Consider the following 55,961-nt stretch of genomic DNA (forward strand, 5'->3'; position numbering starts at 1 on the left):
CTTGAAGCCCTGCGCCAATTGGCTACTCGAATCCATGGAGTTCGGGCTGATCATCGGTATTTTTATTCTCTGCTGATCGACATTTAAGCCATTGAACGGGCACACGATCGAGCACCATCGTTGCCTGCTGAACTCCCGAGAGAAGCCCGTCCAACCGCCGCAGTTCTTATCAATCCCATGATCTGACCGGGATTGTTTTGATAGGAAGACACGGCACCTTAGCCGGCCTTGCTGCCGATTCAATAGCCTGATTGCGTCGTGGTCGTGTCTGATATCGACATGTGAATACCATGCGGTCGTATTGGAGACCTGTCGGTCACGCAAGGCTCTGGCAATCAAAATCCGGATTGACCAAGTCATGTACGTTTTTTGAGATGGGTGCCTGAATTCGACGGTGAAGCCAAACTGGGCCCCACAAGTCAGGCTATCCAGTGGGCAAAACAGGATCAAACCAAAGTGGGCCGCAACTCCTGCGCCAGTTCAATCAATGCGCGCAACCGCGCGGGCACGAAGCGATGGCCCGAGTAATAGAGCCTCAGTCCGCCAAATGACGGGCACCACGGCATCAACACCGGCAGCAGGGCGCCGCTTGCCAGCTCTTGCTGGATGAACCACTCGGAAATGAAACCAATGCCAAGGCCCGACAACACCGCCTGTTTGATTGCCAGCATTTCGTTGGAGGCGAAGCTCACCGGCAGATCCATCTGCAACTTTTGGCCATCGCGCTCCAGTTCCCACTGGTAGAGGCCACCATGGGCCATGCGCATGCCGATGCTCCGGTGGGTGAGCAGATCTCGGGGATGTTCGGGCACGCCGTGGCGTTCGAGGTACTCGGGCGTTGCGACCACAAGCATCCGAATGTCACCTGACAGTGCCACGGCAATCATGTCTTGCGGCACGGACTCCGCGAGGCGAATCCCGGCGTCGAAGCCACCGGCGATGATGTCGACCATGCTTGATTCGCTGACGATGTCGATACGTACGTCGGGATAGCGCTGAGCGTACTGCTTCAATAGCGGATCCAGCAGCAGGTAGGCCGCGCCATGCGGTGCATTGATGCGCAATGTGCCGCTCGGCTCATCGGGGCCGACGCTGGCTTCTTCGCCGGCACTTTTGATCTGTGCCAACGCAGGTGCGATGCGTGCCACATAGCGTCGCCCAATGTCGGTGAGGGCAACGCTGCGTGTGGAGCGATTGAACAGCCGCACTTTCAGGCGTGCTTCCAGACCGGCCACCGCGCTGCTCACGGCAGTAGTGGACATGCCCAGCTCCTGTGCAGCGCCGCGAAAACTGCTGCGCCGCGCCACGGCCAACACCACTTCCAGCTCGGTCATTCCTGTTCTGTGCATGGATCGTCCTGAATATAAGGATGCTTCATCAGCCAAAGGATGGCTTATCGGAATAATGAACCCTTCTTAGACTTCATCACAGAGGCTCGATTCAGACGAGTCGTTTTGAGCGAGGAGTCGCCATGCAACGCATTGAACATATCTACATCAACGGCGAGTTCGTTCTTCCCAACGGTGAGGAATGGTTTGACCTTCATAACCCGAGCACCGAGGAAATCATCGCTCAGGTTCGGCTGGGCGATGCACTGGACGCACAGCGTGCGATCGCAGCCGCCAAGGCTGCATTCCCGGCGTGGGCCCGTACTAGCCGGGAGGAGCGCATTGCGGCACTGCACCGCATGCACCGGGCCGTGGCAGCAAAGGAGGAAGAACTGCTGGAAGCCATCGTCATGGAATACGGTGCACCTGTGGCTCGCGGGCGCTGGATGGCGACTTACCCGGCCGACGTGATTGCGCAGGCAATCGATGCTCTGGAGGCGTTCGATTTCGAGGAACAGGTCGGCACGGCCAGGGTCATTCTGACGCCCGTGGGTGTGACCGGTCTGATCACACCATGGAACAGCAATGCGGGCTTCATCTGCAACAAGCTGGCCACCGCGCTGGCGACCGGCTGCACCGCCGTCATCAAGCCTAGCGAGATGAGCGCGTTGCAGACGCAGGTCGTGGTCAGTGCGTTGCACGAAGCGGGGTTGCCACCGGGTGTATTCAATGTCGTCAACGGACGGGGTGATGTGGTTGGCGAGGCGATCGCCGGTCATCCCGACGTTGCCAAAATCTCGTTTACGGGATCGTCCGCTGTCGGTAAGCATCTGGTCAGAACCGGTGCCGACACCATGAAGCGTGTGACGCTGGAACTCGGCGGCAAGTCGCCCACCGTGGTGCTTGATGATGCTGATCTGCAGGCGGTCATGCCGATGGTGCTGCAAGCTGGATTTCTCAACAGCGGTCAGGCGTGCATCGCGGGCACTCGCATTCTCGTGCCGCGCGGCCGGCTGGCAGAGTTTGAGCGGATTGCGCAGGAGGGCGTCTCACAGATCCGATCGGGCGATCCGCGTAACACCGACACCGATATCGGTCCGATGGTGAGCCAGAAACAATGGGAACGGGTGCAGCGCTACATCCGTATCGGCCAGGAAGAAGGCGCAAGGTTGCTGGCGGGTGGCGAAGGTCGCCCGGAAGGCTTGCATGCCGGATGGTTTGTGAAGCCCACGATCTTCACTGATGCCAACAACCGGATGCGCATCGCACGTGAGGAAATCTTCGGGCCCGTATTGACGATCATCCCCTACGAGGAGGATGCCGATGCGATCAGCATTGCCAACGATACGGACTATGGGCTGAGCGCCCTGGTACTGGGAAAAAGCGCTGAACGTTGTATGAACGTAGCCCGTCAGATCGATGCGGGACGCGTGCTCATCAACACCCTGACCCACGAACCGCGCGCTCCCTTCGGTGGATTCAAGCATTCAGGCCTTGGGCGCGAAATGGGTAGGTGGGGGATGAGCGCGTATTTGGAGCCGAAGACGTTGATCAGCCATGACACGTTGAAATGACTGGGTCAGGTTCCTGTCGTCAACTGGGTCGAACAACTTGCCGCCTCATGGCGGCAAGCTGCATCAAGCCCTACAAGGTAAACGACAATGCCGAGAAAACCATCCCGCCACTGCCTGCCCAACCCATGCAAAACTGGCCTTTCTCGGCTTCGCCCCGACTCATCGCATCGAAGATGCCGAAGGGGATGGACGCGGTAATGATATTGCCGGTTTTATGTCCGACGTGGTGCAGCTTGTGATCGATACCGATCAGTTGGCCGATGTGCTCCCACATCTTTGGCGAACCGGTATGGATAAACACTTTATGAACATCTGCTGCAGAGATGTTTTGCAGATTAAAGACCTTTATCGCTTCATTGCGGCCATCTTCATGTAAGGCTGCCGCGTAGGAATTGAATTGATACTGCCCACCCGTTGGTGAAATACGAGGAATATCCTCCTCATTGCAGAACAGTTTCCAGTCCGGCAGGGAAATTGTCGACAAGTCACTCAAGTCCGGCCGGTTGATGTACGAGAACTTGAAGTTGCCCGGTGCCTCATGACTGAGGATGGTGACGGTCACAGCTTCGCCAATGGTAAAACTCGGGAACTTGTAAGCCAGTTCCGCCGGCGACTGCAAAGAGAAGTTCTTGGGCATGACCGGCCCGCCAGCAGACATGCCAAATTCCATATTGACGATCGCCGCGTAGCGAATCTCGCCGGCCTGCATTTTACTGTTGATGACATCCATGGCTGTCACCCAGCCGTTGCAGGCGTCGACCACATCGAAGTTTCTGCAGCTCAGGCCCAGCGCCTTGGCGAGGAACGTACTGTTGGCCGGCTCGATGAAGCCGCGGGTGACGTTCGGGTAGATCAACAGATCCAGATCGGCCTTGTCGATATTGGCTTGGGCGAGCGCCGAGTTGAATGCAGTCTCCATCAGCTCCATCGGCGTTTCGTTGGCACCCAGCCAGTGACGCGTGCCGCTGCCACTTTTTTCAAGCAACTTGCTGATGGTCTTCAATGTTTTAGGCAAGTCTTCCTGGAAGGTATCTTTAGAGTGTTCCTCGACCAGGTTTATAACGTCCTGATTGCTGACGATGCGTGACGGGAGAATCCCGGACAGCCCAACTATTTTCATATGACTTCCTTGTTGAAAGTATGCATCCGTGGGCAATGGCTGCGGATGAGCAAACCCTTACTCATCCCTGTAAGGAGCCATTGGCGGCAATACTTTTAGCACAAAGAAAATGCGGATCAAGGACGTTGCTCGTTATTTCCATCAATTGAATTGAATCATGATCTGGGTCAATTTTAGTGGGCGTTCAGGTTGATTGAAAAACAGTCGGAAGAACCCTCGCGACTCGGTTGACGGCGGTCCTGAATACCCGCACCAGTGTGCAGTTCACTCCGCAAGGGCTAAGCCCCCTCAACAACCAATTTTCGTCACGTGGTTGCGTAAAGGCCCCAAGCTGATCCTAAAATCCGCGAACAACGAGGGAACTATTAACGTCCACCAACAGACTGAGCTGCTGTTGCGACCCTCATGCAAACGTCGCACGAAACGATTTCTACAATAAATGGAGCGCACAATGGGCAGGGCAGGCGATGAATTTGATTTCTGGTGGAGTACGTCCGGGTCGTGGGTGGAACCGCCGAATGTGCGCCGCAGCGGTACCAGCGGTGTCCAGTTGATCGTTCAAGGTGACAAGACGTTTTTCGTAAAGCGCCAGACTGGCCATCTGTTCCGCAGCCTCCGTTACCCCACTGGCCGACCCACCGCATTGCGTGAAGGCATTGCCCTTTCAAGACTCCAGCAACTGGGTGTGAATGCGCCAAGACCGGTATTTTATGGCGCGAGAAAAGTCGATGGCGTATGGCAGGGTGTCTTGGTTACCAAAGACCTGGGCGGCTTCATTGATCTGGATACCTGGTATAGCCAGGGCGCCGCAAGCCTGTTGACCACCGCGCAGCATCTGCGACTTCTTGAACGTTTAGCGCAAATGCTGGCGCGGATGCACTCGGGCAAATGGCAGCACGGTTGCATGCGTTCCAAACACATCTTTATCAAGGCGTCGATTACCGACACAGACTTCGATTTCGAACTGGCGCTGCTTGACCTGGAGAAATCTCGCGGTCGTGTTACGGCAATGGGCGCGGCGCGTCACGACATTCCGCAACTCAGACGGCATTCTTTCTGGGATGAGTCGCAGTGGCGGCATTTCCTTTCGAGCTATGAGCAAGCCAGTGGTAGAACCCTGTAAGCAGGTGTGCCTGTGGCATTCGGCAGGCGGGCTGATTGTTATCTCTCCTTGGGGCTGCAACAACTTCAAGGAGAAGGTTCACTGGCAAAGGGTTGATGGTTTTTTATTGCAATCGTTGGGGGGTGTAACAAGCGGGGTCTGCGCAGTAAGTGAACAAAAAGCTTACTGCTTATGAATGATTGATTTTCGGCCAATCACGACCCTTCAAAGTCGTTCAAGAGCAGGCTTTCATAAATAGACCCCGGTGAGAAGCGGTTATCAGAAATGGAAATATAATCGTAAATTCTCATGCCTTTTTTTGGCTGATCGCTGTTCCTCTGCTAGGTTTTTCTAACGAACAATCTTCCACCAGAAGATTCGTTTGCCGAAAAACCGTCCCAAGCAAGGATGCCTTCCGTATGAACAAAACACCTTTATTCGCCAGCGGCCTGCTCGCTACCGCGGTATTGCTCGGCGCAGTTGCCGTGCAGGCACAGACCTCGCCAGTAGTGCAGGTATCCGGCCCCGAAGCCGATGTGAAGGTGACCGAAACCTACGTACGGATGATGGCGCGGGAGGCGTATTTCTGGGGTTGGCCGATGGCCAATATTTATAATCGCCGCCTGAAGTTCAAGGATCTGCCGCAGGCCGGGTTGATGGGGGGCATCGTGCCCGTGGCGCCGATCAACCATCTGTCGATGCTCACCGACTACATTTCACCGGGGGAACGCGTGGTGGCTTGTCCGAACCAGGATGTGGTCTACGGTGCGGGCAGCATTGCGCTGGATATCGAACCGGTGGTGATTCAGGTGCCGGACTTTGGCGACCGGTTTTGGGTTTATCAGGTGGTGGACCTGCGCTCCGACAGCTTCGCCGAGCTAGGAAAGATGTACGCCACCAAGCCGGGCTTCTATCTGTTGGTGGGGCCGGACTGGAACGGCAAGGTGCCTGAGGGCATCACTCAGGTTTTTCGTGCAAAGACCAACACCGGTTTCGTGATTCCGCGGGTCTTCCAAGACGATACGGCCGAAGATCGCAAGGCCATTCAACATTACCTGTCGGGCATCGACATGTACCCGCTGTCCAAATACGACGGAAAACTCAAGCAGCGTGACTGGAGCCAGTCGCCGAAATTCCCCGCCGAGGCCTCGGGTGACGAGGAAACGCGTTGGGTGCTCCCGGAAAAGTTCTTCGATGAGCTGCCGGCGATTCTCAAGGACGCCAAACCGCTGCCGGGAGAAGAGGCGCGCTATGCGCAATTGGCGGTGCTGGCACAAATTGCCCAACGTGATCCCGAGCTGAAAAAAGCCATGATCGACGAGGCGCAAAAGTCTGATGCAGACGTGGTCAAGCCGTTGTTGCAGTTCCGCAACTACGGGAAGCAATTGCCCAATCACTGGAGCACCATCGACAACGGCGCAGCGTTCGGCACTGACTACTTTCTGCGTACGGCAGTTGCCCGGTCGAACATCTTCGTCAACAAACAGATCGAGACCAAGTACTTCTATCAGGATCTCGACGAGTCCGGCGTCCGACTCAACGGCGCGCAGCGCTACAGCGTGACCTTCCCCAAAGGCGCGCTGCCGCCGGTCAAGGGTTTCTGGTCGCTGACGCTGTACAACCAGCAGCATTTCTTCGCCGAAAACCCGTTGGGCCGTTATTCCCTCGGTACCAAGAACAAGTCGCTCAAGACCAACGCCGATGGCTCGCTGACGCTCTATGTGCAGAGCGATTCGCCGGGCGCCGACAAGGAAAGCAACTGGCTTCCGGCGCCGAAGGGCGCGGACTTCTCGCTCTATGTTCGCGCCTACTGGCCGGAAGCGGCCGCGATGAATGGCCAGTGGACGCCACCGGCGGTGGTCAAGGTCAACTGAACCGATTTCCCAACTGCGTTCATAAGGACAGCCCATGAACCGTTTGCGCACCTCACTGACGGCCCTGGCCGTAAGCCTCTCCCTAAGCGGCCTCGCTGGTGCCGCGACGCGCTATGAAGAACTGGCCAATCAGCCTTTTGAAAAAGGCTTCCCGACCGAAGCGACCGCGCGCAGCCTGATCGATGAGCTGGTGTTCCAGCGCGCCGTGCAGTCGTATCTGTGGGCTCTGCCGGCGATCAATATCTGGTCGATGAAGGAAGCGTCGGAGAAGCAGTTCGGCGCGGGCTACAACATCCTGCCGACCTGGAAAAAACGCATCAACGCCAAGACTCTGGTGACCACACCAAATTCCGATCTGGTCTACGCCATGAGCTATCTGGATCTGGCAAAGTACGGCCCGTTGGTGGTCGAAGCACCGCCCGGCGTGCAGGGCATGTTCGATGATTTCTTCCAGCGGCCGATTGTCGGGCCGACCATCGACGGCAGAACCTGGCGCGGTGACGTTGGCCTGGCGGGTCCCGACAAGGGCAAGGGCGGCACCTATGTGCTGCTCCCGCCTGGTTACAAAGGGCCGGAGCCGACCGAGGGATTCGTCTATCGCTCGCGCACCAACAACGTCTTCCTGTTCTGGCGGACCTTTTTCAAGGATCCGAAAGACCTCAGCGTGCCGGTAGCCGAAGTCGAGCGTACGAAGATCTATCCGCTGGGCAAGAAGGACTCGGCGCTGCCGATGCAATTCCCCGACGCCACCGGCGCACCGATCAACATGCTGTTCCCCGAGGACGGTCGTTACTTCGACATGCTCTCGCGTTTCATCGACGCCGAAGCCGTCGATCCGGCGGACATGGATATGCGCGGCTTCCTGCACACCCTGGGCATCGAGAAGGGCAAGCCCTTCGCCCCGGATGCCGAACGACGCAAGCTGCTGGATGACGCCGCGCGTACCGCGTTCAAGATGAGCAAGGTGGTGACCAGTCACCTGCTGTACAAAGAGCCGGGCGGTCTGTACTACAAGGATCGCCAGTACGTGAACACCTTCGCCGGGGAGAACACCGAGTTTCAATCCAGCGGCAGTTTCACCAATCTTGAGCAGCGCGTGGCGTTCTTCACCTCGGCCTATTCCGACAGCCCGGGCATGGTCATGAACATGGTCGGCGCCGGCGCCAAGTATCCCGCGACTACCCGAGACGCCGAGGGCAAGTTCCTCGACGGCGCCCAGACCTACAAGCTCAACCTCCCGGCCAATGTCCCGGCGGCGTTGTTCTGGTCGGTCACCGCCTACGACAACCTCACGGCATCGGGCCTGGACAACGGCCAGCCGTTCCCGTCCCTCAATCAGATGGATAAACCGGCGCAGAACAGTGACGGCTCCACTGACATCTACTTCGGCCCGACATCGCCGGGCGAGGGCAAGAACTGGATCAAGACCGTACCGGAGAAAGGCTTCCTGGTGATCGTGCGGTTGTATGGGCCGAAGCAGGCGTTTTTTGACCAGAGCTGGAAGCCAAGTGATCTGATCAAACAATAGAAGCTCCCCGGACGTGAACACTTGGACCCTGCGCCTTCAGTACGCCTGGTGAAATGGAGGGCAAATCGATGCCATCGATAAGGATTCGATCAAGTCTGACACTCTGCGGGGCGGTGCTCAGTGGCTTGGCCTGTGCCGCCAGCCCTCTGCCGAAACTGGGCTCCCCGTCAGTTGCAGGGGCCAAGGTCGATCCGGAAAAATGCCACCAGCTCCAACAGGACTTCGACATTGACCTGAAAGAAGTGGTCAGGGCCGGCTGCGAACCGTCCACCGAACAGATATCCAGACTGATGGACAACCCGGTGGGCAACCTTGTTCTGCTGTTCAACCAGTACGATTACACCGCGCTCAAAGGTCCGCACAGCAACGGCACACGGATGCTCGGCAAATACAGTTTCATGCCGACCTTTCCGATCTCTCTTGGCGAAGACTGGAACCTGATCAACCGCCTGCCGATCAGCTACGTCAGCGCCCCGGTCAACCGCAAGGCCGGTAACCTGATTGGCATGGGCCCCAACGAGATTCTGCACGATCGCGGTGACTTCACCTCGGTCGTGCAGGACCCGTTCGACCGTACCAGCGGTTTCGGCGACCTGGCCTACGTCGGCGTGTTTTCGCCCAAGGAGCCGATCCGCTTTGCCGGGGGTGGCAAGATGGTCTGGGGCTTCGGCCCGACCGCGATGTTTCCGACTGCCGAAGAAGACGTGCTCGGTACGGGCAAATATTCGCTGGGCCCGGCGTTCGTCGCCGCGTACCTCGGCCCCGACTGGACCCTTGGCGTGTTCCCGCAGCACTGGTGGTCGGTTGGCGGTGATAGCAAGCGCAAGGACGTCAGCCTGACCAATGTGCAGTATTTCATTCAGCGGGCGATTCCCGGGCCGGAACAGTGGCGCATCGGCATGACCCCCAACGTCACGGTCAACTGGAAGGCCGAGGGCGGCAACAAAGTCACGTTTCCCATCGGGATCGGCGCTGGGCGAATTTTCAATTTCGGCAAGTTGCCGGTGAGGATCTCCGGGGAAATTCAGTACTCGGCGATTCATCCGGATGACCTGATCAGCAGCCGCTGGAATTTCCGGCTGTCGTTCATTCCGGTCATACCTACCTTTATGTTTTGAGGATTACCCCAAGCCGGGGCGTGCATGTGCGCGCATCAGAACGGAGGATTTGTGAGGCGGGGTAGAGACGCGGTTGTGGCAGTGGGTCAATCGGCGGCCGTAAGGTCTGTCGTGTTGGCTCCTACAGGTGCTGGTGCGCGCTCAGCACTCAAGTCACGCACCAGACTCGTTTGAATAATTACCACTGACCGCTTCCGACGCAGGCGATTATTTCCCAGCCACTGAATTCCCACCAGGAATAGCGCTCATCAGAGCAACTTCTGGCCAGACTGGCCGTCTGGATTTCTCCGGCTTTGCTATGCGTTGCGAAAGGCGTGTTGATCGAAGCGGTCACTTGCTTGACCGTCTGTGGAGCAGTGATGGTGGTTGGGTGCACGGCAGCGTTTGTGACCGTTGCGGCGAGAGCGAGTGTCGCGGCGATGGCCAGAGTATTCATGGACTTTTTCATGTTCGAATCCTTTCAGTTAGCTGACAGCGGGCTTAAACATTGGCCCCGACCTGCCTTCTGAACAGATCGGGCATTCGCGTATGTCACGCCAGAAAAGCCTATCACTGCGCAATCTCCAGAACAGTCGCACAACTGTGCTATTGACAATTTTGAACCGTTGGTACTTACAGCGCCGCAACTGATGCAGCGCTCCATTCCATGATGTTATTGCTGCAAATCATGCATTAATGTCGTGCAGTCAGCCCGTCTTGTTCGTCGGCAAGTCAGTTCTCACACTAGCGGCATCTGTTTGGAAGACTTCTGACCTTAGAGGAAACGACCATGGTATCCGCTATCCGCTTTAATCAGTTCGGCGCGCCTGATGTGTTGAGTCTGGAAACGTTGAGCGAACAACTGCCCGGGCCAGGTGAGGTCTGGATTGAACAGGACGCCATCGGGGTCAACTTCCTCGATGTGACTCAACGCAAGGGTGCGGTGCCTGTTGCGCTGCCATCCGGACTCGGATTGGAGGGGGCCGGGCGAGTCGTCATCGTGGGTGAGGGCGTCAGCAATGTGCGCGTTGGTGATAGGGTCGCTTATGCCACTGGGCCCATTGGTTCATATGCTTCGGCCCGACTTTATCCAGCCGAGCGACTGGTGAAGATACCCGACGCCTTGTCGTTCGATGATGCCGCAGCTGTCATGTTCAAAGGCATCACTGCGCAGTACCTGTTAAAAACCACCTATCCAGTGGCACAGGGCACCACAGTTCTCATCTATGGCGTGGCTGGAGGATTGGGGGAAATCATGGTGCCATGGGCCAAGCACTTGGGGGCGACAGTGATTGGTGTGGTTTCAAAACTGGCCAGCGTCGGAAAAGCGCTGAGATCCGGTTGTGATGAGGTGTTGGTATTCAATGCCGACAACCTGGCGTCTGAGGTCAGCCGTCTTACCCAGGGCAGAAAGGTTGACGTGGTCTACGACCCTATTGGCCGTGCGTCTTTCCAGGCGTCTTTGGATAGTCTCCGGCCACGCGGGCTGATGGTTTCGTTCGGGGCCTCGTCAGGTGCGCCCTCAGCTGTAGAACTGTCGACGCTCAATGCTAAAGGCTCGCTGTTCCTCACACGTCCTTCACTGGCAGCACACACCGCCAGTGCCTGTGAGTACCAGGAACGGGCGCAGGATGTGCTGGCCGCCATAGGCGCAGGTATTATCAAGCCCAGGATTTGGGCCAGCTACGCTCTGAAAGATGCATCGCAGGCACATACGGCATTGGAGTCGGGGCAGTCATCGGGGGCGATCATTCTAAAACCATGAATCTTGATGTTCTGAATAGTCAGCACAGTGACGAAATCGCTGCGTTTCTGGCCGTTGCCTCCCAAGGCTCGTTTGTCGCTGCAGGTCGGCTCCTGCAGCGACACCCAACCGTCGTATCGAAACGACTGGCCGCCATGGAAAAGCGCCTCGGTGTGCGTCTCGTCGAGCGTTCAACCCGTCAGGTTCGAATTACGCCAGTAGGTGCCAAGCTTGAGCAGCATCTGCGCTCGGCCATCAACCTGATGAATGAAGCGCAACAGCAGGCGACGCAAGGTGCCAGCGAAGTTCGAGGAACGTTGCGGCTTGCACTGCCGGCAGCCATGGGACGGCGCTGGCTTGGTCCGATGTTGCCGGAGTTTCTCAAGGAACATCCGCACGTTTCGATCCTCGCAGACTATAGCGAACGCCTGGTGGACATCATCGACGAAGGATTCGACGCTGCGATCCGAATCGGAGAACTGGAAGACAACCGACTGATCGCCAAACGGTTAAGTGACCACCGCCGGATCCTCGGCGCTTCGCCCGCTTACATAGAAAAGCATGGCATGCCCGACCATCCACACGACCTGATCAAGCACAATTGCCTTCGCTTTAGTGGCCTTGCGTCTTTTCCGCAATGGAGGCTTTTTCGCGGCAGCGAGTTGCAAACAGTCGCGCCAAAAGGAAACCTCACGGCCAACGACAGCGAATCGTTACTTGCCGCCGCTTGCGCTGATTCAGGGATACTCGGCGCAGGCGAATGGCTGATGCGCCATGACATTGCTGCAGGAAAATTGCTTCACGTTCTTCCGGACTGGCAACTCGACACCGCTGGTGGGGTTTACCTGGTCAGGCCGTCAGCCAAGTTTCCCAGCGCCGTGGTAATAGCTTTCAAACAGTGGATCGAGTCAAAGTTTACCCCTGCGCCTCCATGGGCTATTTGCCGGCCTGATTGAAATCCACTTCAAAAATTGCTGGCCTCTTGGTTAAACGCTCTCCAACTCTAAATAATCTGAACCCCGCCCGAACGCCCACGCCTAACGATCAGCTTGTGATCAATCGCACAGGCTCGGTGCCAATACCGGCACATTCCGAGAGGTGGTCAACGTGGCTAAAGACGAGAAGAAAAGCAAAAAAGACGATGCTTCGAAAGCCAGCAAGGACTTGAAAGACAAAAAGTCCTCGCCGGAAAAGAAATCAGCGGCAGCTTCGGCGCTTTCCAAGTCCTCCGACAAGAAAGACAAGAAGAAAGACGCCGAACCGAAAAAGTCTGCAAAAAAAGCCGATAGCAAGCCGGAAAAGGCCAAGGATGCAAAGAAGGCTGACAAGCCGGCGAAAAAGAAGAAGTAATACCTGCGACTCGCCAGGGCTTTACGCCCTGGCGTCCCTCAAATCGATCTTCAAGCCGTTTCTTCAACCCTGCGCGCATCCCCCAACGAATCACGCTGCATCGACTGCAGGTTTTTCTCGATGGTTTCGCACAGGGCTTCCATCTGGATCTGGTGTTCGCTATGACGAAACGGGCTTTGCAGGTCAGTGCCGATGCGCTCGATGGCCAGCAGCATGAAGCCCACCACCGTCGAGGCCAGCGGCGTGAACCAGCCCAGTGATTCGACCAGCCCCACTGGCACGATCAGGCAGAACAGCGAGATAAACAGGCGTGGGAAGTACACGTAAGGGTAGGGCAGCGGGGTATTGGCAATGCGTTCCATCCCACCCTGGCTGTTGGACAGCTCGACCATCGTCGATTCCAGCCGTGCCAGCCGAATGCTGTCCAGGCGCCCGGCCTTGTATTCCCGGGCCAGCAACGCCGCGGAACCGGTGAGGATGTCGTTGGCAAAGTTGTTGGTGGTGCCGCTGCGGGCGAACTCATCCGCCGGGATGAACGCGCGGACCCCCTCCGGGCAAGGCTGACCCTGCAGATGCGCGGCGAGGCAATTGACGTAGGCCACATGGCGGCGCAACAGCGTCGCTTTCACCGGGTTCACTTCGTTGTCAGGATCATCCAGCAGCGTCAGCACCTGCCGGGCGAAGCTGCGCGAGCTGTTGATCATCATGCCCCACAGGGTGCGCGCTTCCCACCAACGGTTGTAGGCGCTGCTGTTACGGAAACTGATCAACACCACCAGCGCTGAACCGAGCAGCGTCAGCGGCATCAGCGGCAGGTTGATCTTGGCGTTGAGGAACAACATGAAGTCGACGGTGACGGCGATGTCCCACAGCAACAGCCAGAACAGCGACCAGCCCACGTAGCCCATGGTCTTGATGATCAGACGGTATTTTTTGACGATGGCAGCTTTCAAACGGAAACCTCGTGGCGAGCGGTAAGCGTTAACGCCTTAGCTCGGACGCAGGTTTGGGGGTAAAGGTTCGGTGTCGACTGAGCTTCTTGGTTACGACAATTTTCAGGCAATAAAAAACCCGGTCATTACGCCGGGTTTTTTATTGCCTGCCGTTCTGCCAGAAGACTCAGAGTGAGGCTTTCACCTGCAAACCAAACACCAATGCATTGTCGATGTCCTGCCCGGAAAAGGCCCCCGGTTCGATGATGTATTGCAGGTTCGGGCGCAGTGTCAGCCACGGCGTGGCCTGGTAGCCGTAGCCGAGTTCGATCAACTGCTCGCCACTGTCCAGGTTCGGGAACTGCGCGCCGTTGGCCATGGCGGCGTCCTGTTGCACGTCGCGGCTGCGCGGGTTAGGCACGGCGCGGCCGTAGCCCAGGGCGACGGTGTCACGCGGGCGACCTTCGAACGGCTTGTATAGCACCAGACCGGTGCCGTACCACTTGCTGAATGGCGAAGCCGCTTCACTGGCCGCCGAGTATTGGCCGAACGCATGCAGGCTGCGGCCCTCGGGCGTTGGCGAACTCCATACGGCTTGATCGATCAGCAAGTAGTGACCGCCACGGCCGGAGACTTCTTTGTCGCTGCCGATGCGTTTCACGTCGGAGCTGTCGTAGTAGTAACCCAGCTTGTATTCGCCGGGCAATTGACCTGCGTGCTTGTACACCAGCTCGATCGGTACCACGGTGCCGGTGGTGTGTTTCGGGCCGAGATGCCAGGCGCGGCTGGAGTTGCCGTTGCTCTCCGGGTCGACATTGAACGCCGCCACGCGCAGTTGCCAGGACGGCGACAAGTCGTATTTCACCCGTACGCCCAGGTGCGCGTTCGGGTAGTTGGTCCAGCCGCTGCCGCCGGACATGTTCAGCGGATGGCCGCAGAAACCGGCGTTCATGAAGTTGCACAGAATGCCGCTGTCGAGGCCGCCGAGGTCGTTGCCCATGGCCATGTAGCCGAGTTTTACGTTGAGCGACGGGGTGAACAGGCTGCGCTCGTAGCTGAGTTCGGTCAGGCGGGTGTAGAGGCCGCCGTAGTTTTCCTGGATCGGCAGACGGTTGCCAACCAGGTCTTCCGAGGCGCTGTTGCCGCGACGGTCGTTGATGGTCAGCTGAACCTTGCCGGCGTTCTCTACGCCATACAACTTGCTCAGGTCGAACTGCGCGCCGAGCTTGATGTTCTGCGAGTAACGGCCGGAGCGGTGCAGACCGCCATCGGCGTTGTAAGCCATTTCGCCGGTGTAATCGCCGGTGAACTTGATCCCGTCTTGTTCCATCTGCTGGCGCAGACCGCCCCAGTCACCGGTCAGGGTGTTACGGGTCAACAGGTTCGAATCAGTATCGGCGAAGGCGGGCAGGGTGGTGCAGGTCAGGCCCAACAGCACGCCATTGACCCAGCCGTTACGAGTAAAACCAAACATGGAGATCTTCCTGCTCAAAGCGGTAGCGATATCGGAAAGCGGCGCGGCACCCTCAGGTGCCGCGCGCAAAAAAGAAAGCGCCCGTGTTCAGCACGGACGCTGCGATTTACGGCAAGGCGTAAGCCATCACGTAGTCGCCGCGATCGGTCGACTGACGTGCACCACCAGCGGTGATGACGATGTACTGCTTGCCGGTCTTCGGCGAAACGAAAGTCATCGGGCCGCCCTGACTGCCGACTGGCAGACGCGCTTTCCAGATTTCTTCGCCATTGGCGCTGTTGAAGGCGCGCAGGTAGAAGTCCTGGGTACCGGCGATGAAGATCAGGCCACCCTGGGTCGACAGGGTGCCGCCGAGGGTCGGCAGACCGATCTTGATCGGCAGGTGCATGCGGATGCCCAGTGGACCGGTGTCTTCAACGGTGCCGACCGGAACCTGCCACGCGACTTTCTGGGTCTTCATGTCGATCGCGGTCAGGGTGCCGAACGGCGGAGCCTGGCAAGGAATGCCGGCCACCGACAGGAAGCGGTTTTTGTTCACCGCATACGGCGTGCCTTTGAGCGGTACCGCGCCCATGCCGGTGTTCAACGCTTCGCCACCGGACGACGCTTGAGCCTTGTTCTGCGACGGGATCATCTGAATCCACAGACCCAGGCGCATGTCGTTGACGAAGATGAAACCGTGTACCGGGTCAGTGGAGATGCTGCCCCAGTTCATGCCGCCCAGCGAACCCGGGAAGCTCAGCGATTTGTCGGTACCCGGCGCGGTGTACAGGCCGTCGTAACGCATCGATTTGAAATCGATCCGGCACAGCAACTGATCGTACGGGGTGGCGCCCCACATGTCCGACTCAGTCAGGTGCTGAGCACCGATCTGCGGCATGCCCACGGATTTTGGCTGGGTTGGCGAGTACGGTTCGTTCGGGATGTTCGCGGCTTTGACCGGGACTTCTTTAACCTCGGTCAACGGTTTGCCGCTGGCGCGGTCGAGCACGTAGATCTGCCCGGCCTTGGTGCCGATGACCAGCGCCGGAACGGTTTTGCCGTCCTTGGTGAAGTCGATCAGGCTCGGCTGCATCGGCAGGTCGAAGTCCCACAGATCGTTGTGCACGGTCTGGAATACCCAGCGTTCATCACCGGTGGTGGCGTCCAGCGCGAGGATCGAGGCGCCGTAGGTGTGATCGAGTTTGCTGCGCTCGACACCATAGATGTCGGTGGACGAGCTGCCCATCGGCAGAAACACGGTGTTGGTGGCAGGATCGTAGGACATCGGCGCCCAGCTGTTCGGCGTGCTGCGCACGTACGTGCTGCCGTCGGCCGGTGCCTGTTTGTCCTGCGGATTGCCCGGGTCGAAGGCCCAGCGCATGGCGCCGGTGATCACGTCAAAACCACGGATCACGCCACCCGGCATGTCGGTCTGTACGTTATCGGCTACACGACCACCGACCACCACAGTGGTGCCGGCCATCAGCGGCGCGGAGGAGAGCTGGTAGTAGCTGTCCGGCACGTCACCGAGACCGGCCTTCAGATCAACCTGGCCGTTGTTGCCGAAACCCTGGCAGAACTCGCCGGTGTCGGCATCGACCGCGATCAGCCGGGCGTCGATGGTGTTGGTCAGCAGACGGCGCTGGCAATTGGCGGCTGTGGCCGGTTTGGCTTCGATGATGCTCGAATTGCTTGGCTGAGCGATGCTCTTGGTCGCATCGAAATAGGCCATGCCACGGCAACGCTGCCAGACTTTCGATTTGGCGTTGATCGCGTTCTTCCACAGCTCTTTGCCGGTGTCGGCATCCAGCGCGATCAGGTTGTTGTGCGGGGTGCAGATGAACACTTTGTTGCCGATCTGCAGCGGAGTGAGCTGGTCTTCGGCACCGTTGCCATCGCTCTCGGCAACGTCACCGGTGTGGTAGGTCCACGCCACTTTGAGCTTGTCGACGTTGCTGCGGTTGATCTGGTCCAGCGCAGCAAAGCGGCTGCCGCCCTCGGTATTACCGTAGTGCGCCCAGTCTTTTTGCGCTTTGTCCGGCTCAACCGGGGTCAGGCCTGGGCCAGTGCCGGTGGCAGCGACGGTCGGATGCGCAACAAACATGTTGCCGGCAGCCACCGCCAGTCCCACGGCCAGGACAGCGGCAACGGCGTAAGCGCCACGACCCGGAACATCACCGTTGGCACGCTTGAGCAGCGGATAGACCAGCGTCACCGCCAGACCCACGGCGCTGAACATGAACAGACGCGAGAACACCGGCCAGAACACCAGCCCGGCATCGCTCACCGCCCAGATCGCTGTCCCCACCAGAAACGCTGCAAACAGCCAGGCGCCTGCCGTCTTGAAGCGAGCGATCAGCAGGCCGGAAACGGCCATCACCAGACCGCCGACCAGGAAGTACCACGACCCTCCCAGGCTGACCAGCTTCACTCCGCCAGCCGCAAGTGCCAGGCCGAGCAGGGCGATGATCACCCCCAGCCCGACCAGAATGAATTTTGATATGCCCGAGAGGCGTTGACTCTGCTTCACGTTGAATGTCCCGTTGAAATGAGGCGTGCATTATATAGATAGGTAACTACCTAGTTAAATCACTAATTCAGTAATGAACTGTTGTTCATTGCGAAATCCCCGTCCTGAGCGGGGACCTGCGCTTTCAAGGGGCTGGAAGATATTTTGTATGCCTGTAAATAAGCCTTTCTGTCAGAAAAAATGCGAGTTATGACAGCTGTCGCCATCAGCCGCGGTTATTGCGCAGAATCGAGAAATTCAACGCTGCCGCCACACACAGCCAGGCCAGATACGGAAACAGGATCAACCCGGTGATCAAATCCAGACGCAACGCCAGGAACACCATCGCCGCGACCACCAGCCACAGCACCACAAGGATCACCATGGCAGCGGCGACCTGATGCGCGCCAAAGAACACCGGCGTCCACAACGTGTTCAAGGCAATTTGCGCGGCCCACAACGCCAGAACTGTCTGACTGCCAGGAGTCAGGCTCAAGCGATAACCGGCCCAGGCCAGCAACAGATAGATAATGGTCCAGGCCACCGGAAACGCCCAATTGGGTGGGGTAAAACCGGGTTTGTTCAGCGCTTCGTACCATGACCCGGGTTTGAAAATCACCCCGGTAGTCGCTGCAGCGCCGCACGCGATCAGAAAAATCAGAAACGTCACCATTTATCACTCCTTGGCCGCAGCCACTTTCTCTGGGATTACAGCGCCGCAACGGTCGCTCATTCGGATTTCATCGCCATCAGGTCGCTGACCCGCGCCACCAGCGTGTCGACGGCAAACGGCTTGGTCAGCACCTGCATGTCCGGGCCAAGCTGACCGGCGCCAATCACCGCGTTTTCCGCGTACCCGGTAATGAACAGGGTCTTCAGGTTCTGGCGGATTTCCCGGCCGGCATCGGCCAGTTGCCGACCGTTCATGCCACCCGGCAAGCCGACGTCGGTGATCAGCAAGTCGATGTGTATGTCCGAGCGCAACATCTTCAGCCCGACCACACTGTCGGCGGCCTCTATCAAGGTGTAGCCGAGATCGCCCAGCACGTCTGTCAGCAGCGCACGCACCGTAGGCTCGTCGTCCACCACCAGAATCGTCTCGCCAGCCTTGGGCAAGGCGGCCGGCGCGTTGTCCTTGTGATCCTGATTCGGCACGGGCTCGCCGTGGTAGCGAGGCAGGTAAATGCACATTTCCGTGCCTTGGCCGACTTGGGAATGCACGCGCACCTGGCCGCCGGACTGTTTGGCGAAACCATAGATCATCGACAACCCCAACCCGGTGCCCTGGCCCAGCGGTTTGGTGGTGAAGAACGGATCGAAGGCCTTGGCGATGACATCGGCGGTCATCCCGGTGCCGGTATCGGTCACGCACAGACACAGGTATTCGCCCTCGGGCATGTCCAGGGTGCGCGCCGTCTCGCAGTCCAGCGTGCGGTTGGCTGTCTCGATGGTGATGCGCCCGCCATCCGGCATCGCATCGCGCGCGTTGATGCACAGGTTGAGCAGGGCGTTCTCCAACTGGCTGGCATCCACCAGCGTTGGCCACAGCCCCGGCGCGGCGCGGGTTTCCAGAACGATGCTGGGGCCGACCGTACGCTGGATCAGTTCGGTCATGCCGATCATCAGCGTGTTGACATCGGTGGGGCGCGGATCGAGAGTCTGGCGTCTGGAAAACGCCAGCAGGCGGTGGGTCAGGGCGGCGGCGCGCTTGACCGCGCCCTGGGCGGTCACCATGTATTTGTCGACCTCATTCAGCCGGCCCTGGCTGATCCGCGCGCCCATCAACTCCAGCGCGCCGGAAATGCCGGCCAGCAAATTGTTGAAGTCATGCGCCAGGCCCCCGGTCAGTTGGCCGACGGCCTCCATTTTCTGCGACTGGCGCAGTTTCTCTTCGGCCTGCATCAACTCTGCGGTGCGCGATGTCACGCGCTGCTCCAGCGTATCGTTGAGCGCGCGCAACGCGGCGATGGCGCGGTCGCGCTCCGCTTCGACATTGCGCCGTTCCTCGACATCGATCAGCACGCCGGGAAAGCGCAGCGGCGTTCCATCATCGGCACACTCAACACGCCCGTTGGCTTCGATCCACTGGTATTTGCCATCAGCGCGGCGCACACGGTACTGGTGGGAGTAGGCACCACCACGGCCGAGGGCTTCGTTGATCGCGGTGGTCAGTCCATCCTGGTCTTCGGGATGCACGGTCACCATGACTTGTTCGAGGCTGAGCCCTTCGCGGCCCAGCGCCGGGTCGAGATCAAACACCCGGGCGAACGCTTCGTCCACGGCAAAACGGTCGGTGAGCAGGTCCCAGTGCCAGGTGCCGATAATGGCCCCGGCGGCGAGCGCCAGTTGCACACGCTCGACGTTCTCCCGCGCCAGCGCTTCACTGGCACGCAAACGCTCCTCGGCGTCGCGCCGCTGGGTGACGTCGTTGAACAGGATCGCAATCTGCCGGTCGGCCGGATCGCCGACCCGCACCGCGCGCACGTCGAACCAGCGTTCGAAGGTGTTGGCGTAGCTCTCGAAGTTCGCCGGTTCGCCGCTCTTGGCCACGTGGCCGTAGGTTTCAAACCAGAAGCTTTCCAGATTGGGCGCGAACTCGGTCACCCACTTGCCGCGCAGGTTGACCCCGCACTGGTGTTCGAACGCCGGGTTGGCTTCGACGAAGTAGTAATCGACGGGTTTATCCTCGGCGTCGAATTTGACCTTGACGATGGCGAACGCCGATTCGATGGTTTCCAGAATGGTGATGAAGCGTGCCTCGCTGCGGGCGAGCGCATCCCGACTGGCTTGCAGTTGCGCCGCCATGTCGCGATCAAGGTCAACGACCTGTGTGTCGACCTGAGGGCACTGAAGCGCCGCGCGCAATCGCCTTACCTCTGACTCAAGCGCTTCGCGACTAAGGTGTTCAAGGGTATCCATGTGACCTGCTTTATTGAATGTTCAGGGGCTGGCTTCATAGCGCGCGTAGGCACAACACGAGCAGTTGAACGTTGCACTCGCAGGGGACTCGAGCGCCGATCATCCGTTGACCGGGCACCCTGCGCTTAAGTTTCACCACCCGCGCAAGCGGGCGTTCATTTCAGATCGATTCGCCGTTATCCAGGCGCGCCAACAGGTTCTGCCCGCGTTGCCACAGCGCCTCCTGCTTGGCTGGCGGCATGCGGTCGAGGTTCTTGTACATCATCGCCATGCGCTGATTGCCGCGCAGGTGTTCGCCGTGGCGCATCAGAAAATGCCAGTACAACGCATTGAACGGGCAGGCATTGTCCGCGGTACTTTCGCTGACCTTGTAGGCGCAGCTTCGGCAGTAGTCGGACATGCGATTGATGTATTGGCCACTGGCGCAATAGGGTTTGGAACCGAGGTAACCGCCATCGGCATGCATGACCATGCCCAAGGTGTTGGGTAGCTCGACCCAGTCGAAAGCGTCCATATAGATCGCCAGATACCACTCACAGATCTGGCTCGGCGCGATGCCGGCGAGCAGGGCAAAATTACCGGTGACCATCAGCCGCTGGATGTGATGCGCGTAGGCGTGCTGCAGACTCTGGCCAATGGCGTGGCGCATGCAGTTCATCTGCGTAGCGCCGGTCCAGTAGAACTCGGGCAGTGGCCGGTCGTTGCCGAATGCGTTGCCCAGTGCGTAGTCCGGCATTTTCAGCCAGTACACGCCGCGCACATATTCCCGCCAGCCGATCAGTTGCCGAATGAAGCCTTCAGCGGCATTCAGGGCAATCCTGCCGGCCCAATAGGCGGACTCGACATCACTGCACAACTGCCGCAAATCCAGCAGGCCAATATTGAGCGCGGCACTGATGCGCGCATGAAACAGGAACGGTTCGTCACTGGCCATGGCGTCCTGATAGTCGCCGAAACCTGCCAGGCCATAGTCCAGAAAATACTCCCACAGCGCCTGCGCGTCGGCGTGGGTGACCGGGTAGTTGAAGTCGTCGAGTGCGCCATAGTGCTGACTGAAGCGTGCCCTCACCAGGGCGAGCACATCGCGGGTGATCGCGTCATTACCGAAACGGATCGGGTAGGGGGCTTTCACGCCTTTGGGCAGGGCCTTGCGGTTCTCTGCATCGAAATTCCACGCACCACCCACCGGCGTGCCGTCGCCATTGAGCAGCAAGCGACTCTTGCGGCGCATCTCGCGATAGAAGAATTCCATGCGCAACTGCTTTTTGCCGGCGGCCCAGGCGGCGAACTCATCGCGACTGCAAAGAAAACGCGTATCGGCGTGCCAATGAATGGGCAAGCCACAGTCCCTGATCGATTGCTCCAGACGCCAGTCGCCGCATTCGGTGACGTGCACTTCCTCGGCCTGCAACCGCTGTTGCCAGCGGCGTAATTCCCCCGGTACCGAGCCGCTGTTGTGCGGATCATCCAGGGTCACATATTCGACACGAACGCCCTGATCTCGCAGGGCCTGGGCGAAATGGCGCATGGCGCTGAAGATCAGGGCAATCTTCTGTGGATGGTGCGGCACATGGCTGGCTTCTTCCATGACCTCGACCAGCAGCACGCTGTCGCGCTCGCTATCGAGCGTCTGCAATGAAGCCAGATCGAAGGACAACTGATCGCCCAGCACCAGGCACAAACGGCGAGTAATGTTCATTCAGTGTGACCGGCGTCAACGCGACGGAAGAACAAGGTCACCTGTCCGACTTCAACACCGAGCTTGGTCATGCTGGTGCGGTTGATTAGCGTGTCCTCGTCCATCTGGTACATCCAGTCGTCCATGCTCATTTCATAGGTCGAGCCATCAACCGGCAGATTCAGGCGATAACGCCAGTGCAGCGCATTGCCGGCGACCTGACCTGTGGCGACCCCCACCACATCACCCGCACGCCCGCTCCAGCGCCCCTGGCCCTCGGGCGTCAGGGTCCAGACGCGGCGTTGGCGCGTGCCGTCGCTGTACAGGAAGCGCTCATCGAGAATCAGGTTGTCGCCTTCGCGGTGGCTGACGATGTTGACCTCGAAGCGCTTGACCACTTCCCCGGAGCGCTTTTGAAACATCCCCCAGGCTTTCACGGGTTTGCTGAAAAAGCGCTGCAGGTCCAGCGCCGGTTGCTGATCGGCATAGTGGCTGACATCCACGCTGCCACAGCTCGCAACGCCGAGTGTCAGCGCCAGTAACAGCAGAAATCGGGTCATGGCCTTACTTCCTGAATGCACGCGTGTTGAAGTGAATTAACTGCTTGTACGGCTTAAAGTGTCTGTACAGGTTTATGGCGCTTGTATGAGAGCAAAACCCTGAAGTCTGTGCAGCAAGTCATTGAGGCTGAATACAGCCTGAATGCTGCCGACAGCAAGCCATGCGGTTTTCGCCCCGACCTGAGCATTGTCAGTAAGTTGTACGCGTGATGATCCGTTGTATAGGTTTTACTCAAGATAGGCTGAAAAAATCCACCTGACAATGAGTCGGCAATCTTTTTCGTGCAGATGCGAAAAACTCGCAGCGCAGCGCGCGAGGTTGCGGGTGTAGCGGGGGAGAAGAGGAAGCGCTCCCGAGGGAGTGGGAGCGCGGTGCGAATTCGCGAAATTATTGCTCAGTTCTCACACTGCCTCGAACACTACGGTTACGGCGCCAGTCGTGCCCAAGCGCATCCAACCTCTGGAAGTGATCGGGAGACCCATCAATTTTGCGGGAGGATTCGGATGATCTCGCCCCTTGTACGAAGCGATCTATAAGTTTTTGATACGTATTGTTCTGAATATGGTTCGAAATAAAATCGTCTAAAAAACTAGTATTTCTAACAGGCTCTAAATGGCTGGATCGGTTCCAAAATGGATAAGCCATCCAACACACGGTTAACTCACGGAAGGAATCAAAGCCATGCATAATTCGGACATGCTGCCAGACCTGCTTTCTAAAATTTATAAAAATCAGTGCGCGCTAGAGGTTGCAGTCTCAGTACTCGCTGATTTTGCTGAAAAAACCGGCAATACAGATGTTGCTGACAACGTTCGTGGATCGCTATCCATCATTGACACAAATGAGGAGCTCATAAAAATGACTTTGGCGGTGCTGATGTCACCGGAGTGACATTACTCAGCAGACGTTGTCACTGCGCCCCGATGCCGTTCCGCGAGGCTTGGCAGTCGGGGCCTTTTTATCCGCCCCCCCAAATCTAAAGCATCCAGTTCTCCTGAAGAACGCCGAAACACAGGCATTGGCCGGGGCAGATGTTGCAGGTCTGCGCAGGTGAGCTGGCGGCGTCGATAACCAAAAAAACTCCCTTTATTCGCTGTAGGTCGGGTAATCCACATAGCCTTCGGCATTGCCGCCGTAGACCGTCGCAGGATTCAGTGGATTGAGCGGCCAGTCATTGGCGATGCGCGCCGGCAGGTCCGGGTTGGCCATGAACGGACGGCCGAAAGCCACCAGATCCGCCAGTCCCGATTCAAGCAATTGCGCGCCGGACTCAGGGTTGTAACGCCCGGCGTAGATGATCGCGCCACTGAAGGTATCGCGCACTGCACGGCGAAAGGTTTGCGGCATCGCGGGCGCGTCGTCCCAGTCAGCTTCGGCGATTGACAGGTAGGCGACGCCCACATCCTCAAGCACTTTGATCGCTTCGATGTAAGTGGTGTGCGGGTCCTCTTCGACCATGCCCAGATAGGTGCGCGCTTCATCGGTGGTGGTGAACAGCGGCGCGAAACGCACACCGACTTTCTCTTTGCCGATGCACTCGGCGACACCCGACACCACTTCGCGCAGAAAACGCAGGCGATTGTGCAGCGAGCCACCGTACTGATCGGTGCGCACATTGCTGTGGGCAGAAATGAACTGGTTTACCAGATAGCCGTTGGCGCAGTGCAGTTCGATCCCGTCGAAGCCGGCGTCCAGCGCATTGCGCGCCGCCTGTATATAGAGCTGAACCAGTTCCTGGACTTCATCGGTGCTCAGTGCTCGCGGCGCGGATGGCGTAACCAGCTCGCCGGCGCCCGGCGCAGTTTCGATGAACACGCTGACTCGCTCGGTGGCGATGGCGGACGCTGAAACCGGGGCCGCCCCATCGGGTTGCAGCGCGGTGTGGGACACACGGCCGACGTGCCAAAGCTGCGCGAAAATCACGCCGTCCTGTGCATGCACCGCTTCGGTGACTGTGCGCCATCCGGCAATTTGTTCAGGGGTGTGAATGCCGGGAGTCCAGGCGTAGCCCTGACCGCGAGGCTCGATCTGCGTGCCTTCGGTGACCAGCAGACCGGCGCCGGCGCGTTGCTGGTAATACTCGGCCATCAATGCGTTGGCGACATTGCCCGGTTGTGTGCTGCGCTGGCGGGTGAGGGGCGGCAGGACGATGCGGTTCTTCAGGGTGTGCAGGCCCAGTTTGACGGGGGTGAAGTAAGGGCTGTTTTTCATGTGATTCCTGTTTTGGTCTTATTAGACCAGTCGACTAGTGGAGCGGTAAAAAAAACACCGTGCGGGATGCGCACGGTGTCTGGACGCTGGAGGGCTCAGGCCAATAGCTTCAGCAGTTTTTCGGCGACGGCTGCCGAGCTGGCCGGGTTTTGACCCGTCACCAGTTGGCCATCGGTCACCACGTGAACCTGCCAGTCAGCGACCTTGGAGTAGCGGCCGCCGAGACGCTGGAATTCGTCTTCGATCAGGAACGGCACGACATCGGTCAGGCCTACAGCGGCTTCTTCAGCGTTGGTGAAACCGGTGACGTCCCGGCCTTGAATCAACGGTTTGCCATCGGCAGCCACCACGTGACGCAGAACGCCCGGCGCATGGCAGACGAAACCGTGAGGTTTGTGGCTGCGGTCGAAGGCTTCGATCAAGGCGATCGAGTGCTTGTCTTCGGCCAAATCCCACAGCGGGCCGTGGCCACCCGGGTAGAACACGGCATCGAAATCCTCAGCGCTGACGTCCGCCAGGCGCCCGGTATTGGCCAGCGCCTGCTGAGCAGCAGGGTCTTGGCGGAAGCGGTCGGTTTCAGCGGTTTGCGCATCGGGCTCATCGCTTTTCGGATCGAGCGGTGGCTGGCCGCCGGCCGGCGATACCAGAGTGATCTGCGCGCCGGCATCCTTGAAGGCGTAATAGGGGGCCGCGAACTCTTCGAGCCAGAAGCCGGTTTTCTTGCCGGTGTTGCCAAGCTGATCGTGGGAAGTCAGAACCATCAAGATTTTCATAGAGCGCCCTGTATTGGTCTGGTGTCCTCGACGGGTTCGTCTGCGACACCTCGGAAGGAGTGACGGGGCACAGAATAGATTTATATTAGACCGGTCGTCTAGTAAATTTTTGCGCCCGTGTTTCCGCGCCATCACTGTGGCAAACTCCTGCTCATCAGAAATATACGACTGGTCTAATGTTTGGTATTTTGCGCCCCATGAAACCGACCTACGACGATACCCGCCAACACCTGCTCGACACCGGCCACCGCATGATGGCCGAAAAGGGCTTCACCAGCGTTGGCCTGAGCGAGATCCTGCAGACCGCCGGTGTGCCCAAGGGCTCGTTCTATCACTACTTCAAATCCAAGGAACTCTACGGCCAGGCGCTGCTGGAGGACTACTTTGTCGGCTACCTCGCGGACATGGAGCGACGCCTGACGCTGCCTGGGCTCAGCGCCTATGAACGGCTGATGGATTACTGGCAGGGCTGGCAGAACCGCTGCACCCTGGAAGGTCATGGCGATGAGTGTCTGGTGGTGAAGTTGAGCGCGGAAGTCGCCGACCTGTCCGAGTCGATGCGCCTCACCTTGCGTGACGGCGCCGAGCGCATCGTTGCGCGGATCACGACATGCCTGGAAGAAGGGCAGTTGGATAAAAGTTTGCCAGAGGCCGATGCTCGGCAACTGGCAGAAACCCTTTACCAACTCTGGTTGGGCGCCAGTTTGTTGAACAAACTGCAGCGGACGGGGCAGTCGTTGCAGACGTCGATGGCGATGACCAAACAGCTTTTGCAAAGCTGAGGACACCCACCGGCTTGGCTACTGTTCATCCTCGGCGTCTTCTTGATTTCTTGATTCCTGGCCTCTGGCTTTGTCATTTGATGGAACTCCACCTCACAGCCACCAGTCAATTTTTCTGTCGAGACTCAGAGCTTCCCACTTGAAAGAAGGTTTATGAATCATGAAGAGTGAACAGGTAGAAGGTGTAGCGGAAAAGTTGGCTGGCAAGGCGCAGAGCGCGGTCGGGAAATTGATGGGTGATTCGAAGATGGAAGCCGAAGGTGCTGGACATCAAGCAGCTGGACAGCTGACTAAAACCTACGGCGATGCGCTGGATAACGTGTCGACCTTCGTTAAAGAAAAACCGATCGCTGCAATCGCGATAGGTGCTGCGGCATTGATCCTGATAAACCGAATTTTCCGTCGCTGAGTGAGTGGCCAGTTTTTCAGCAGACGTTGAAAAACTGGAAAATTGAATTAAAGGAAAGGGCCCCTCGGGGCCCTTTGTTTTAACCGGTCTTTCATGGACGTTATGGATTCAACGACCGATCGCTCGTCGCCATCACATCTGTCTGCCGTTACGCGCTGCGATCGCAACGGTGGTCGGCGAATCAGCCAGTGAAACGAATTTGCGTGTCGCGCCATCCAGAGCATCGATGCATCCCGCCTCGATGTCGTAGACCCAGCCGTGCAGATTCATCCGCCCCTGTTCGAGCGCCAGGGCCACCGATGGATGAGTCCGCAGATTCGCCAGTTGCGCGATCACGTTTTCACGCACAAGACCATCCAGCTTGGCGCGGGGCGTGTCGAACTCATGCGCTGCGTTGATCGCTTTCGCGGCGTCCGAGTGACGTAGCCAGTTAGCCACCGCCGGAAGATGATCCAGGCACGTGCAGCGTGAAATCGCGCCCATCGCCCCACAGTCCGAGTGGCCGCAGATCACGATGTCCTGTACGCCAAGCACGGCGACCGCATATTCGACGGTCGCCGAGACGCCTCCCGGTTCAGGGCCGTAAGACGGCACAATGTTGCCGGCGTTGCGAATCACGAACAGTTCGCCCGGTTCGCGTTGCGTAAGGAGTTCCGGCACCACACGGCTGTCCGAGCAGGTGACGAACAACGCCTTCGGATTCTGTTCTGTCGCGAGCTGCTTGAACAGCTCGACACGTTGCGGATAAACCTCGCGCTGAAAGCGCAGAAAGCCGTCAATAATGTCCTGCATGAAGTCCTCCAAACCCAAAAAGCAGATGTGGACACGAGCACTCGATATGCCTTCGCGCCGCTGTGGTCGGCATTATTGCAGACGTCGCAGGTGTTGGCTGTACTCGATGTCTGCAGCATGAAGCTCATGACAGCGGACGGCCGGGGTGAGGGCAGGGCCATGCCATTGGAAATGACAATTCAGCCATTGGAATGCCAGGAATGCGGTTAGAGTGGCCCTCCACAAACATGGTTATGTGAACAATGAATCATCCGCTGTTTGTTTCTCTGGATGGGCCCAAAGGCACCGGCAAAACCACGCTGTTGGAGGCCGTTACGACGGCACTTAGGGCCGGCAACAAGAAAGTCATCCGGCTGTGCGAGAGAAAAAGCGATCCTTTCCGGGGTGAAACCATGGCCCTGATCAACGCGCTTGCCAGAAATCCTTCCGAGGATCTGGAATGGGCTGTGTGCCAGCGCCTGGCTGATAGTCGGCGCTGGATTTCCGGAAACGTGCTGACGGAGCAGCCGCTGGACAGCATCATCCTGATCGATCGCTGGTATCCGTCCGATGCCGCGTTTCGCCGAACCATCCCGTTTGCCGAGATTCTTCAGTTGAACCTGGATCGAGACGTGCGAGTGCCGGACCTGCATGTTGGCGTCGTCACCAATCCGGATATTTCATGGACAAGGGCTGCGACACGAGCGCGAGGATTGGGCGGCACTGTGATCCAGAAGTACGCAGAGCATGTGGCGTGTACGGAGATGTTCGAGCAAGCGGTCAAGGAGCACGGTTGGGTTCTGTGCCGTAATGAGGGAACCATCGAAGACGCCACGATGCAGGTGGTTTCTGAGATTTATAGGGTGCTGGGGTGATTGTTGGAGTGGAGACAGATGTTGGTGCAGGATGGCGCGTAGCGTAATACACGGTTTAACATAATATACATTACACGTAACAAGATGTTTCAAGATCAACCCGGTTGCACGCCACATTTCAATCCAGAACCTCTGTCCGTATAACTAATTCCTGGAATTTTCCGGAAGTAATCTCTGGAATCCGGCACTTGTCCTCCAATTCTAGAATGTAGTTAGCGATGTTTCATGAAAATGCGTGAATCGAGTCTGGTGTCTCGTTTCCAGGGCTGGTTGCAGATCGAGCGACCAGCAGTCGTTAGATTTCTCAACGGACCAGCCCCGATCTTGTCGCATCCGTTGCACCTGATCGGGGTCTACATGAACAAAACTACCCAGAGCGTCTATCACGACACTGTGTGAAATCTGAGGTTTCGCCATGGTGTTGGTGCGCAGACTTCAGGGACGGCCATACCGAAATTGGCCAATGACTTGGCAACGCTGTCGAGTATGCGTAACAGCTCTGGTCAGCTCAATTCTTTTGGATTGACGCCTGCCCGAGACCTCCTTTGTCACTACTAGGAATCAGACTCGCATATCGACTCTATGAGCAAAGCTCCAAGGCTCCGGCTCCGGCTCCGGCTCCGGATATTCTGCCTTGAACACGTTTCCGCTCGCTACCCGCGCCATGATAGCCGCTGGTAGCGAGCGCTTTCTGAGTTTTTGAGCGTTCATATTCATCACTTTGTTTCGGTAAGCTGCGTTCGGATCATCTCAAAAAGCTCTTCGAGGGTCTGTCCTGACTGAACTTTATAGCAATCGACAAGCAAGGTTAGCGGGTGCACTCCCATTCTATCTGCAAGCTGCGTCACCTTTTCCAAGGTAACACCCTTCATGCCCCGCTCTAGACTGCTTATGTAGGTTCGACTGCTGACCAAGCCGAAATCCTCCTGTGTGAGTCCTTTGCGCAATCTCATATTCCGTAAAGCTTCCGCGAAAGCAGTCTTCAATTCCATTTTGCTCACCGTGCAAAAGGAATGATGAAGCCTTTTTGCGCCCTATAGCACTACAATCTATAGGACTCATTGAGAGGCGATTTATGACTAAGCAGACGACGGAAAAAAGCTCGTCTACCGAGACCGCTCGTATCTACGTGGGACTGGTGGATAAATTGGATCGCGACGCTGGTATACAGATAAAACGCTTGGAGTGCGGTACTGATTTGTTGAGATTTTTAGATATCTGTAACTGCGCAAGCTCTTCAACTTCGGTTGTAGATGTTCAGGTGGCGTTACCGCCTTGGCTGAATGCAACAGCCCATTGGGTTGTCCAACCTCTCATTGCCATGGCTTACGGTCGGTTCCAAGTGCCCGGGGAGCGCGTGAGAACGGATTACATTTTCCAGATTGCTTCAGGATTCATGTATACAGTTGATGCGCTGGTTTTCCCATTAAACATCCAAGACTGCACCATTTTGTATAAAGTAAGCGAACCGCCAGGATTTGGCCAACAACTGCGCCTAGAACCGCACCAGGCTCAGATATCTTTACTTATTACGCGGGTGTTGAACGCATAGGCGAAAGACGCGTCAAAGCGCTTGTTACTAGTGCTTGATAGGAGATATGTATTTTGGAATATGACCTTCCTCCAATGCCAAAATAACGGACATTAACTAAAATTCAAGCTAACTCAACTAAACATCCATTTAGTTGAGTTATGAGTTGACCGTGATACGCCCTATATATTTCTTCCAGCTAAGCAACGAGCGTTCATCTGTCTAGGACTCTCTCCAATGGTTTGATAACAGCTGTCGGGTCATTGACAGCTATCTGGTTTTGCGGAGTTTCTCGAAGCTTACGCTGGCGATCAGTCGACCTTCAACTCCTTCAGAACGAGCCAGGTCAGTGAAAGGACTGAAAGGGAAATAATTTCAAGTGCGTCACTGGCTATCCTGCTTACCAAAGAGCAAAAAAGGCCCATGACAAAAAAGCGCTCATGGGCCAAGGAGGAAGCTGGTTATAGGCCCCACTGCGCCAACAAATCGAGCGCGCCGGCGGACGGTTTGAAGATCGGCCCGAGGCCGGGATCTGGTTCCGGGATCCCGACGGCAATCTGCTGCAGATCAAGGTCGGCGAGAAAACCATGCCCGACCAGAAGTCCGCGCATTGCAGCAACAGCACACCCGCCGATCATCGCGGCGCAACAACCCGCGATGGCCTGCCGCAAGTGCGCCCTCGCCGCCTTTCCCATGTGCTGTTGTTCACCCCGGACGTGCTCGGTGCCCTGCACTTCTACGAGCAGGCACTGGGCCTGAAGCTCTCCGACAAGTCGCTGGACATCATCGCCTTCAGCCACGCCCCGCACGGTTGCGATCATCGTCTGGTGGCGTTTGCCAAAAGCAGCGCCAAGGGCTGGCACCACGCGGCCTGGGAAGTCGACAGCATCGATGAAGTCGGCACGGGCGCCGTGCAAATGGCGGCTGCCGGCCACACTAAAGGCTGGGGCACCGGGCGCCATTGCCTGGGTTCGAACTACTTCCACTATGTGCAGGATCCGTGGGGCTCGTTCTGCGAATATTCGGCAGACATGGACTACATCGGCGAAGGCAGCGAATGGCCCGCCGGCGATTACCCACCGGAAAACTCCCTGTACCTCTGTGGCCCCGACGTCCCGGACAATTTCATTTTCAACACTGAAGTGGACATCCCGGCCCCCGCCTGAGCCGCCCTGCCGCACATTCATTGATCTGACATTCCTGCATGGCGCGAGTCCTCCCGATCGCGTGACGGCGGCGCCATGCCCGGGCATTCATTGCGAAGTACACGAGGCACAGTCATGAATCAGCACACCACAGTCGATGTCGCCATCGCCGGTTACGGCCCGGTGGGCCAGACCCTCGCCATCCTGCTTGGCCAGATTGGTTATTCGGTCGCCGTATTCGAACACTGGCCGGCGCTTTATCCGCTGCCCCGCGCGGTTTTCCATGATCACGAAATCCGCTGGGTTTTCCTGTCGATGGGGCTGGGCGAAGAACTGGCGAAAATCTCCCAACCCTCGGCGCGTTACCAGTGGTTCAACGCTGACTGGAAAGTGCTGGTCGAGATCGACTGGTCGGCCGAATCGATCAGCGACGGACCATTCGGCTATCTGTTCAATCAGCCGTTGCTGGAAGCGGCGCTCGATCGCAAAGCCAAAAGCATCGCCAACGTGCAGATCCATCAGGGCTGGGAAGCCACCGCGCTCGAACAGGACGCCGATGGCTGCGACATGCTGCTCAACCGGGTGATTCGTCAGGACGGCAAGTTCACGCTGGGCGAAGAACAGCAAAGCGTGCGTGCGCGTTACGTGATCGGCGCCGATGGCGCCAACAGCTTCATAGTCAGTCGCTGGGCATTGAATGGCAGGATCTGGACTTCCAGGAAGACTGGCTGGTGGTCGATCTGCAACCCAAGCCCGGCGTAGAGCTGGACGTGCCGGACATCGGCCAGTGGTGCAATCCCGAGCGCCCGACCACCATGGTGCCCGGCGGCCCCGGTTTTCGGCGCTGGGAATTCATGCGCGTGCCCCACGAAACTCTCGAGGAGCTGCAAGACAACGACAAGGTCTGGTCGCTGCTGTCGCGCTAGGTCACGCCCGACACTGCCGATCTGGTACGCCAAGCGGTCTATCAATTCCGCTCGCGGATTGCCGCCGACTGGCACCGCGGCCGGGTGATGATCGTCGGCGACGCCGCTCACGTGATGCGCCGTTCATGGGTCAGGGCATGTGTTCGGGGATTCGCGATGCTTGGAACCTGTCCTGGCGCCTCGATCTGCTGCTGCGCGGTCTGGCCGACAACAGCCTGCTGGACAGTTACACGCTGGAGCGCAAACCGCAGATTCGTGCAGTGATCGAAGCGTCCATGGCAATGGGCAAGGTGGTCTGCGTGTCCGACCCGGTGAAAGCCGCCGAACGTGACGCCGCGTACTTGAGCGGCAACGTCGCGCCGCTGCCACCGTTCCCCGGTTTGACTGACGGTTTGCTGCAGGAGGAAAACCCGCTGCGCGGCCTGCTTGGGGTACACGGCTCGATTGAAATCGATGGCCACGTCAGCCGCTACGACGATGTGATTCAGCGCGGCTTCCATCTGTTGGTGCGCGGTGACGAAGACCCGTTGGCGCTGCTTGATGTACAGCAGCTGTCGTTCATACGCGACTACGGCCTGCAAGTCGTGCGCCTAGCGCCACAATCCGACAGCGCCCAAGGCATCTACCGCGACGTTTCGGGCAAGTACCTGCAGTTTATGGCCGGGGCTGGCCTTAAGGTCGTCATTGTGCGCCCGGATTACTACTGCTATGGCGGCGTGGCCGAGCTGTCGGCGCTGCCGAAACTGCTCAATTCCCTTCGCCAGCAATTGCAGCTCAACCCCGGCCAGCAATCCGTCACCAACGAGGCCCGAGCCTGCCACGTCTGATACCGAGTTTTCACGGGCATGGATGCCCACCCCTTTCAACGTTCTGACAACAAAAATAAGAGACAGACAATGCACAACATCAAGGTGAAAGCGCTTGGTGCGGTTCTGGCCGCCTTCGCGACGCTCAATTCCCACGCCGCCGAACCCGCTGAAACGGGAGAAGGCACGCTGTTTCGCAGCTTGTTCGGTGACACGCTGGAAAAGGAATTCGGGATAACGTTCTCCGGCCTGTTTGATGTCGGTGACTCGCGCAACAACCGCTCCACTCACGACGAACGCGAGGACGGCTTGAGCAACCTGCCGCTCGTGGGTTTCGCCGACGAAGGACTGGAATGGAGTGGTCTGCACCTGTTCGTCGACAAGGTGCTCAGAGGCGACATGATCCCGCGTATCACGCCCTTGCCCGGCCCGGCGCCGACCGATCCCTCCTTCGGCTTCACCTTTGAAATGAATTACGGGCGCAACGCCCAGTTCGCCCGCACTCAGGGCTCGGATGCACTGGGATGTCAACTCGCCCGGCGACGACGATCTGGCCAAGGCCCAGCGCGACAAACAGAAATTCCTCGCCATCCCCAACATCGCCGCCACCGCTTACTTGCCCTACGGTCCCGGCATCACCGCCATGGCCGGCGTATTCGGCCCGGCGCTGGGTTATGAAATCCCGCCGAACATTCGTGCCGCACGCAACCCGTTGCCAGCAAAACCTACGCATTCGTCAGCGAACCCGGGACGATCGGCGGCGTCCAGCTCGGTACGCGTTTGTATAAAGGGCCATCAGGGATTCTCGGTGCGGAACTGGGCGTGGTGCAGGGCTGGGGCAATCTGCGCGACACAACGACAGCAAGTCGCTGATGGGCGCCTTGCGTTGGCGCACCGCCGACATGCAAACTTGGATCGATTACGAGTTCATCCTCGGTGATGAACAGAACGACAGTTTCAGCGATGTACAGGCGCCGACATCGCGCCTGGTGTCGCCGGACGGCCAATATCATCAACGGCCCCGGCTTTGACAGCGCGCATTGGTGGGGTGCCAACGCCGTGCTCACTTATCAGCAACGACCGGATCTCTCGTACTCGCTCCGCGCCGAGCATTTCGCCGATCCAGACGGCTTCATCCTGCTGCCCGTCTCCACCGCCCGCGGCAACTTCAATGCTGCCACCGCCGGCCTGCGTTACGACTTGAACAAGTACATCTCGCTACGCCCCGAGGTGCGTTACGACGTGTTCGACGGCAATGCCGACGATCACCCGTTTGGCGACGGGCGCGATCGAACCCAACTGACGGGGCTGGTCGAGGCCCTGATCTATTTCTAGGCCACAGGCGGCTGCGGTCGCCTCCGTCCCTCAATCAAGCCGGTCCATTGACAGCAGTATTCATACGCCGTTTTTCGTTATACCGGATTTGGAGGCTGTGATTACAGGACCATCCAACTGGCCGGTACAACACGTCGGCAAGAGTTGCCGATGATTTCTGCATTCAAGCGATGGATCGAAACGAAGAATTTATTCAGATCAGTCTCGCCAAATATTAAGCATCAGATTATTGCGTGTACCCCTTGGTCATACCGTATCAGTATGACATCTATCATTTAAGGAGCTAATCAACCTAACGGAAGGCGTGACACCTCAGAGGAAGCGCTGTCCAAATTATTAAATAGGAGTTGCTCGAAATGAGATCAGTGTCCGCCTTTTCCGCCGCAACGATTTTATTAACCAGCCTATTAGTTGTGGGAGGCTGCGCTAAAAACCTAGGTGGCGACTCTTACACCAGGGAGGATGCACGGACAGAACAAACTGTCCGGATGGGCACAATCTACTCTTTAAGGCCGGTCAAAATTGAGGGAACAAAAACACCCATAGGAGCGGGTGCGGGAGCCATTGTTGGTGGCGTTGGAGGTAGCGCAATTGGTGGCGGGCGCGGCAGCATTGTCACAGCTGTCATAGGCGCGGTGGCCGGCGGACTGATAGGCTCTGCCACAGAGGAAGGCTTGATGCGCACTCAAGGTGTGGAAATCACCGTCCGAGAGGATGATGGCAGCATGCGCGCGTACGTTCAACAGGTACAAGAAAATGAAGTTTTCCGAACAGGAGAGCGAGTCAAAGTATTGACTGTAAATGGAACCAGTCGAGTAACTCACTGACGTCCAACCCTCGCTTCCAGCCTATTCTAAGACTAGGCTTGTACCAATTTGCTGATTGGGAGCAGAACGCATAAAACGATGGCGGATGACTATGCCGATCATGAAAGATGATGTGTTGGTGAAAGCGAAAAATCATTTAATTTTTTTCTCTGAAGCCAGAAATGAAACAGCTTTGCTTAAGCTGTACAACGGTGCGTTTGGTCATGGCCAATCTCTTTGGAAAATTGGATTGATAACCGAAGAGGAACTTCTATACCTCAAAGGAGAAGCTGAAAGCGCACCAGTGGAAAGGTTTCATCGCAATTCCTCTTCATATGAAATCTCTAATTAGAAGTGGAGCTTGTGCCTTGGTTTACGAAAATAATCCACCTTTCGAAGCATTCATGTTGCTCCCTGACAGCCTCTATCCATTGTGGCCCCGAAGTCGTACCGGCCGACACTAGCAACATCATTCGACAGGTAGCTGCATCTAATTGTAAAAGCAGCTCATGAGAGCGAATTCTGAAATCGTCAATATCGTTCATCTTTTTGACCCGCAAACTATTACAGCCCGCATGAACTGATATTTTTTTAGACTGGGATTGAATCCGAATGGTCGAACGAAGCGACGAACGGCCTCTGCATGCATTGTTATAGCTGTTATTTCAGAGTGAATGAAATGAAAATATATTCAAGATTATTTTGACTCAGCAATGACTTTCCCAGCCTCACGAATCAGTTGTCGCCACTCTGTAGCTGAAATGACTCCGATATGCTCTAGCCTGTCAGCCATTTTTAACAGCTTCTCATAATGCTCCTCCGGAGTGAGATCGATTTGCGGGCACATGTACAGCTGGCGCCACGCTATAAGCATTTCCCTCTTATGATCAGCATGCATGACAGCATCCCCCGTTATCTCTTATTGGAATTTACATTTAAATCCAAACGCCCGTTCTGGGCAACCTATGAATTCAGCAGACGCCAGCATCTCTCCCCACTGAATTTACAATGACGAGATGCGAAGGTTGGAACGACATCGTGTGTGCGACGTTCGTTTTTTTTGCATACCAATGGTCGGTTTGCAGTGAGTTCCTAACCATTTCTGGAGCATTCTGCACCTGAATCCCCCCTCATGAGCGATCCTTCGAACTATACGACGCATTTCCCTATCAGAGTCATAGATAGCGCGATTAAACGAAAAGGACGAAGACTCGGTACAGTGTGACAACTGAGCCAAATCGAGGAAATTATGGAAAAAGGCGCCCCATTACCGACAGATGAAGCCATTCGCTTGGCGAAGGTTGCTGATCTATGTCCCTTTGAAAGCAACTCAGACGAGGTCTTCGATAAGATAGTGTCGATGACTGCGGAGTTCTTCGATGCACCGATATCCTTGATAACTATTGTTGAACGTCATCGCCAGTGGTTTCGGGCACGTGTTGGTATTGATGTCGATGAGACGCCGCGAGAAACCTCATTTTGTGCTTACTCCATTCTCACAAAACAGCCACTGGAGGTGCTCGACGCTCGTCTCGATGATCGCTTTAAGGACAATCCTCTTGTGACTGGCCCTCCATTCATTAGATATTATGCTGGTGCTCCTTTAGTGACTGACGATGGACTGAGTCTGGGAAGCTTGTGCATCATAGATACAAAGCCTAGGCCTGGGATGAACAGTCGTGAAAAGTCCATGCTTGTTTATTTCGCAGAACTTGTAATGATGCGGATCACGGGTGTCCGTGTACGCAACTTCGTTGATCAGCCGACAGGGCTATTCAATAGACTTCGACTAGAAGAAGACATTCGAGAAGTGCTGCACAATGGCGAAACAGCACAACTCGTAGCAATTGATGTATTAACGCCAAAATTCCTTAACGACATGGTCAAAGCATTAGGTTACAACTTTGCTCAGAATCTAGTGCTTGCCATTAAATCTCGACTTTTGAAATTCTTGCCGGAACGCTGTCACTTATACAAAGTCAGTCCCACACGCTTTGGATTCATATCACCTGGCTTACGTCCACTCGCCCAGTTGTGCGGCCCCATAGTTGAGGATTTTAAGGAGCCGATTGAATGTGACGGTATCCCTATACTCATGCAGGTGGGAGTGGGAGTATTGGCACTAGAAAACAGGAATCAACTTACACAAGACTGGCTCAGGTTGGTGGTTAGCTCCGCTGATAACGCTCGGGATCGAAAAACTGGTTGGGCAGGCTATGAAAGTAAATTCGACGAAGCACACCAGAGAGCATTCATGCTTCTGAGCTATTTATCCAATGCTTTGAAGTGCCCTGATCAACTGTGGCTCATGTATCAGCCACAGGTTAATCTAAAAACAGAACAGTGTACGTGTGTAGAAGCATTACTGCGTTGGACGCATCCCGTTCTCGGATTAGTAAATCCTGCGGAGTTCATCCCACTGGTGCAAAAAACCGCCCTTATGCAGCCACTTTCAGAGTGGGTACTTCACGAAGTCATACGTCAAGCAAAAGCGTGGCAATTGGAAGGTAAAGCTGTTCGGATAGCGATGAATATAACAGTTAGCGACCTTGAAAGTCCGGCTTTTGTCGATCGTGCGGAAAGTTTGCTGGCGGCGTTCGGTTTACAATCCAATAAAATAGAAATCGAATTCACAGAAAGCGAACTGATAACGAATGCCGCTGAAGTATCTCTACAACTGCAGCGCTTACGAGCGTTAGGAATGGAGATCTCTATAGATGACTTCGGTACAGGTTACAGCAATTGGACATATCTACGTCAGATACCAGCTACTACAGTTAAATTAGACCAATCACTGACTTCGCGGTTGAACGAGGATGAAAAAAACCAACGCCTCGTAAGAACTTTGATTGAGCTCGCCGATCGCTTGGATTATCGCATCGTGGCTGAAGGTATCGAGACAGAAGAGGTACTGAGACTGGTTAAAGATTGGGGCTGTACGGAAGGTCAAGGCTATCTTTTCGCGAAACCAATGTCAGCTGTCTGCTTTGTCGATTGGCTTGATTCACGCGTTCTACGTGATGATCCACGCGCAAAGCTAACACACTCAGGATGAAAGCGTATCAGCAAGGCGGGTAGCTACTGCTAGTTCTCTACAACCCTGCCTGCGTCCATCAGTCGCTTGTGAATGGCACCTTGAAAAAACACAACTACACTTTTTCATAACAACACATGCCTGAGCAAGCAATTATGCCCGACAAACCACTCCTACTTTCATTGTTACTTATTCTAATAATCATCGTGACGGGAGCAACGTTTTCGATCATTAGTTTGATAGAGAATAACTTGCTATAGAAAAGCACATCAAAAGCGATTGTACGCATGCTGCCTCCCTAAAAATAGGCAACGAAGATATAAAAACTAAGGCCAGCCAGAGGGAATCATGAACATAAATATTACCAACATAAGCTATCTAAGGGACACATTTTTAGGCCCCATTTCGAAAAGCATTGAATGTGGTGTTGTGATCACTCCAATTACCCCTAGCGCTTTCCAAATACAAATTATCGCTCCGTTTCCCAGTGACTTACATAAAGCGTGCCATTTGACTATAGACACTTCATCCGGAAAACTGTCCGGCGTTATTGTTCATACTCGAAAGACAGACAATGGCGATATAGAATTTCAAATAGATATTTAACTCATGGTCAATTTCAAACCAATGACTCTAGTATTGCGTTCTAGCTTTTGATTCGGAACCTGTTATAAAACAAGCCCCGGTTTTTCGCCGGAGCTTGAATAGAATTACATCTCATTAGGACTTCCGTCCTCCACCACTATGCTCCCCACCTTTTTTGCCTGCTTCAGACGCCTTTTCACGGTCATCGGCAAAATTTCCGCTGCGTCCGCTGCCTTGGCCACCACTGGTGGATTTATCGGCCGTTTGGGAATGCTGGCCACCAGAAGCTTGACCTCCTTTTTTGCCCGCTTCAGAGGCCTTTTCCCGATCATTGGCAAAATTACCGGGCTTGTCCTTTCCTGAGTTAGCCATTTCTGTCACCTCACAGTTGGTATACGAGCATTAGCTCGTTCAATTGGGAGGCTGCAAGGATGTAAAAGTTTGCGCGAAATGCTACGTGCGGCGACGAGCGGTCACAAGCGTTGGTTCAGAAAACCTACTGAACATTTGGCTACTTCCGTCACAACTTTTCTTCTGTTTTTACGATTACTGCGCAACAAAATTTCCTGATGTTTTACTACGCTTTGAAAACACGACATCGTATGAGAAACGGGGGTCAAATGATCGAGCATATCATTCATTTTCATTGCCAGATTGACCAAACCACGTCTGAACGCTTTCGAGACTGCTGTCTTGAGGCCATTGACCAAGGCGCAACCTCTCTGCTGCTCAATCTTTCCACGTCCGGCGGAAGCACTAATTTCGGATTCACGCTCTATACGTTCTTAAAATCACTTCCGGTTCCACTGTGTGCCATAAACGCGGGCAATATCGGGTCAATGGGTATCATCATGTTTCTTGCTGCTGGGAGGCGGATTACGTCTCCTCATTCGCGATTCCTCATTCATCCGATGACCTGGTATTTCAGTCAAAGCTCGGTCGATCACCAACGGCTGCGTGAATATCTGTCGAGTCTAGATAACGACCTTGCCCGCTACGTTCAAATCTACGCCCTTGAAACGGCTGAGGCTGCGACAAAGCTTGATATTTTTCACTGCTTATCCGCTGAAGAGAAAGTCATTGCCGCTCACGAGTCACTCGTCTACGGGATCGCGCATGAAATGAAACAAATGGTGTTCGCCGATGACATAAAGCATTGGAAAGTAAGCGGCGCTTAACTCTTCCACCCCGCATTTTTCATAGTCCGGCATGGCATACCACAATAAAATTTTGGGCAAATTAGGACTTATCGGCGAAGAACAGCGGCAGCGCTCAAAAAAACAAGGGTGAAAGGAGCAAAAATTTGGCTTATCTGAATTGGGTGCAATGGCCCGCAATGGTTGTGACTGTGGTCGCCGCATGGCTAATTGGATCACAACGTCCTAGGAGACGGGTGATAGGATTCGTATGCTTTGGCCTAAGCAATGCACTATGGGTGGTGTGGGGAGTATATGCGGGAGCCTATGCACTGATCGTTTTGCAAATTTGCCTATTTCTTATGAACCTAAGGGGATTTTGGAAAAACCTGACAGGCAACTCTAAGAAGACTACTCAGGATTGACGATGTAAACCTAAATTCTTTTTAAAGCCTCGGGCATTCATTTCAAAAAGTATGCACTCAAGAACAATCAACGCATAAGCATCGGCATGTAGTCCCCAGATGACCCACAATGTATTACTCATTATGAACCCCCAAAACGCGATCATCCGGCGGTAGGCTCTTTGGGAACCAATGAACCACGCAGAGACCAAGGTCGCTAACATTGCAGGCCATTGCACATAATCGAAGTACTCCATCTGACTCCCCTTCCCACTCTGCTAAAGAGAGATGCCGGCACTGACTTTCGTATTAAGCACAGGCATTCCAAGCGATATTCCGAGCTTGGCCAAGTACTCACCAAATCCACCGTGACATTTAAAATTTCTGCGCGCACTGGTGACCACTGGATTAGTAGCTGTCCAAACAATCTGAGCAGCTATCCTCTCAAGGTTTGCGACCAGATGAACATCCTCGTGGGCAGCAGAATGCTGGAAACCGCCGGCTTTTCGATAGGCCTCGGCGCTTAGGCCCAGATTGGCGCCATGAATATGCCGATGGTTTTCAACAAATTGATAGTGCTCCATATATTTTGAGCGAACCAATTCACCATGTTCTTCCCAGCTATCTACCACAACCGTCCCACAGACAGCATCTGCCCCGAACTCGATCTGCCGGGCCAACCAATCTTGTGGCACGACCGTGTCGGCATCCGTAAAGGCCAGCCACTGCGCGCCAGCGTCCAGCAAGTAATCTGCGCCAGTAGCCCGCGCCCTTCCAACATTCTTAAAACAAACATTGATCCCACTGACGCCAAGAGCCAAAACAATCTCACCAGTCCTGTCAGAGCAGTCGTCCAGGACGACCACCACGGTGATCTTTCGACGTGCCAATGCGGGGTGAGCAGCAGCAGACAGGACAGAAGATAGACAGGCAGTGATATGACATTCTTCATTGTGGGCAGGTATCACAACACCGATCATAAACGTGAGCTCCGTTTGCCAGATTTACAGACTCCAGCGATTGACCTCGCCTGATTCCAATAGGTTTAAAATATTGGCTGCGTTCCCCCGCCGGCGACCGCTAGTCATTTGAGCCTTCTTCCCTTTGAACTTACGCTGTCCGTGCCCTCTCTTCACCTTACCTCCCTCTAGAGTAAGGAAAGGACGTTATGAGAGCACTCACGTATCACGGCGCGCATAGTGTAAAAGTCGACACTGTTCCAGATCCGATCATTGAGTCCAGCGACGACATCATTCTTCGCGTGACCGCAACAGCGATTTGCGGATCTGACCTTCATCTCTACAGAGGAAAAATTCCAACCGTCGAGCACGGCGACATCTTCGGTCATGAATTCATGGGTATTGTCGAAGAAACTGGTTCAGCGGTGACCTCCGTACAAGTGGGCGATCGGGTGGTCATTCCCTTTGTCATTGCCTGCGGCAGCTGTTTTTTCTGTGCCATGGATCTTTTCGCTGCCTGTGAGACAACAAATACGGGGCGCGGAGCGATTGTCAATAAAAAGGCAATACCACCCGGAGCAGCTCTGTTCGGCTTCAGTCATATGTACGGCGGTGTGCCTGGTGGGCAGGCTGAATATGTGCGCGTCCCTAAGGCCAATACTGGGCCATTCAAAGTTCCTGGCACGCTGCCGGATGAGAAAGTTCTATTTCTATCCGACATTCTCCCGACCGCCTACCAGGCTGTGACGAACGCCGGCATTGGCACGGGCTCTAGCATTGCAATCTATGGCGCAGGCCCTGTGGGATTGTTGAGCGCAGCCTGCGCAAGGATGCTAGGCGCCGACCAAATTTTTATGGTTGACCATCATCCCTATCGCTTGGCATATGCGCAGAAAACTTATGGCGTCATTCCAATCAACTTTGATGAGGACGACGATCCCGCCGATACGATAATCCGACAGACGAAAGGAATGCGTGGTGTAGACGGCGTGGTCGATGCCGTTGGATTCGAAGCTAAAGGAAGTACTACAGAAACGGTACTTGCCACTCTCAAGCTGGAAGGAAGCAGCGGAAAAGCTTTACGTCAATGTATCGCTGCCGTCCGACGCGGTGGCATTGTGAGCGTCCCGGGTGTCTACTCTGGATTCATCCATGGGTTCCTTTTTGGGGACGCATTCGACAAAGGACTCACCTTTAAAATGGGGCAAACCCATGTACATCGATTCCTACCTGAGTTACTTGACCACATCGAGACAGGCCGTCTTTCTCCAGAAGTAATCATCAGTCATAAGATGTCGCTGGAGCAGGCTGCCGAGGGATATAAAATTTTTGACAAAAAGGAAGATGAGTGTCGAAAAGTCATTCTGACGCCTGGCGATAGTCAAGTCGTTTTACCCGTCAACGATGGCAATGGGACGGTGCTCGCTATATAAAAATCACGGTAGGGAAAAGGACAAGAAGACCCTGTTGTGAGCCAGGAAGTCTTGTCCTTTTTTATCTGGGGGATGAAACCGCCGTGACGTCAACCAAGTCGGTTCTAGAATCGTGGTGAGCGAAAATCCGTAACCGAAAGCGTACACTTTACACTTATCGTAACTGCGAAACAGCACTCCACCATGTCCAATCTGCATTCAAGTGACAAGCGCACGTAGATGGGAGCACCAGCATAGAACGGCCTATTTCATTGGAAAGCGCGATCGAATGAATCCAAAGCGGTTCGATTTGCTGAAAAGGCACCTGCCATTTTGTCCTGGTACTCATCGTTCAACTGATCTTCGCACACCCGCTAGCCGAGTGCCGGGTACAACGATATTGTTGAGATATCCACCGACTATAGCTTTCCGGCCCAGATCTCAGGCTTGCGCGCAGTCCAAGGCATCGCACGCTCCAGCTGACCTGCCAGACGCAGCAGCACGTCCTCTCGACCAAAGCCGGCTGAAAACTGCATGCCTATAGGCATACCACTTGCTGAATCAAACGCTAGTGGCACAGACATAGAAGGGGTTCCAGTCACATTTGCTAATGCAGTGAATGGCGAGTGGGTGAATACGCGATCAATCCAGCCCCTGCCATCCAAATGCTCCTGACCTTCGTTATAGCTGCCTATTGCAGGGGGCAGCGCTGGCAGAGTCGGACTCAGCAAGATGTCATATTTGCAGAAGAAGGTACCCATGCTACGGGTAACAAGATTTCTCAAATACATAGCCTCAAGCAAATCGATGGCGGTTAGTCGACTTCCCATTTGGTGCAGCGAAAGAGTGGCAGGCTCAAGAGTATCCGGATCGATGGGGCGGCCGGTTCGCGCGGCGATCGCGTTTATCCAGGCAGCAGTATTTGCTGACCAGAACCGGGCATTCATTTCAACAAAACTTTCCCAGCTTAGATTTATATCCAAGCAAACCTCGTCCACGCTATGACCCATACTTTGGAGCTGAATCGCAACATCGCGAGTAGCATTTGCGACGGGTTCAATGGAGCGTGTGGCATTCAGCGGGTGCAGTAGAAGGCCAATCCGTAGCGAACCTGGCTCGCGAGACGTTTCCGATAAATAGGAATGCTGCGGCTTAACGATCTCAAAGGGATCACCCACAGCTATCCCCTCAATAGCATCCAGTAAAGCGGCACTATCGCGCACTGTTCGGCTAACGACGCCATGTACGGCAAGCCCGGCCCACACCTCATCCAACGCTGGCCCCATTGAAATTCTGCCCCGGCTGGACTTAAGCCCGAATAGTCCGGCTGAGGCTGAGGGTACTCGGATTGAGCCACCGCCATCGGTAGCATGGGCAGCAGGTACTAATCCGGCCGCTACGGCAGCGGCGGAGCCCCCACTTGACCCACCAACGCTGCGGCTCAAATCCCATGGATTACGAGTCGGCCCCGAAAATATGGCTTCAGTGGTAGTGCTGGCGGCCAATTCCGGAGTGGTGGTTCTACCGATGGTAACCAGCCCTGCCTGCCGTAAGCGGGTCATCAGGATAGAATCCTCGTCGGCGATGCACCCCGCTGCCAATCGACTACCCAGCTCATTTAGATGCCCCTTGGCAGTTAGGCCCAAGTCCTTAACCAGAAAGGGTACGCCCTTAAACGGCCCAGTAAATGCCCGGGGTTCATTCCCCCAAACCTCGACCAATGCATTGATCTTTGGGTTGAGCTGATCAATGGCGGAAAATGCTGCGGCACTGACTTCGGCTTGAGTGACTTGACCGCTATCGATCAGCTCAGCTAGACCCAGCGCATCGTATTGAGCGTATTCAGCGGTTCTCATTGCATTCTCCGAGCCATTCACCTGGCAAAAGCGGTATGATTTGTACTTATCAGTATCGAGCAATACCGATGAGTATATTAAGATACCAGAAGGTATCGCCGTCAAGCGGAGAACACCATGCGTCCCGAAAGAATTCCCCAGTTAGCTCCCAAAGAAAGAATTCTCGATGCAGCCGAGGAGCTATTTTTCACGGAAGGCATCAGTCGGGTTACGGTAGATGCCATCGCGGCAAAGGCCAAATCGACCAAGATGACCGTCTACCGGCATTTCGAATCGAAAGACGCGCTGGTTCTTGAGTGGCTTCGGTTGCTCGTGGCCAAATATTCGGAAGTTTTTGAAGTGCTTTCGGCACAGCACGCTGGTGATCCCAAGGCGCAAATTCTTGGGTTCGCGCAATTCATCGTGAATGACCTTTCGGCTGCGTCGTATAGGGGCTGTCCTTTCATTAACTCATTGGCGGAGATTTCTGATCCAGGAAATCCCGCCCGCCGACTCATCGAAGAACATAAAAAGCGCCAATTCCTGCGGTTGATGGCTCTCTGTGCCGAGGCTGATTTGCCAGAGCCAAACGAAGCGGCGATTGAACTCACTTACCTGATGGAGGGGGCCCAAGTCGTTTCGCAGAACAAAAGCATCTCGGGCGTCGGTGAAAAGCTCATGAAGATGGTTCGGAAAAAAATCACTGGGTAGATCGAGAGGCCGCTGACCGCTGCCTACTTGCTAGACCGTCGTGCTAACGAATCACCTATGACGTAGCCACTCGGTACTTTCATTGCACACTGCGTTGTCAGGCGCTTGAGTACTTCTTTGAGTACAGGTCATGCGCATTGATACGTGCTTACTGAATCAAACTCACGATAAGCACAGTGTGGCTGTGCCGCACTGAACACCGCGATTTCCTTGGCTATCGCCGTTTCGGTACCAGCGCGCACGTCTATCGGATCAGTGGCCGGCCAATGCAGTCCATGCGAACCATTGCAAAAGGTCTCGAAGAAGGTTGCACAGGCAGCAGCGGTTCCAGTGGAACAGTTCACTGTGACGGTGCCGTGCGGGGCTAAATCTCAACATGGATATCTGATGATGCGTGCGAGTATGCCCCGGCCAGCGGCACCGTGACGCAATAGATGAGGGTTGGAGCGCGGTGCTTTTCTTCGCTTGCATGCGAATCCATTGTTTACGGGGTTTGCATCGAGGTAATGGCTGAATGCGGCGCTGGAAATCGAAGAGACTTGCTGGAACGATCTAGCTTTGAAGGATTTGAATACGATCGGCGTGTGGGTTGCATGAAATATCTGATGAAAACGCCAGAAATGGTGACCACTAACTGCACACCATGCCATGCCATGCCATGCCATGCCATGCCATGCCATGCCATGCCTTGCGTTGCGTTGCGTTGCGGAGCTGAGTGGAAGCATTGGCCGGACGTATACCTGTAACCTAGACTCCATCAGAATGCATGAAAAAAGCACACGATTATGAAACGCGCATACAATCAGAAAGTGGCTGATCACCCGCCAACCTTGTCGCCCGGTTAAGGAATTCCTAAATTGACCTTCAAATGGGAAGAGATTCCCCCCATTGATGGAACGGTAGTCGTCATAGAAGACGATCCGATTTTGCGAGCATTGATGGAGGAAATCGTGTCGGAGGTTGGAGGGGAAGTGATGTCATTTGGCACTGCGGATGACGCGCTAACCTATCTGCTTCAGAACGCTGAAAACTGTCGCTTGGTAATAGCAGACCATGGCGTCCCTGGCCAAGTCAAAGGGCTTGAATTTATCAATATCGTGCGGCATCGGTGGCCTACAGTTGCGACCATTCTGACCTCTGGATACCTGATAGATCCTTGGTCTGTTCCAGATCCTTGTATTTATCTACACAAGCCATGGGCATTGGATGAATTGGTGATCGCCATGGCAACATTGCTGCAGAAAGGAGATACGAACCAGAAAACATGATCTGCAGCAACGCTCCAGATGGTCTATACAAGCTTCGTTCACCCTTTGACAAAGTCGCTTCAACGCGATCTTTCCAGAATTGATCTGTCGCTGAATCAAACCAGCGTCTACGAACAATGCATCACATCCAACCCCCATTTGTAGTTGACGCGAGATGGGCACGAGCCATTCAAATGTGTGCACACTATCAAATCCAGCGCTTCAACCACTTTGAAACCTTGACTCACTCGAATGAAAGCTGGTTTTGCTGGCAATCATCTCACCGCGCAATTCCCCAATGAGATTGGCGATCGCTCGACTTGAAGTGAGTGGCCTCGACGAAACACCCGTGACCAAAAGCTCAACCTGACCCGACGATGGTTCGGTGACCTTGATCATAAGCGAACCATCCACATTCATTGTGCATGAGCATGATAGAGGCAGGAAGCTGCATTCAATGATGTGTCGGAGTTCGAGAGTGGAGATCATGACGTTTTATCCAAGGGCAATTTCATTTAATTGTTGTGTAGGAAAGACGTCCGTCAAGCATCGAAAGGAGCATTATTGACAACATTTTGGAATTATCCTCCCTCAAACAAGGCATTTTAGGTGCAGCGCTCGTCAGCCTTAAGCGAGGTTGTACAGCAGGAGCTTGAGCCGTGCTGATTGAACCACATGTGTTCTGCCTGCAAAGCAAAAATTCTCTCATTCGTGACGAACCCCACTGCGCGGAAGGCACGTTCAAAAAAAAAGTAAAATCGCTGGAATTTTTTCTTCTGACGCTACTCATTTGGCTATGAGCGTAAGGAGGAACTCATGAAGCAAACAGAAATTTTTGTCGTCGAGTACAAGCTTCATGGTCATTCCAAGTCATTTGTCATCCGCACAAAAAAAATGCGCAATGAGGACGCATGGCACTGGGCGAGCTGTGATGCCGGTTTAGTCCCCATTCCTAAGCCTGGCAAACCGCCCTTAAAAGTCATGTCGAGGCCGCAGGCCGAACGATTTGGCGTGACAGACGTAAAATGGCGCGAAACAGCTGCCTTGGAATGGATGGACGGATAAATCTCGTGTGGCCGCGGCAGATTTTCCAGCATTACTTTTTGCCCATCAGGTGGAACCAGATGATCAAACAGATAGGAAACACTCTAATCCGTAACTATCATCGCGCCAGCTGTCATTGTGGAGCAGTTGTTCTGGAGATCTACCTGCCAGAAGGCGTTCCTGCGCCAAGCTACTGCGACTGCTCGTTCTGCAAACGAAAAGGCGCAATTGGCGCAGCTATAGCATCCTCTAGTCTTCGGATTATTCAGGGCGAAGAATGGTTAACGACTTACAAATTTGGTGGGGAGATAGCCGAGCATTTCTTCTGTCGCAATTGCGGTATCCACACGCACCATCGAAGAAGTAACAACCCCGCCGAATTCGGGTTTAACGTAGGCTGCTTGGAGGCGGTCAATCCCTTCGACTTAGAAAACGTTCCTATCGAGGACGGCGGGCCATGGCAAAATCCGTGATGCGGCCGGCGGCAATAATGCGCCAGTCATAGAGAACTGAAGTTATGCTGAGCACCGACAAGCGAGCGCCAAATCGCCGCATAAGTCCTAGGGGGCATACTGAAAAAATAGGGTTCGACAGTATCACTGATAATTGGATTCACGCTCATAAAAACAAGGGCGACTCGTCAAATCCCAAGCCTGTCGTCGATTCACCGCGCAACAGGTCACTCTGCTTGTAATACCAGTGAACGATGATGTCATTGGCTGCGTGAATTCCGGGCCAGGCATTAAGTGATGTACGTATTCCCAATACAAATTTCCCGGCAATCCGGCTTCATTCTAAAGAGGTGATTGAAACTTTTTCAATATGAAAAAAAGTGACGATGTTTCCACCGTCACCGAGAGCCAGATCTCGAAACTTTTCTATTTAGGCTTCTTTTCCAATGTCGCGGCTTGATTACCACCTTGCTCTGCAATCTTGGTCAATTTCTCGTCAGCACCTTTCTCCTCAACGAGTGTGGCGCCCAATAGTGATGCTGCATCGTCGAGTTTTAGATGCTTCGCCATCGCTATCAAGGTGCCATAGGCAGCAATTTCATAGTGCTCCACTTTTTGCGCTGCGCCTATCAGTGCGGCGTCGAGCACTGCACCTTTGTCGATTTCCTCCAGCAGCTCCTTTGACTCTTCAACCAAGCCTTCCATGGCGACGCATTTCATACGCTTAAGTTTTATTCCAGTTAATTCCACGAGCTGATCAATGCGCTCAATCTGCCCGTGGGTTTCTTCCAGGTGAGAGGTGAAGGCCTCCGCTAACAAAGGGTTGGTCGCAGCCTTCGCCAAACGTGGCAATGCTTTGGTAATTTGCTTTTCCGCGCTGTAAACATCGGACAGCTCATGGATAAACAAATCTTCAACAGTTTTTCTAGCCATTTTCAGACTTCCTTATGGTCAGTATGGCGTCGCCCAATATGGCGTCCGCATGGGATTAACCTGCAAGTAAAACTGGCCGTGCATGGAGACTGACTCGCTTCAAAGAAGAGGTGTTCAGAAAATCTTTGAAATGACGGATGGGAGGCATTGAGTTAACCCAAAGCAGTATCTAGGAACATCATCACCCCAAAACCGAGCATCAACCCCAAGGTCGCAGGTGTCTCATGTCCATTACGATGGGTCTCAGGAATGACCTCGTGCGACACCACAAAAATCATTGCGCCCGCCGCTAAACCGAGAGCTATGGGATATCCCAATGCGAAGCTGTTGGAAATCCCCAAACCGACGATGGCGCCTATGGGTTCCATCAACCCTGAGCCAACCGCAATGAGAGCTGCACGGAGCGCTGAGATGCCTGTCACACGTAACGCTAGTGCGACCGCAAGGCCTTCGGGTATGTCCTGGATGGCGATGGCAGTGGTCAGCGGCAGTCCGACCTTCATATCGCCGTTGGCGAAGCTCACTCCAATAGCCATGCCTTCCGGCAGGTTATGCAGCGTGATAGCCAGGACGAATAGCCAGACACGATTGATACGCTGCGCTTCCGGCCCCCGCCGCCCACTTTTCTCATGTTCGTGTGGAACGAAACGATCAAGGCCGATCATTAGGGCTACACCCAATCCCAATCCCGCAACAACTACGCATGCAGCGACCAGTTGATTACCGCAAAGCGTCCGAGCCGCTTCTATACCAGGGAGGATGAGTGAGAAGGAGCTGGCGGCCAACATCATGCCGGCGGCGAAGCCCAGCATGATGTCTTGTGTGCGGGCGGCGATGTCTCTTAACGCAATCGCCACGAAAGCTCCCATGGCCGTCGCAGCGAACCCTGACAAGCCACCGAAAAATGCGAAGTGCAGATTTTCTTTATTGGCACCGATGAAGGCGCCATATCCGCTGATGAGCAAGAACACTGTCACGCAAATCAGAATTGACCAGAAAGCGCGTCCGCCCCATCCAGTTCCTGAGAACCGGGCGAACCAGGAGCGAAGTGGTGCGCCGGATGGGGTCAACGGCTCGGACATGGAAACCTCCTATTTCCTTGAATCGTGCTTTTCAGCAAATCCGGAAAGCGACCGTAGGAACTGACGGGATACGCGCTGCGCGTCACGTTCAAAAGCGACACTGGTGGCGAAGAGCATCTCGGGAACAGTTGGAGTTCGACGCGCTGATTTTCTGGAAACCATGATGTGAGTCTCTCTGAATTAGATGGAAAACCGCACGCCAGATGGCGTGCGGCTGCTTCTTCAACGTTGTGGTTCGTCTTGTACCCCCGCCCCTAAGTCCGCCCCTGTGATCGGATTGCTGTCTGGGTCGGACATCGTCCTGGCTTTCATATCCATGAGCAGCGCTTCGTCCTCAGCGCTCAATTGCACGGATGCGGTGCCGTCCCCACCATCCACTGCAGGCGCCGGATCTTCCACGAAGTCCCAATCGTCCCCTTCGTTCCAAGGGCCGCGAGTGCTGCCCTCGCCCTGCGACATGTTGAAGTAGACGTTGGTGAACTCCGGCATGCCTGGCAGTTTGCCCTGAGGGAAATTTGGCTGGATGGAGTGCAATGCTTTTTCGAAAGATAACTGGTGCGCGATTTCACGCGTCATCAAAAATCCTAGGGCCTCCTTCACACCGGGATCGTCGGTAACATTCATCAAACGCTCATAGACAATTTTTGCTCTCGCCTCAGCGGCGATATTTGAGCGCATGTCTGCTGTGGGTTCGCCGATGGTGTCGACGTAAGCCGCTGACCAAGGTACGCCTGCCGAATTAGTCAACGGAACACCGGCGCCGTACAACAGACTGGTGATGTGGGAATCGTTGCCGGCGCCGTTGATGGCGCGATAAAGCTCGCCTTCTTCCTCGACACCTTCGGCCATTCGTCCTTTGGCACCCTTGTTCAACATCACGATGATCGACCCGACAATCTCAAGGTGACTGAGTTCTTCGGTGGCGATGTCCATCAGCAGATCCTTTCTGCCTGGATCATCTTCTGCCAACGCTTGAGTGAAGTAGCGGGAGGCCGCTGCAAGCTCACCCTGAGCTCCCCCAAACTGTTCAAGTAGTAAATTTGCTAACCCAGGATTTGGCTGGGCAACCCGCACGGTGTATTGAAGTCGTTTGTTATGTAGGAACATGACATTCTCCTCAGGCGAATCAGGGCTGCGGTTCACTCGGCAAGAGACCGAATGCCAACCCACAATCATCTGAAGCAAATGCGTCTGGGTTAATTTCAAAAACCTTCTGCACTAGCGACCAACGGATGCTGCTTACCCTTTGCTGTGTTCAGGCGACGATGGGCCTTCTTTAATTCCCCGAGGCCCTGCAACGCCCCAAACGATTAGCCCAATAACTGGGAAGACGAGAAGACCGATAGCCCAACCGGCTTTGACTCCCACGGTCTTTTCACTGCGAAACACGCTCACTATTGCCCACAGATCAACGAGCAAAATGATCACCGCGACGGCAATTGCGAAATAGCTGGTAGCTTCCGACATGGTAAAGCCCTCCTCGAACTCATAACACTTAGGCCCCACGTATTCAGGGGCGTTCAAGTAATCTCGCCAAATACATATCGAATGACGGGAATCAGTCATCCTGGGTAATAATGGAGATCTTGCCGTTGCGCTCCAGGATTGCGAATTTGATCTCTTCAAGCTTCTCGATACCTTGGCTGGAACGTGCTGCCTCCATCACATCCGCTTCTAACAACCGCGCACGACGAAGACGCTCGTGAAGGAGTTTCCCGTTTTCAACGATGATGGTTGGCTCGCCATCAATAAGCCGTGAGACCCAGCCGGAACGTTGTTTGAGCAGGGAGAGACCCACGTCTATGGCGATCAAAGTGACGATAACGATCATCGAATTGGTCAGTGAAAAATCATCGCCCAAAAGCGCTTGCTGAGTCGCCTCCCCAATCATCATCAACAAAACAAAATCGAACGTGGTCAGCTCCGCCAAGGAACGCCGTCCAGCGATTTTGAATAGCACCATTAATGCCAAATACATGGCGCACGCACGTAACACCGAATCCATAAGTCACCTAAGGGAAAATGAACTGATCAAGCCGTACGCCGTTGGTACCTGGTGAAGCGATCTGACTGCGGAAAAAGCCGAGGCCATCCCCCCGCAGTGTCATGTAAAGCGTCGCATGACCATCAAGGTCGGCCTGGAGCCAGAGCCTGATACCCTGTGAAGAGCTTCTTGAGCGCAGAGGTTCAGGTTGCAATGTTTCAATACTAAAACCATCCAACAACTGGCCTCCCAACTCCAGTTCCACTGCCGAGTTCGGCTTAGCATTTACAGTGATTTTCATGGAGTTGGTGGATCCATTACGATGAAACATTTCATATTCCACCCTGAGCTTTCCATCATCACTATGCACATCTTTCGAACTGATCAACCCTCTGGAAAAAACGCCCCCTAAGCCCAACGCTACAACCAACACAAGCACGTACCAGCCAACGCGCTCGAATCGCCAGACCTTCAGCTGAAACGCCATGTTTTCACGTATCGGAAATTTCCGACTGCGCAATTCCGACCGGTCAGGATCACCTCTCATCGAGTTCCACCTTTGCTCTGCTTCAAGAGGCGTTGATGAAAACGAGTCAACCACTTCAAGGCATATTCGGTCGCTTGCTTCTGCACCTCACAGCGTTCGCCAGAAAACAAATGCTGGTGACTGAAAACGTAACATTCTTCAGCCTTTTGGAAAGCCCAGGCAAAGCAGATCGTGCCGGCGGGAATACCGTCGATATCCTCAGGCCCCAGAATGCCGGTTGTAGCGATAGCTGCATTGGCGGTGCTATCGCGCAATGCACCAGTCGCCATCTCACGTGCGACTTGTACGCTGGTTAAATTGAAGCGCTCGATGGTCTGCGGGTTGACGTGCAATAGGCGCTGTTTAGCCTGTGGAGAATAAACGACGTACCCGCACTCGATGTAGTTGCCACTACCAACTACCTCGGATAACAGCGTCACAATCTTACCAGCGGTGCATGACTCTGCTGTGGTGAGTACCAAAGCATTGGAGCGTAGATAATGGACGGTATCGTCAGCGATAGACATGATCTGCTTGACCTCAGTGTTGACCCCTCCGGCAACGCACGTCCAAACGCTCCGCAAAGATTAAATTGAAATATGCGCCACCTGGCCAACCTCATCAGATCCAACCAAGCCCCTTCAGCATCCATCAGATACTGGCGATACGTGGCCCTAGACTTCCAACGTGACCGAACTTGATCGTTTTACGAATGAAAATCGATTCTTGATCGCTCGCATCTCTTCCATCACATCTTCCAAGTTAAGCACTCTAAACTTCAATTTGGCTGCGAACCGTTTTCAAGAATCGATAATCTGAACACTGAAAAAACGGAAGCCCCTGCCAGGGGCCCCGTTTGCGTAACTTACGAAGTGCCTAATCCGCGCGAGATGTCCGCACTCGTTGCGGTCATAGAGCTTTCTGATGCCTCACCTTCTGTGTCCGCATGCTCCGTCGTCTTCGTGACGCTGTCGCGTACTGCTTCGTAGCCCTCCTGTGCTTGTTTCTTAACCTTGTCCATCAGGCCAGCACTGGTTCGACCCAAGAAGCGTTGCTCTGTTGAGGTAGTGGGCAGAACCGCGCCAATCATCGCACCCAAAGCGATACCTGCCGCTGCTATTACCAACGGCTGTTCGCTGAGTACCTGATTAAACTGCTGTCCAAACACATGAGTCGTACGATTCAATCGGTCGCCTACATCATGCAAGGTATGACTAAGGTTCTCACCAGCGTCGCTAACGCTATCCCCAAGGTGACTCGCCTTGCTTTTTAAAGACTGATATCCGTCTTTCAATGAGTCGGCGGTGTGATGTACGCTGTCGCGCACGGTATCGAGTCCATCAGCTAACCCATCCGCCCACTCACCAGTTTTGTCCTGATCCGGCCCGGTGCGATAGACTGGTGCGGCAGACGCCGGGCGATTTTGACTCATCATCATCCACAGCAACCCAATTGAGGTCAGTACCGCAGGCACCGGATTATTGCGGACACTGGTGCCGAGATTGGTGATGAACGTTGATCCGTTGTTTTGCATCATGTCCCATGCCTGATCAATCATCTGACCGGGGGTGAACTTACTTTCAAGCTTGTCGACTATATTGCCGATGCTTGCGCGCTGCGCATCAATTTCCCGCTCAATCTGTTCAGGGCTTTTTTCAGTTTCGAATTCCAGATCACTTTTCATGAGACTTTCCTCCGCAGCGCTTCCTGATCTTTATTCAAGGCGTCCAGCGTCCGGTCGGGCTTCAAGTGGGACGGTTCGAATTGTTTTTTGCCTGACTGCAGCATCGCGAAGCCGATGATCATCACGACAACACCGACAATGAGCGCAGCCAGCCACGGAGCCATGAATAAGCTCAATCCGTAGACTGCCGACATAAGCAAAATGATAAAGCCTGCCAAAAAGACAATTGCTCCACCCGCCACTGCAGCGATCCCCGCCTTCAACGTGTTCAGGCTGGACTGAAGCTCGACTTTGGCCAGAGCAAGTTCCTTGGTAAACAGAGCAGGTACCTCTCGGGATAATTGTCGTAGCAGGCTAACCACTGATGCATCTTCAGGTTGGATCAAAGGCTTTGAACCGGGCAAATCTGAATCATCTCTGTTCATCACAGTTCTCCTTTCGTATTTTGCGAAGCCACTGCCGTTGACTCGGAAAAGTCCGAAGGATGATCGGATTCGGTCGGCGAGCTAGGTGTGATGCCGGTAGCTAATCCAGGCTGCGGATCGGACGTAGATGGGGAGGACGTCTCGAAAGGACGTTGAGCAGCAAACTTTGGGGAGGGCGGCATTGAGGTGCCCGCTGGATCTTGATCCGCATGGACGGTGGCAGCGTCAGTATTGCCGGCCTTTAGAAACCGTGACAGACCGAAGCCCAGAGCGATGCTGCCGGCAATGAACAATCCGGGATTGCTTCGCGCCAGGTCAGCTGCATCGTGTAGCAGCTGTTCAGCACTTTTTCCCCGAAGGTTTCCTGCCAAACCGGTCATGGACTCTGCCATATCGGTTAAGTAATCGGACATTCCAAGCGTGTCCTTGGCTTCGATTTCGGAAACGAAGCTTTTCGCGCCTTGGGCCAAGGCCTCAATCTGATCGGCAGCAGAGTCACGGTACTGCCCAAATTGCTCATCGGCATGCTGTCTCGCGCCGCCAAGCGCATCGGCAACATCTTTCTTTACGTGTTGAAAATCCTGCGTCTCACCTTCATTGGGGGTGGCTGATGAGCCCCCGGCCGTACGGTCTGAAGTATTCATGTTGTCCCTCGCTTTCTGTGGAAAACGTCTACGGGACTGCGCAGCAAAGATGCCCTGAGCCCCTCACAGCAGAGGACGGGTCAGGCAATAAGAGAGTTCAATACGGTTGATGAGCGTAGATTGAGACCTCGTCAGGGGAGCATTGAACTGCCCTCCTTACGGCTCTGTTTTCGAGATAGACAATGCCCAATGTACCAATGATTCAGGAGGAGAGGGAACGGGAGGGTTCTGAATTCCTCTTTTAAAAACTGTCTGACGAGCGGTGAAATTGTAAGAAAGAATTTCAGACGTTTTGGATGGTCTACCTCATACCTATTGATCGAGTTCGCAATCATGAAATTTGCACGTTTTTGCCAAGCCCTATCCAACTGGGCTGGCAGCTCAAAAACCTTCCTTGCCGCAATCGCCTTGATAGCGGTTTGGGGGTTGACCGGGCCGTACTTCCATTACAACGACACCTGGCAACTTATCATCAACACGTCTACCACCATCATCACATTCCTGATGGTATTCCTAATCCAGAACACCCAAAACCGCGACAATGACATCCTGCATCTCAAGATTGACGAACTGATACGAGCAACAAAGGATGCCCAAAATGCGGCGCTCTGCTTGGAACAAATGGGCTCAAGAGACCTACGTAAACTCCGCGATCAATACAGTTCCCTCGGGAACAATGAGCAGGTCAATCTGGATTCTGTCGGAGCAGCGCAGTCAGTTAG

Annotated in this window: 57 protein-coding genes and 2 pseudogenes (2 of these 59 cut by a window edge); 29 read left to right on the plus strand and 30 right to left on the minus strand. The window is 55.1% G+C overall.

Annotated features, from left to right (window positions below):
* Together ACIP8I_RS02190 and ACIP8I_RS02195 are read right to left on the minus strand one after the other, a co-directional pair.
* Positions 1-54 carry the start of an amino acid permease gene (locus ACIP8I_RS02190; RefSeq protein WP_400758317.1) on the minus strand. Its footprint begins 1,353 nt before the window's first position, so the window shows 54 of its 1,407 coding nt (coding positions 1-54); the start codon lies at positions 52-54; its stop codon lies beyond the left edge, outside the window.
* Positions 55-446: 392 nt separating this feature from the next.
* The gene (locus ACIP8I_RS02195) at positions 447-1,349 is read right to left on the minus strand and encodes a LysR family transcriptional regulator (RefSeq protein ID WP_400758319.1); all 903 of its coding nucleotides are present in this window, start codon (positions 1,347-1,349) and stop codon (positions 447-449) included.
* A gap of 122 nt (positions 1,350-1,471) precedes the next feature.
* Between ACIP8I_RS02195 and ACIP8I_RS02200 the strand changes: the two genes are divergently transcribed.
* On the plus strand, positions 1,472-2,902 hold the full coding sequence (locus tag ACIP8I_RS02200) for an aldehyde dehydrogenase family protein (RefSeq protein WP_400758321.1): 1,431 nt from the start codon (positions 1,472-1,474) through the stop codon (positions 2,900-2,902).
* 70 nt (positions 2,903-2,972) lie between these two features.
* On the opposite strand, the gene ACIP8I_RS02205 is transcribed toward ACIP8I_RS02200, so the two are convergent.
* Positions 2,973-4,022 (minus strand): 3-oxoacyl-[acyl-carrier-protein] synthase III C-terminal domain-containing protein, encoded by a 1,050-nt coding sequence (locus ACIP8I_RS02205; protein WP_400758323.1) that lies wholly within the window; start codon positions 4,020-4,022, stop codon positions 2,973-2,975.
* A 451-nt stretch (positions 4,023-4,473) separates the two neighbouring features.
* Here ACIP8I_RS02205 and ACIP8I_RS02210 point away from each other — a divergent pair, with 451 nt between their 5' ends.
* The 4 genes from ACIP8I_RS02210 (at position 4,474) to ACIP8I_RS02225 (ending at position 9,644) form a co-directional block, all read left to right on the plus strand.
* The gene (locus ACIP8I_RS02210; protein ID WP_400758325.1) at positions 4,474-5,145 is read left to right on the plus strand and encodes a lipopolysaccharide kinase InaA family protein; all 672 of its coding nucleotides are present in this window, start codon (positions 4,474-4,476) and stop codon (positions 5,143-5,145) included.
* Between the two features lie 398 nt (positions 5,146-5,543).
* Positions 5,544-6,998, plus strand: coding sequence for a DUF1254 domain-containing protein (locus ACIP8I_RS02215; RefSeq protein ID WP_400758327.1), 1,455 nt, complete (start codon positions 5,544-5,546; stop codon positions 6,996-6,998).
* A gap of 34 nt (positions 6,999-7,032) precedes the next feature.
* Positions 7,033-8,526, plus strand: a complete 1,494-nt coding sequence (locus ACIP8I_RS02220; RefSeq protein ID WP_400758328.1) for a DUF1254 domain-containing protein — start codon at positions 7,033-7,035, stop codon at positions 8,524-8,526.
* Positions 8,527-8,594: 68 nt separating this feature from the next.
* Positions 8,595-9,644: a hypothetical protein gene (locus ACIP8I_RS02225; protein ID WP_400758330.1), complete on the plus strand. Its 1,050-nt coding sequence runs from the start codon at positions 8,595-8,597 to the stop codon at positions 9,642-9,644.
* Positions 9,645-9,822: 178 nt separating this feature from the next.
* Here ACIP8I_RS02225 and ACIP8I_RS02230 read toward each other — a convergent pair whose 3' ends face one another.
* Complete coding sequence (locus ACIP8I_RS02230) at positions 9,823-10,092, minus strand: hypothetical protein (protein ID WP_400758331.1); 270 nt, start codon at positions 10,090-10,092, stop codon at positions 9,823-9,825.
* Between the two features lie 321 nt (positions 10,093-10,413).
* On the opposite strand from ACIP8I_RS02230, the gene ACIP8I_RS02235 reads away from it, so the two are divergent.
* The 3 genes from ACIP8I_RS02235 to ACIP8I_RS02245 all read left to right on the plus strand — a co-directional run bounded on the left by ACIP8I_RS02235 (position 10,414) and on the right by ACIP8I_RS02245 (position 12,717).
* Positions 10,414-11,388, plus strand: a complete 975-nt coding sequence (locus tag ACIP8I_RS02235; protein WP_400758333.1) for a quinone oxidoreductase family protein — start codon at positions 10,414-10,416, stop codon at positions 11,386-11,388.
* On the plus strand, positions 11,385-12,323 hold the full coding sequence (locus tag ACIP8I_RS02240; RefSeq protein WP_027611778.1) for a LysR family transcriptional regulator: 939 nt from the start codon (positions 11,385-11,387) through the stop codon (positions 12,321-12,323). The genes ACIP8I_RS02235 and ACIP8I_RS02240 overlap by 4 nt, the downstream gene beginning before the upstream one ends.
* A 151-nt stretch (positions 12,324-12,474) precedes the next feature.
* A complete protein-coding gene (locus tag ACIP8I_RS02245) occupies positions 12,475-12,717 on the plus strand; it encodes a hypothetical protein (RefSeq protein ID WP_103367089.1) in 243 nt (80 codons plus the stop codon).
* Between the two features lie 50 nt (positions 12,718-12,767).
* Here ACIP8I_RS02245 and ACIP8I_RS02250 read toward each other — a convergent pair whose 3' ends face one another.
* The 7 genes from ACIP8I_RS02250 to ACIP8I_RS02280 all read right to left on the minus strand — a co-directional run bounded on the left by ACIP8I_RS02250 (position 12,768) and on the right by ACIP8I_RS02280 (position 22,771).
* Positions 12,768-13,670: a bestrophin family protein gene (locus tag ACIP8I_RS02250; RefSeq protein ID WP_400758335.1), complete on the minus strand. Its 903-nt coding sequence runs from the start codon at positions 13,668-13,670 to the stop codon at positions 12,768-12,770.
* Positions 13,671-13,836: 166 nt separating this feature from the next.
* The gene (locus ACIP8I_RS02255) at positions 13,837-15,123 is read right to left on the minus strand and encodes a carbohydrate porin (RefSeq protein WP_400758337.1); all 1,287 of its coding nucleotides are present in this window, start codon (positions 15,121-15,123) and stop codon (positions 13,837-13,839) included.
* 106 nt (positions 15,124-15,229) lie between these two features.
* Positions 15,230-17,635 carry a glucose/quinate/shikimate family membrane-bound PQQ-dependent dehydrogenase gene (locus ACIP8I_RS02260; RefSeq protein WP_400758338.1) on the minus strand — a complete coding sequence of 802 codons (2,406 nt, stop codon included), beginning with the start codon at positions 17,633-17,635 and terminating at the stop codon, positions 15,230-15,232.
* Positions 17,636-17,840: 205 nt separating this feature from the next.
* Positions 17,841-18,284, minus strand: coding sequence for a TspO/MBR family protein (locus ACIP8I_RS02265; RefSeq protein WP_400758561.1), 444 nt, complete (start codon positions 18,282-18,284; stop codon positions 17,841-17,843).
* A 59-nt stretch (positions 18,285-18,343) separates the two neighbouring features.
* Positions 18,344-20,533, minus strand: a complete 2,190-nt coding sequence (locus tag ACIP8I_RS02270) for an ATP-binding protein (RefSeq protein WP_400758339.1) — start codon at positions 20,531-20,533, stop codon at positions 18,344-18,346.
* Between the two features lie 160 nt (positions 20,534-20,693).
* Positions 20,694-22,232 carry a cryptochrome/photolyase family protein gene (locus ACIP8I_RS02275; protein WP_400758340.1) on the minus strand — a complete coding sequence of 513 codons (1,539 nt, stop codon included), beginning with the start codon at positions 22,230-22,232 and terminating at the stop codon, positions 20,694-20,696.
* Complete coding sequence (locus ACIP8I_RS02280; RefSeq protein WP_400758341.1) at positions 22,229-22,771, minus strand: DUF3833 domain-containing protein; 543 nt, start codon at positions 22,769-22,771, stop codon at positions 22,229-22,231. The genes ACIP8I_RS02275 and ACIP8I_RS02280 overlap by 4 nt, the downstream gene beginning before the upstream one ends.
* 682 nt (positions 22,772-23,453) lie before the next feature.
* On the opposite strand from ACIP8I_RS02280, the gene ACIP8I_RS02285 reads away from it, so the two are divergent.
* Positions 23,454-23,663 (plus strand): hypothetical protein, encoded by a 210-nt coding sequence (locus ACIP8I_RS02285; protein WP_400758342.1) that lies wholly within the window; start codon positions 23,454-23,456, stop codon positions 23,661-23,663.
* Positions 23,664-23,858: 195 nt separating this feature from the next.
* Here ACIP8I_RS02285 and ACIP8I_RS02290 read toward each other — a convergent pair whose 3' ends face one another.
* Both ACIP8I_RS02290 and ACIP8I_RS02295 read right to left on the minus strand, forming a co-directional pair.
* Positions 23,859-24,983 carry an alkene reductase gene (locus tag ACIP8I_RS02290; RefSeq protein WP_400758343.1) on the minus strand — a complete coding sequence of 375 codons (1,125 nt, stop codon included), beginning with the start codon at positions 24,981-24,983 and terminating at the stop codon, positions 23,859-23,861.
* Between the two features lie 95 nt (positions 24,984-25,078).
* A complete protein-coding gene (locus ACIP8I_RS02295; RefSeq protein ID WP_400758345.1) occupies positions 25,079-25,756 on the minus strand; it encodes a type 1 glutamine amidotransferase domain-containing protein in 678 nt (225 codons plus the stop codon).
* A 197-nt stretch (positions 25,757-25,953) separates the two neighbouring features.
* Here ACIP8I_RS02295 and ACIP8I_RS02300 point away from each other — a divergent pair, with 197 nt between their 5' ends.
* Entirely contained in the window at positions 25,954-26,538 is a 585-nt protein-coding gene (locus ACIP8I_RS02300) for a TetR/AcrR family transcriptional regulator (RefSeq protein WP_400758347.1), read from the plus strand.
* Between the two features lie 160 nt (positions 26,539-26,698).
* Complete coding sequence (locus ACIP8I_RS02305; RefSeq protein WP_007967156.1) at positions 26,699-26,947, plus strand: CsbD family protein; 249 nt, start codon at positions 26,699-26,701, stop codon at positions 26,945-26,947.
* Positions 26,948-27,079: 132 nt separating this feature from the next.
* Here the strand turns inward: ACIP8I_RS02305 and ACIP8I_RS02310 are convergent, their stop codons facing one another.
* Positions 27,080-27,739, minus strand: coding sequence for a carbonic anhydrase (locus ACIP8I_RS02310; RefSeq protein ID WP_007967157.1), 660 nt, complete (start codon positions 27,737-27,739; stop codon positions 27,080-27,082).
* A gap of 242 nt (positions 27,740-27,981) precedes the next feature.
* On the opposite strand from ACIP8I_RS02310, the gene ACIP8I_RS02315 reads away from it, so the two are divergent.
* Positions 27,982-28,593, plus strand: coding sequence for a dTMP kinase (locus tag ACIP8I_RS02315; RefSeq protein WP_400758349.1), 612 nt, complete (start codon positions 27,982-27,984; stop codon positions 28,591-28,593).
* A gap of 716 nt (positions 28,594-29,309) precedes the next feature.
* Here the strand turns inward: ACIP8I_RS02315 and ACIP8I_RS02320 are convergent.
* A complete protein-coding gene (locus ACIP8I_RS02320; protein WP_400758563.1) occupies positions 29,310-29,546 on the minus strand; it encodes a helix-turn-helix domain-containing protein in 237 nt (78 codons plus the stop codon).
* 122 nt (positions 29,547-29,668) lie between these two features.
* Between ACIP8I_RS02320 and ACIP8I_RS02325 the strand changes: the two genes are divergently transcribed.
* From ACIP8I_RS02325 to ACIP8I_RS02365, 9 genes and pseudogenes are all read left to right on the plus strand, one after another.
* A complete protein-coding gene (locus ACIP8I_RS02325) occupies positions 29,669-30,145 on the plus strand; it encodes a hypothetical protein (RefSeq protein ID WP_400758351.1) in 477 nt (158 codons plus the stop codon).
* Between the two features lie 566 nt (positions 30,146-30,711).
* A complete protein-coding gene (locus ACIP8I_RS02330) occupies positions 30,712-31,290 on the plus strand; it encodes a VOC family protein (protein WP_400758353.1) in 579 nt (192 codons plus the stop codon).
* Between the two features lie 114 nt (positions 31,291-31,404).
* On the plus strand, positions 31,405-32,031 hold the full coding sequence (locus ACIP8I_RS02335) for an FAD-dependent monooxygenase (RefSeq protein WP_400758355.1): 627 nt from the start codon (positions 31,405-31,407) through the stop codon (positions 32,029-32,031).
* A complete protein-coding gene (locus ACIP8I_RS02340; protein WP_400758357.1) occupies positions 32,001-32,195 on the plus strand; it encodes a hypothetical protein in 195 nt (64 codons plus the stop codon). The genes ACIP8I_RS02335 and ACIP8I_RS02340 overlap by 31 nt, the downstream gene beginning before the upstream one ends.
* Before the next feature lie 87 nt (positions 32,196-32,282).
* Positions 32,283-33,022 (plus strand): annotated as a pseudogene (locus tag ACIP8I_RS02345) (FAD-dependent monooxygenase).
* A gap of 69 nt (positions 33,023-33,091) precedes the next feature.
* Positions 33,092-34,336: pseudogene (locus ACIP8I_RS02350) on the plus strand (outer membrane beta-barrel protein).
* 356 nt (positions 34,337-34,692) lie between these two features.
* Complete coding sequence (locus ACIP8I_RS02355) at positions 34,693-35,163, plus strand: glycine zipper 2TM domain-containing protein (RefSeq protein ID WP_400758359.1); 471 nt, start codon at positions 34,693-34,695, stop codon at positions 35,161-35,163.
* Between the two features lie 85 nt (positions 35,164-35,248).
* A complete protein-coding gene (locus tag ACIP8I_RS02360) occupies positions 35,249-35,494 on the plus strand; it encodes a hypothetical protein (RefSeq protein ID WP_400758360.1) in 246 nt (81 codons plus the stop codon).
* An 897-nt stretch (positions 35,495-36,391) separates the two neighbouring features.
* Positions 36,392-38,197 (plus strand): EAL domain-containing protein, encoded by a 1,806-nt coding sequence (locus tag ACIP8I_RS02365; protein WP_400758362.1) that lies wholly within the window; start codon positions 36,392-36,394, stop codon positions 38,195-38,197.
* A 699-nt stretch (positions 38,198-38,896) separates the two neighbouring features.
* On the opposite strand, the gene ACIP8I_RS02370 is transcribed toward ACIP8I_RS02365, so the two are convergent.
* Complete coding sequence (locus ACIP8I_RS02370; protein WP_007961021.1) at positions 38,897-39,133, minus strand: general stress protein; 237 nt, start codon at positions 39,131-39,133, stop codon at positions 38,897-38,899.
* Positions 39,134-39,381: 248 nt separating this feature from the next.
* On the opposite strand from ACIP8I_RS02370, the gene ACIP8I_RS02375 reads away from it, so the two are divergent.
* Together ACIP8I_RS02375 and ACIP8I_RS02380 are read left to right on the plus strand one after the other, a co-directional pair.
* Positions 39,382-39,939 (plus strand): ATP-dependent Clp protease proteolytic subunit, encoded by a 558-nt coding sequence (locus ACIP8I_RS02375; protein ID WP_400758364.1) that lies wholly within the window; start codon positions 39,382-39,384, stop codon positions 39,937-39,939.
* 158 nt (positions 39,940-40,097) lie between these two features.
* Positions 40,098-40,322 (plus strand): hypothetical protein, encoded by a 225-nt coding sequence (locus ACIP8I_RS02380; RefSeq protein ID WP_400758565.1) that lies wholly within the window; start codon positions 40,098-40,100, stop codon positions 40,320-40,322.
* Here ACIP8I_RS02380 and ACIP8I_RS02385 read toward each other — a convergent pair.
* The gene (locus tag ACIP8I_RS02385) at positions 40,313-40,558 is read right to left on the minus strand and encodes a hypothetical protein (RefSeq protein WP_400758366.1); all 246 of its coding nucleotides are present in this window, start codon (positions 40,556-40,558) and stop codon (positions 40,313-40,315) included. The two genes, ACIP8I_RS02380 and ACIP8I_RS02385, sit on opposite strands and share 10 nt — an antisense overlap.
* Before the next feature lie 21 nt (positions 40,559-40,579).
* A complete protein-coding gene (locus ACIP8I_RS02390; RefSeq protein ID WP_400758367.1) occupies positions 40,580-41,281 on the minus strand; it encodes a glycosyltransferase in 702 nt (233 codons plus the stop codon).
* 188 nt (positions 41,282-41,469) lie between these two features.
* On the opposite strand from ACIP8I_RS02390, the gene ACIP8I_RS02395 reads away from it, so the two are divergent.
* Positions 41,470-42,693 carry a zinc-dependent alcohol dehydrogenase gene (locus ACIP8I_RS02395; protein ID WP_400758369.1) on the plus strand — a complete coding sequence of 408 codons (1,224 nt, stop codon included), beginning with the start codon at positions 41,470-41,472 and terminating at the stop codon, positions 42,691-42,693.
* A gap of 398 nt (positions 42,694-43,091) precedes the next feature.
* Here ACIP8I_RS02395 and ACIP8I_RS02400 read toward each other — a convergent pair whose 3' ends face one another.
* Positions 43,092-44,528 (minus strand): amidase, encoded by a 1,437-nt coding sequence (locus tag ACIP8I_RS02400; RefSeq protein ID WP_400758371.1) that lies wholly within the window; start codon positions 44,526-44,528, stop codon positions 43,092-43,094.
* A 117-nt stretch (positions 44,529-44,645) separates the two neighbouring features.
* Between ACIP8I_RS02400 and ACIP8I_RS02405 the strand changes: the two genes are divergently transcribed.
* Both ACIP8I_RS02405 and ACIP8I_RS02410 read left to right on the plus strand, forming a co-directional pair.
* Positions 44,646-45,218 (plus strand): TetR/AcrR family transcriptional regulator, encoded by a 573-nt coding sequence (locus tag ACIP8I_RS02405; protein ID WP_007961012.1) that lies wholly within the window; start codon positions 44,646-44,648, stop codon positions 45,216-45,218.
* An 857-nt stretch (positions 45,219-46,075) separates the two neighbouring features.
* On the plus strand, positions 46,076-46,486 hold the full coding sequence (locus ACIP8I_RS02410; protein ID WP_045121944.1) for a response regulator: 411 nt from the start codon (positions 46,076-46,078) through the stop codon (positions 46,484-46,486).
* Between the two features lie 201 nt (positions 46,487-46,687).
* Here ACIP8I_RS02410 and ACIP8I_RS02415 read toward each other — a convergent pair whose 3' ends face one another.
* Positions 46,688-46,954, minus strand: coding sequence for a DUF1652 domain-containing protein (locus tag ACIP8I_RS02415; RefSeq protein WP_400758373.1), 267 nt, complete (start codon positions 46,952-46,954; stop codon positions 46,688-46,690).
* Positions 46,955-47,281: 327 nt separating this feature from the next.
* Here ACIP8I_RS02415 and ACIP8I_RS02420 point away from each other — a divergent pair, with 327 nt between their 5' ends.
* On the plus strand, positions 47,282-47,530 hold the full coding sequence (locus tag ACIP8I_RS02420; RefSeq protein ID WP_400758375.1) for a DUF6555 family protein: 249 nt from the start codon (positions 47,282-47,284) through the stop codon (positions 47,528-47,530).
* 59 nt (positions 47,531-47,589) lie between these two features.
* Positions 47,590-47,982, plus strand: coding sequence for a GFA family protein (locus ACIP8I_RS02425; protein WP_081755185.1), 393 nt, complete (start codon positions 47,590-47,592; stop codon positions 47,980-47,982).
* A gap of 405 nt (positions 47,983-48,387) precedes the next feature.
* Here ACIP8I_RS02425 and ACIP8I_RS02430 read toward each other — a convergent pair whose 3' ends face one another.
* The 10 genes from ACIP8I_RS02430 to ACIP8I_RS02475 form a co-directional block, all read right to left on the minus strand.
* Positions 48,388-48,894 (minus strand): ferritin-like domain-containing protein, encoded by a 507-nt coding sequence (locus ACIP8I_RS02430; RefSeq protein WP_007961010.1) that lies wholly within the window; start codon positions 48,892-48,894, stop codon positions 48,388-48,390.
* Between the two features lie 152 nt (positions 48,895-49,046).
* Positions 49,047-49,976, minus strand: a complete 930-nt coding sequence (locus ACIP8I_RS02435) for a ZIP family metal transporter (protein ID WP_007961009.1) — start codon at positions 49,974-49,976, stop codon at positions 49,047-49,049.
* A gap of 222 nt (positions 49,977-50,198) precedes the next feature.
* Positions 50,199-51,083, minus strand: a complete 885-nt coding sequence (locus ACIP8I_RS02440; protein ID WP_400758378.1) for a manganese catalase family protein — start codon at positions 51,081-51,083, stop codon at positions 50,199-50,201.
* A 132-nt stretch (positions 51,084-51,215) separates the two neighbouring features.
* On the minus strand, positions 51,216-51,443 hold the full coding sequence (locus ACIP8I_RS02445) for a PLD nuclease N-terminal domain-containing protein (RefSeq protein ID WP_007961007.1): 228 nt from the start codon (positions 51,441-51,443) through the stop codon (positions 51,216-51,218).
* A 91-nt stretch (positions 51,444-51,534) separates the two neighbouring features.
* Entirely contained in the window at positions 51,535-51,981 is a 447-nt protein-coding gene (locus tag ACIP8I_RS02450; protein ID WP_007961006.1) for a DUF421 domain-containing protein, read from the minus strand.
* Positions 51,982-51,988: 7 nt separating this feature from the next.
* Positions 51,989-52,507 carry a hypothetical protein gene (locus tag ACIP8I_RS02455; protein WP_045121945.1) on the minus strand — a complete coding sequence of 173 codons (519 nt, stop codon included), beginning with the start codon at positions 52,505-52,507 and terminating at the stop codon, positions 51,989-51,991.
* On the minus strand, positions 52,504-53,013 hold the full coding sequence (locus ACIP8I_RS02460; protein WP_007961005.1) for a CinA family protein: 510 nt from the start codon (positions 53,011-53,013) through the stop codon (positions 52,504-52,506). Before ACIP8I_RS02460 ends, ACIP8I_RS02455 begins: the two co-directional genes overlap by 4 nt.
* A 338-nt stretch (positions 53,014-53,351) precedes the next feature.
* Positions 53,352-54,170: a DUF3618 domain-containing protein gene (locus ACIP8I_RS02465; protein ID WP_007961004.1), complete on the minus strand. Its 819-nt coding sequence runs from the start codon at positions 54,168-54,170 to the stop codon at positions 53,352-53,354.
* Positions 54,167-54,595: a phage holin family protein gene (locus ACIP8I_RS02470; protein ID WP_007961003.1), complete on the minus strand. Its 429-nt coding sequence runs from the start codon at positions 54,593-54,595 to the stop codon at positions 54,167-54,169. Before ACIP8I_RS02470 ends, ACIP8I_RS02465 begins: the two co-directional genes overlap by 4 nt.
* A complete protein-coding gene (locus tag ACIP8I_RS02475) occupies positions 54,595-55,239 on the minus strand; it encodes a hypothetical protein (protein ID WP_400758381.1) in 645 nt (214 codons plus the stop codon). The genes ACIP8I_RS02470 and ACIP8I_RS02475 overlap by 1 nt, the downstream gene beginning before the upstream one ends.
* Positions 55,240-55,572: 333 nt before the next feature.
* On the opposite strand from ACIP8I_RS02475, the gene ACIP8I_RS02480 reads away from it, so the two are divergent.
* Positions 55,573-55,961, plus strand: partial view of a low affinity iron permease family protein gene (locus tag ACIP8I_RS02480; RefSeq protein ID WP_007961001.1) — the 5' portion only. 61 nt of this gene lie beyond the right edge of the window; only the first 389 of its 450 coding nucleotides appear in the window; it begins with the start codon at positions 55,573-55,575; its stop codon lies off the right edge, out of view.

The sequence above is a fragment of the Pseudomonas sp. NPDC088414 genome (assembly GCF_044753325.1).
GTDB lineage: Bacteria > Pseudomonadota > Gammaproteobacteria > Pseudomonadales > Pseudomonadaceae > Aquipseudomonas.

Bases quoted from the DNA above. Each gene is read 5' to 3' on its own strand.
- ACIP8I_RS02195 (WP_400758319.1), bottom strand. From the start codon at position 1,349: ATGCACAGAACAGGAATGACCGAGCTGGAAGTGGTGTTGGCCGTGGCG.
- ACIP8I_RS02200 (WP_400758321.1), top strand. From the start codon at position 1,472: ATGCAACGCATTGAACATATCTACATCAACGGCGAGTTCGTTCTTCCC.
- ACIP8I_RS02205 (WP_400758323.1), bottom strand. From the start codon at position 4,022: ATGAAAATAGTTGGGCTGTCCGGGATTCTCCCGTCACGCATCGTCAGC.
- ACIP8I_RS02210 (WP_400758325.1), top strand. From the start codon at position 4,474: ATGGGCAGGGCAGGCGATGAATTTGATTTCTGGTGGAGTACGTCCGGG.
- ACIP8I_RS02215 (WP_400758327.1), top strand. From the start codon at position 5,544: ATGAACAAAACACCTTTATTCGCCAGCGGCCTGCTCGCTACCGCGGTA.
- ACIP8I_RS02220 (WP_400758328.1), top strand. From the start codon at position 7,033: ATGAACCGTTTGCGCACCTCACTGACGGCCCTGGCCGTAAGCCTCTCC.
- ACIP8I_RS02225 (WP_400758330.1), top strand. From the start codon at position 8,595: ATGCCATCGATAAGGATTCGATCAAGTCTGACACTCTGCGGGGCGGTG.
- ACIP8I_RS02230 (WP_400758331.1), bottom strand. From the start codon at position 10,092: ATGAAAAAGTCCATGAATACTCTGGCCATCGCCGCGACACTCGCTCTC.
- ACIP8I_RS02235 (WP_400758333.1), top strand. From the start codon at position 10,414: ATGGTATCCGCTATCCGCTTTAATCAGTTCGGCGCGCCTGATGTGTTG.
- ACIP8I_RS02240 (WP_027611778.1), top strand. From the start codon at position 11,385: ATGAATCTTGATGTTCTGAATAGTCAGCACAGTGACGAAATCGCTGCG.
- ACIP8I_RS02255 (WP_400758337.1), bottom strand. From the start codon at position 15,123: ATGTTTGGTTTTACTCGTAACGGCTGGGTCAATGGCGTGCTGTTGGGC.
- ACIP8I_RS02270 (WP_400758339.1), bottom strand. From the start codon at position 20,533: ATGGATACCCTTGAACACCTTAGTCGCGAAGCGCTTGAGTCAGAGGTA.
- ACIP8I_RS02275 (WP_400758340.1), bottom strand. From the start codon at position 22,232: ATGAACATTACTCGCCGTTTGTGCCTGGTGCTGGGCGATCAGTTGTCC.
- ACIP8I_RS02280 (WP_400758341.1), bottom strand. From the start codon at position 22,771: ATGACCCGATTTCTGCTGTTACTGGCGCTGACACTCGGCGTTGCGAGC.
- ACIP8I_RS02285 (WP_400758342.1), top strand. From the start codon at position 23,454: ATGCATAATTCGGACATGCTGCCAGACCTGCTTTCTAAAATTTATAAA.
- ACIP8I_RS02290 (WP_400758343.1), bottom strand. From the start codon at position 24,983: ATGAAAAACAGCCCTTACTTCACCCCCGTCAAACTGGGCCTGCACACC.
- ACIP8I_RS02295 (WP_400758345.1), bottom strand. From the start codon at position 25,756: ATGAAAATCTTGATGGTTCTGACTTCCCACGATCAGCTTGGCAACACC.
- ACIP8I_RS02300 (WP_400758347.1), top strand. From the start codon at position 25,954: ATGAAACCGACCTACGACGATACCCGCCAACACCTGCTCGACACCGGC.
- ACIP8I_RS02305 (WP_007967156.1), top strand. From the start codon at position 26,699: ATGAAGAGTGAACAGGTAGAAGGTGTAGCGGAAAAGTTGGCTGGCAAG.
- ACIP8I_RS02310 (WP_007967157.1), bottom strand. From the start codon at position 27,739: ATGCAGGACATTATTGACGGCTTTCTGCGCTTTCAGCGCGAGGTTTAT.
- ACIP8I_RS02315 (WP_400758349.1), top strand. From the start codon at position 27,982: ATGAATCATCCGCTGTTTGTTTCTCTGGATGGGCCCAAAGGCACCGGC.
- ACIP8I_RS02320 (WP_400758563.1), bottom strand. From the start codon at position 29,546: ATGAGATTGCGCAAAGGACTCACACAGGAGGATTTCGGCTTGGTCAGC.
- ACIP8I_RS02325 (WP_400758351.1), top strand. From the start codon at position 29,669: ATGACTAAGCAGACGACGGAAAAAAGCTCGTCTACCGAGACCGCTCGT.
- ACIP8I_RS02330 (WP_400758353.1), top strand. From the start codon at position 30,712: ATGCCCGACCAGAAGTCCGCGCATTGCAGCAACAGCACACCCGCCGAT.
- ACIP8I_RS02335 (WP_400758355.1), top strand. From the start codon at position 31,405: ATGAATCAGCACACCACAGTCGATGTCGCCATCGCCGGTTACGGCCCG.
- ACIP8I_RS02355 (WP_400758359.1), top strand. From the start codon at position 34,693: ATGAGATCAGTGTCCGCCTTTTCCGCCGCAACGATTTTATTAACCAGC.
- ACIP8I_RS02360 (WP_400758360.1), top strand. From the start codon at position 35,249: ATGACTATGCCGATCATGAAAGATGATGTGTTGGTGAAAGCGAAAAAT.
- ACIP8I_RS02365 (WP_400758362.1), top strand. From the start codon at position 36,392: ATGGAAAAAGGCGCCCCATTACCGACAGATGAAGCCATTCGCTTGGCG.
- ACIP8I_RS02370 (WP_007961021.1), bottom strand. From the start codon at position 39,133: ATGGCTAACTCAGGAAAGGACAAGCCCGGTAATTTTGCCAATGATCGG.
- ACIP8I_RS02375 (WP_400758364.1), top strand. From the start codon at position 39,382: ATGATCGAGCATATCATTCATTTTCATTGCCAGATTGACCAAACCACG.
- ACIP8I_RS02380 (WP_400758565.1), top strand. From the start codon at position 40,098: ATGGTTGTGACTGTGGTCGCCGCATGGCTAATTGGATCACAACGTCCT.
- ACIP8I_RS02385 (WP_400758366.1), bottom strand. From the start codon at position 40,558: ATGGAGTACTTCGATTATGTGCAATGGCCTGCAATGTTAGCGACCTTG.
- ACIP8I_RS02390 (WP_400758367.1), bottom strand. From the start codon at position 41,281: ATGATCGGTGTTGTGATACCTGCCCACAATGAAGAATGTCATATCACT.
- ACIP8I_RS02395 (WP_400758369.1), top strand. From the start codon at position 41,470: ATGAGAGCACTCACGTATCACGGCGCGCATAGTGTAAAAGTCGACACT.
- ACIP8I_RS02400 (WP_400758371.1), bottom strand. From the start codon at position 44,528: ATGAGAACCGCTGAATACGCTCAATACGATGCGCTGGGTCTAGCTGAG.
- ACIP8I_RS02405 (WP_007961012.1), top strand. From the start codon at position 44,646: ATGCGTCCCGAAAGAATTCCCCAGTTAGCTCCCAAAGAAAGAATTCTC.
- ACIP8I_RS02415 (WP_400758373.1), bottom strand. From the start codon at position 46,954: ATGATCTCCACTCTCGAACTCCGACACATCATTGAATGCAGCTTCCTG.
- ACIP8I_RS02420 (WP_400758375.1), top strand. From the start codon at position 47,282: ATGAAGCAAACAGAAATTTTTGTCGTCGAGTACAAGCTTCATGGTCAT.
- ACIP8I_RS02425 (WP_081755185.1), top strand. From the start codon at position 47,590: ATGATCAAACAGATAGGAAACACTCTAATCCGTAACTATCATCGCGCC.
- ACIP8I_RS02430 (WP_007961010.1), bottom strand. From the start codon at position 48,894: ATGGCTAGAAAAACTGTTGAAGATTTGTTTATCCATGAGCTGTCCGAT.
- ACIP8I_RS02435 (WP_007961009.1), bottom strand. From the start codon at position 49,976: ATGTCCGAGCCGTTGACCCCATCCGGCGCACCACTTCGCTCCTGGTTC.
- ACIP8I_RS02440 (WP_400758378.1), bottom strand. From the start codon at position 51,083: ATGTTCCTACATAACAAACGACTTCAATACACCGTGCGGGTTGCCCAG.
- ACIP8I_RS02445 (WP_007961007.1), bottom strand. From the start codon at position 51,443: ATGTCGGAAGCTACCAGCTATTTCGCAATTGCCGTCGCGGTGATCATT.
- ACIP8I_RS02450 (WP_007961006.1), bottom strand. From the start codon at position 51,981: ATGGATTCGGTGTTACGTGCGTGCGCCATGTATTTGGCATTAATGGTG.
- ACIP8I_RS02455 (WP_045121945.1), bottom strand. From the start codon at position 52,507: ATGAGAGGTGATCCTGACCGGTCGGAATTGCGCAGTCGGAAATTTCCG.
- ACIP8I_RS02460 (WP_007961005.1), bottom strand. From the start codon at position 53,013: ATGTCTATCGCTGACGATACCGTCCATTATCTACGCTCCAATGCTTTG.
- ACIP8I_RS02465 (WP_007961004.1), bottom strand. From the start codon at position 54,170: ATGAAAAGTGATCTGGAATTCGAAACTGAAAAAAGCCCTGAACAGATT.
- ACIP8I_RS02470 (WP_007961003.1), bottom strand. From the start codon at position 54,595: ATGAACAGAGATGATTCAGATTTGCCCGGTTCAAAGCCTTTGATCCAA.
- ACIP8I_RS02475 (WP_400758381.1), bottom strand. From the start codon at position 55,239: ATGAATACTTCAGACCGTACGGCCGGGGGCTCATCAGCCACCCCCAAT.